Consider the following 56,228-nt stretch of genomic DNA (forward strand, 5'->3'; position numbering starts at 1 on the left):
ATGCGCAGGAAGTCGACCCCGCCGCCGTGCTCGCCGACCTGGACGATCTGCGGCAGCGACTCGGCGACCTGCTCGAGGCGGTCGAGGAGGTCCTGCTGGTAGCGGAAGGAGAGGATCTCGGGGGCGTCGGCGGCCGACAGCGCCCGGATGTCGAGGGCCTGGGCCTCCAGCAGCGCCGCGTTGGCGTGCGCGGTGGACTCCGACTCGACGAAGCGCTGGCGGGCCAGGGCGCTCGCCCGGTTGGTCTCGCGCTCGAGGGCGGTGTCCATCTGCGCCTGGTACTTGGCGATGTCGGCCTGGATCGAGCTCAGGGTCTCGCGCAGCGAGGCGAGGTCCTTGTTGAGGTCACCCTCGTTCTGCTCCTTCTTCAGCTGGAGCTCGTACTCGTAGGTGTAGGCCTCCTTGGCCACCCGGATCATCTCCGGGGCGCCGAGGTCCGCGCGGTACTCCTCGCTGGAGGGCTCGGCGTGGGTGATGTTGGCGTGCGTGAGCTCGACGGCGGGGCGGAACTGGGCGTTGAGCTGGTCGAGCAGCGTCTGGGTGGACTCGCCGACGAGGTCGTAGATGTCGGCGGCCTCCTGCTCGTAGATGAGCGATCGGGTGGTCTCCGAGATCGCGTTGTTCAGCTTGTCCTGGAAGCCCTGGACGGCGCCGAGCACGAAGATGAACTCGCGCGGGTCGTCGATGCGGAACTGGAGGAACAGGTCCACCGAGGCCTGCACGCCCGAGCGGGTCGGCGCCTCGTGGATGGGCGCGTTGAACGGGTACTCGCGGGTGGTGTTGACGATGTAGGACACGCGGCGCCACGGGTTGAGCAGGGTGACCAGGCCGGGGCCGACGACCCGCTCGACCTTGCCGAACCTCGAGATCAGCGCCTGGCAGCCGTCGGGGACCATGACCATCCCGGCCCGCCACCACAGGAACAGGGCGAGGACGAGCAGCAGCGCCCAGTAGTGGATCCCGAACACGGCGCCGGCCAGACCGCCGGTGATGCCGCCGTCGCCGGCGAGCCGGGTGACGTCGACGACGGTGGTCGCCGAGAGGATCCAGTACCCCAGGGCGCCGACGACGGCGAGCACCGCCACCGGGATGAGCGCCCGGATGCGGCCGCCGCTGGGCATGACCATCGGGGTGATGACGTGGACGGGCCCGTCGGGCCCGGAGTCGTAGGTGGAGCGGTTGAGTTTCTGCCCGGCGTCGCTGAGCGAGGAGCGCTGGGAGATGATCCGGGTGCCGACGCCGCCGGTCGACTTCGCGTTGCTGAACGCGGCGGCGTCCACGGAGAAGGAGTCGGCGGCGTCGTCGAGCGCCTGCAGACCCTGCTGAGCGCGTTGCGCCAGTCCGCGGGCGCGACCCACCAAGCTGGTGTCCTGGGACATGGGTGCCTCTCGTCGGGGGGGGAGGGGACTCGCGGGGCGCGGTCCGCCCCGTGGGCGCAGTCTCCCAGGAGACGCAGGTCACCGTGGCGGCCCGGGCAGGGGAGTTCGGCCCGGTCGGCACAAGGCGCGAGCGCCCGGCACGACGCGCGAGGGCCCGGCCGTGGCGAGGGCTGGGCATCTGACCGACCCGCGCCCGACCGGGCCCGTCGTCCTGCCTGCCGTCGGCTCAGCCGGCGCGGCGCAGGCGCAGCGAGTTGAGCACGACGATCACCGAGCTCGCGGCCATCGCCGCCGCCGCGATGCCCGGGTTGAGCAGCCCGGCCGCCGCGAGCGGGATCGCCCCGACGTTGTAGAAGAACGCCCAGAACAGGTTCTGCTTGATGATCCGCAGCGTCGCCCGCGAGATCCGCACGGCGGTGGGCACGGCGTCCAGCTCCGTGCGCACGAGCGTGAGGTCGGCGGCCTCGATGGCGATGTCGGTCCCGGTCCCCATCGCCAGGCCGAGGTCGGACTGCGCGAGCGCGGCGGCGTCGTTGACGCCGTCGCCGACCATCGCGACGACCCGGCCCTCGCCCTGGAGCCGCTCGACGACGGCCACCTTGTCCGCGGGCAGCACCTCGGCGGTGACGTCCCCGGCGGCGATGCCGACCTCCTCGGCGACCTGCCGGGCCGCCGACGCGTTGTCCCCGGTGAGCAGGTGGACCCGCAGGCCCAGGTCGCGCAGGTCGGCCACGGCGCGCGCGGAGTCCGGCCGCACGGTGTCGCGCACCGACAGCACGCCCCGGGCGGCCCCGTCCCAGGCCACGACGACGGCGGTCGCCCCGCTCCGCTCGGCGGCGGCGTGGGCCGCGGCGTGGTCGCCGAGGACGACGCCCTCCTCGGCCAGCCAGGACGGCCGGCCCACGAGCGCCTCGACCTGCCCGCCCTCGGCGTCCGGCGCGGCGTCGTCGGGGGAGGAGGTGGGCGCGGGCAGGGTGACCCGGGCCCGGACGCCGCGTCCGGCGGCGTTGGTGAAGCCCGTCGTGGCGGGCAGCGGCAGCCCGCGCTCGCCGGCGGCCTCGGTGATCGCCCGCGCCACGGGGTGCTCGGAGCCGGCCTCCACGGCGGCGGCCACGGCGAGGGCGTCCGCCTCGCCGCTCACGTCGGTCAGGCTCATCCGCCCGGCGGTGACGGTGCCGGTCTTGTCCAGCACGACGGTGTCGATCGCGCGGGTGGACTCGAGGATCTCCGGGCCCTTGATGAGCACGCCGAGGCCGGCGGCGCGGCCGGTGCCGACGAGCAGGGCGGTGGGGGTGGCCAGGCCGAGCGCGCAGGGGCAGGCCACGACGAGGACGGCGACGGCGGCGGTGAAGGCCTGCTCGGTCGAGCCGCCGGCGAGCAGCCAGCCGACCAGGACGGCGATCGCGATGCCGATGACGACGGGCACGAACACGGCCGAGACCCGGTCGGCGAGCCGCTGGACGGGTGCCTTGCCGGACTGGGCGCGGGTGACCATGCGGCCGATCTGGGCCAGCGTGGTCTCGTCGCCGACGCGGGTGGCGCGCACGAGCAGCGAGCCGGAGGTGGCGACGGTGGCGCCGGTGACCTCCTCGCCCTCGCCGACCTCGACCGGGACCGACTCACCGGTCAGCAGGGAGGTGTCGACCGCCGAGGCGCCCTCGACGACGACGCCGTCGGTGGCGATCTTCTCCCCGGGACGGACGACGAAGAGGTCGCCCGCGGCGAGCCGCTCGACGGGGACGCGCTCCTCGGTGCGGGTGCCGTCGGGGGCGACGGTCACCCGGGCGACGTCCTTCGCGCCGAGCTCGAGCAGCGAGCGCAGGGCGTCGCCGGCGCGGTGGCGCGAGCGGGCCTCGGCGTAGCGGCCCACGAGGAGGAAGACGACGATGAGCGCGGCGGTCTCGAAGTAGAGGTGGGGGACGTCGTGGGCGCCGTGGGCCGACTCCCGCGCCGGCCACAGCGACATGTCCATCCGCATGCCGATCTCGCCGGCGCCGCCGAGGAGGATCGCCCACAGCGACCACAGGGTCGAGGCGATGACGCCGAGCGAGACGAGGGTGTCCATCGTCGAGGCGCCGTGCCGGGCGGCACGGAAGGCGGCGGTGTGGAAGGGCCAGGCGCACCACGTGGCGATCGGCAGGGCGAGGGCCATGACCACCCACTGCCAGCCGGGGAACTGCCAGGCCGGGACCATGGAGAGCACGCCGACGGGGATGCCGAGGACGAGGGCGACGACGAGGCGTCGGCGCAGGTCCTTCGCGCGGCGCTCGGTGGGCGTCGAGGTGTCGTAGGTGTCGGCGTCGTCCCCGAGCGGGGCGTGGTCGTGGCCGTCGTCGGGCTCGGGGGCGCCGATCCCGGTGCGGGAGGTGACGTGGCCGTCGTAGCCGGCGGAGCGCAGGGCCTCGACGAGGTCAGTGTCCTCGACGTCGGCGGTGAGTGCGAGGTGGGCGGAGTCGGTGGCGAGGTTGACGGTGGCGGTGACGCCGTCGAGCCGGTTGAGCTTCTTCTCGACGCGGCGGACGCAGCTCGCGCAGGTCATGCCCTCGACCTCGAGGTCGACCTCACCGAGGACGGTGGCGTCGAGGATCGGGGGGTGCCCGTCGGCGGTGGGCGTGGTGCTGGTCATCGTGGGCCCTCTTCTCGTGGGAGGTGGCGGGCCGCGGGGGTGGTGCGCCGCGTGGCGCGACCTGGGGTCGCGGGACGTCGACGTCTGGCCGGGCGGTCGGTGCTGGTGGTGCTGCTTCCGGTGGAGCGGGCGGGTCCGCTCAGGCGCGGACGGCGGTGAGCTCGTAGCCCGCCTCGGCGACCGCGGCGCGCAGGGCGTCCTGCGCCAGCGGGGCCTGCGAGGTGACCGTGACCGGCGAGGTGCCGCCGGCGACCAGATCGACGTCGACGGAGGTGACGCCGTCGATGCCGGAGATCTCCTCGGTGACGGACTGCGCGCAGTGGCCGCAGGTCATGCCGGTGACGTCGAGGACGGTGGTGGTCATGGGGTGCTCCTTCGGTGGTGGTCGGGCTGAGGATCATGGGGCCGGGGGTGGCGGTCCCGGCGTCGGGGGTCAGACGCGCAGCAGGCGGGAGATCGCGGAGGTGGCCTCGGCGACCTTGGCCCGGCCCTCCTCCTCGGAGGAGGCGGCGGCCTCGACGACGCAGTGGCCGACGTGGCCCTCGACGAGCTTGAGCCCGACGGTCTGCAGGGCCTTCGTCACCGCGGAGATCTGGGTGAGGACGTCGATGCAGTAGGTGTCGTCCTCGACCATGCGGTTGATGCCGCGGACCTGGCCCTCGATCCGGCCCAGACGACGGGCGATGTCGTCCTTGTCGTGGGTGTAGCCGTGCATGGGGACCTCCTGGGTGCGTGTGCCGGGCAGGACCCAGCATACCCCTGCAGGGTATGTCTGGATACCCCCTGGGGGTGAAGGTCGTCACCGCCGACGGCGGCTCCGGCGCCCGTCGAGGTCGATGCTCCCAGCGGGTGGGTGACGGCGGGTGGGCCCGAGGTCCCGCGGTCCCGGGGTTGCTGGTCAGCGGGCCGCCGTCGGCCCGGCCTCAGTCGGCGGAAAGGTGCTCGGACCACCAGTCGGGGATGTGCTCCGGGGCGCGGGGGTGGCGCTCGAGCTCGGTGGTGTAGTCGGTCTCCTTGGGCTTCGTGCGCCAGGTCGGCTGGATGACGTGGTCGGTGGCCAGCTTGACGGTCCCGGCCGGCTCGACGCTGATGACTGCCGTCAGCCACGCCCCCTTGCCGCCGTTGTCGGCGGAGTCGACCCGCAGCTTGGCCACCGCCTGGGCGACCTCCTTGCCCAGCCCCTGCAGCGTGACCTCGGTGCCGTCCGCGGTGGTGGCGCCGGCACGGATCTCGCCGCGGGTGCCGAGCATGACGGCCACGAGCCGCGCCTTCTGCCAGTCCGCGGGCACGAGCTCGACCATGCCGCGCACGATCGTCTGCAGCTCGGCGCGGTGCTTGACGGCGGGGTGGTTCTCGTCGGCGCCCTCCGGCGAGCCGAGCGTGAGCTGGGTGTTCGAGCCGACCGGCGCGTGGGGCCGCGGGACCGCCGAACGGGCGTCGGCCCGCTCGCGCTTGTACTCCTCGCCCTTGGCGAGCTGCTCCTCGGTCGCCCACTGCTTGGGCACGCGCTGGGCGTAGACGACGTCGGCGAGCTCCTCCCAGGGGACGGTCTTCTCGTAGACGCCGGGGTCGAGCTTGTCCATCTTGTGCCGCTCGGCGAGCTTGGCGTCGCGGGCGATGGAGAAGATGCGGGCGCGCCGTGTGCCCTGCTGGTCGACCTGGTCGTCGACGACGCGCACGGGCACCCCGTTCCAGCGTGCCGTGCAGTGCATGGCGACGAGCTCGTCGACCTCGGAGCGCACCACCTGCTTGGCCCAGGTGCCGGCCTCGGTCATGGTGAAGCCCTGCGCCTCGGCGTCCTTGCTCGGCGAGACGAGCGTGATGACGGTGGGTCGGCCGTCGTCGTCGAGCCGGACGTCGGCGGCCCAGGTGGTGCCGTCGACCTTGGCGACGTAGCCGACGAGCTTGGACGGCACCGCGGTGGCGAAGAGGTCGCCGGCCGCGTGGTTCTGCCAGCCGTACGCCGGCCCGTGGTAGGTCCCCAGGTGCTCGGGCTCGTCCTGGCCCGGCAGGAAGCGCCACAGTCGCGCGCCGACGGTGAGGCGGTCGTGCTCGATCCAGGCCAGGGGCGCGCGCACGTCGCCGACCTCGACGAAGCCCGTGCCGGTGAAGGGCTCGCGCTCGAGGAAGTTCCCCTTGACCTTGGCCCGCTCGACCTCGGAGCGCCCGCCGGTGGCGGGGACCATCTGCCAGGTCGGCGAGAGCGGCACGTGCAGGACGTCGATCGGCTGGTCCGGTGCGAAGGGGGTGCCGGGAAAGCTCAGCCCGTGCAGAGCGAAGAGGTCGCGGGTGTTGGCGAGGGTGGCGACCTCGGCGGCCGGGACGACGAAACCGCTGACCCGGTCGAGCCCCTTCTCGAGGTAGACCTTGGCCATCGCGGGGGTGACGGCCTTCTGCAGGACGAGCTGGGACATGGGGGCCTTCCGGGTCGGGATCCTGCCGACAACGGTACGTGACGCGCGAGTGGCCCGGGGCGGGTGGTGGCGGGCCCCTCGTGCCGGGCGGGGGCGTGTGGCGGTTCGAGATATTGGTGATTGCTGATATCACGGAGTGATGATAGACAGGGGCCGTGGACGCCTTTGCCCTCCTCGCCGATCCGGTCCGACGCCGGATCGTCGAGGTGCTGTCCGACGGCGAACGGGCGGCCGGCGAGGTCGGCGCGCTCGTCCAGGGCGAGTTCGGGATCAGCCAGCCGGCGGTGTCCAACCAGCTGCGGGTACTGCGCGAGGCGGGGGCCGTCGAGGTCGAGGCCCGCGGCTCGCGGCGGATCTACCGGCTCCGCGACGGCGCGCTCGACGAGGTCGACGTGTGGACGGAGCGCTACGCGCGCCTGTGGTCCCAGCGCCTCGACGCGCTCGGGACCGAGCTCGCCCGGGGGCGGCGGACCGCACGCACACCGAAGGAGAGAGACCATGGACCAGAGCATCGTCCGGGCACTGACCGGACCGCGTGACCACCCCGTCCTCAGCCTCGTCCGGGTCTACCGGGCCCAGCCGGCCGACCTGCGCGACGCGTGCACGGACACCGCCCGGCTGGCGCGCTGGTTCGGCACGGTGACCGGCGAGCCGGCCGGGGTCGGGGACACGTTCGAGGCCGCGCTCTCCGACGACCCGGAGGACCGCGCGACCGGCCGCGTGCTGCGCTGCGCGGACGACGAGGTCGCCGTCGAGTGGTCGTGGCAGGGCGAGGCGACGAGCATGATCTCCGCGCGGTTCCGGCCGGTCGACGACGACCGCACCGAGCTCACGCTGCGTCACGAGCTGGCGGAGCCCGACCACGCCGCGGGGTACGGCGGCGGCTGGGAGCAGGTCCTCCAGTTGCTCGCCCGGGCGCTCGGGGTCGCCGATCCGGGCGCGCCGGCCGACGCCGACGTCGAGTCCGCCGCCGTCGGGACCTGGCGGACGATCACGCGGGCGCCGCTCGAGCTCGGTCGCACACTCGACGCCGACGCGCAGCGGGTGTGGGCGGCACTGGCCACCGCGGACGGCCTGCGCAGGTGGTGGTGGAGCCACTGGGACGACGTGACGATCGAGGCCGACGTGCGGCCCGGCGGGGCCTACCGGATCGAGGCGCCCGGCGCGGGCATCGTGCTCGACGGTCGGTACCTCGACGTCGTCCCCCCGGCCGCCGGCCGGGCCGGCCGGCTGTCGATGACGTGGCGGTGGGCCGACGCCGAGGGCACCTCCGCGGACGAGGCCGTCGACATCCGGGTCCTGCCCGACGCCGACGGCACGCGGCTCACCGTGCGCCACAGCGGGCCGTGGTCCGACGACGCCCCCGCCGCGAGCTACCGCCAGGGTTGGGAGTTCACGCTCGACGCGCTCGCCGCGGCGCTCTGACGCAGCGGTCACGGGGACTACCGTGTGTGGATGCGCCTCGGAGTCCTCGACGTCGGATCCAACACCGTGCACCTCGTGGTGCTCGACGCCGTGCGGGACGCGCGGCCCGACCCGGAGTCCTCCGACCGGTCGACGGTCCGGCTCATGCAGTACCTCTCCGACGACGGGACGATCGTGCCCGAGGGCGTCAAGGCGCTGAAGAAGGCCGTCAAGCGCGCCCGGAAGGCGGCCGAGCAGTTCGGTTGCGAGGAGCTCGTCGGCATGGCGACCTCCGCCATCCGGGAGGCGAGGAACGGGCCCGAGGTGCTCGCGAAGCTGGAGAAGGCCGCGGGCGTCCCGCTGCGCGTGCTCAGCGGCGACCAGGAGGCCGAGCTGACCTTCCTCGCGGCACGCCGCTGGCAGGGCTGGGCGGCCGGGCGCCTCCTCGTGCTCGACATCGGCGGCGGCTCGCTGGAGATCGCCCTCGGCATCGACGAGACGCCCGAGTACCGGGTCTCCCTGCCGCTGGGGGCCGGCCGGCTCACGCGGCACTTCCTCACCTCCGACCCGCCCGAGAAGCAGCAGATGTCCTCCCTCCAGCGGCGCATCGACAAGCTGCTGGCGCCGGTGGCCAAGGACCTCGGCGACCTGCCCGCGCCCGACCACGTCGTCGTCACCTCGAAGACCTTCCGCTCGCTCGCGCGCCTGGCCGGCTTCTCGCAGTCCGTCATCGGCCCCGAGGAGCGGCGCCGGATGGCGCTGCGCGACCTCCAGGACTGGGTGCCCCGCCTCGCGCGCATCCCCGCCGAGCAGCGCATGGAGCTGCCCGGCATCACCCCCGAGCGCACGCACCAGATCGTGGCCGGCGCCGTCGTGGCGGAGTCGGCGATGCGCCACCTGGGGGTCGACAAGGTCGAGGTCTGCCCGTGGGCGCTGCGCGAGGGCGCGATCCTGCGGCGGATCGACCACATGTCGGGCCCGGACAACGGCGACAACCTCGCGCCGCTGGGCGCGGGAGCCTCCGCCGGCCGTGGTGGCGGGGGACCGGTCTCGTCCTTCGTCTGACCCCGGCGTCTGCTCCCCGCGGAGCGACGAACCGCAGTGTGACCGACCCGTGCGGGCCGGGCTCCACGCCCCGGTCCGGGCTCAGCCCGCGCGGCCGATCGCGCTCGTTCCGCCGGCCTCAGCTGTCGCGGCCGGGCTCGGTCGCCCCGCGGCCGGGCCGCAGCAGACCCCAGAAGGCCGGCAGCCGACCGGCCGGCTCGTGCGCGACGACGTCGAAGCCGAAGCGCGCGTAGATCTCGACGTTGCGCGCGGAGTTGGTCTCCAACCACACCGGCACCCCCGTGCGGTCCGCGCGGGCGAGCCCGCGGCGCAGCAGCGCACCGGCCAGGCCCCGGCCCTGGTGGTCGGGGTGCGTGGCGAGGAACGCGAGGTACCAGGCCGAGCCGCGGTCGTGGCGACGTCGTGCGGCGTGGGCCTGCCGGTCGGCCGCCGCCAGCCGCAGGACGGCCCCCGCGCCGAGCCCGAGCAGTGGCCGGGTGGTGCCGCCGACCAGCTGGTCCAGCGCCCCCGGGGACCGGCCCGGCGGGTACCAGACGGCCACGGCACCGCCGTCGCCGGCCGTGTCGACGACCCCGTGGGACCGGGCGACGCGCACGCTCGCCGCCGCCCAGGGCGTGAGCCGTCGGGACCGCCGGCCGTCGTCGGGCAGGACCCAGCGGAAGAGCGGGTCGGCGTCGAACGCACGCGCGAGCAGGGCGCCGAGCTCGCCGTCCTGACCGGGGGCGGCCGGCGTGACCTCGGCGGTCATGCTGCGGGTCCGGCGGCGGGCGGGGTCCCGTCGTCGGGGCCGGTCCCGGCGGCGGTCCCCGACCGCCCCTTGCGGACGTGGCTGACGACGAACCAGATGAGCAGGGCGAGCACGACGGCGATGACCACGTACTGGAACCAGCTCATGTAGTCCTCGACGACGTGCCAGTTCTCGCCGAGGTAGTAGCCGGCGAGGATGAGCACGGTGTTCCACACGGCCGAGCCGAGGGTGGTGAGCAGGCCGAAGACGAGCAGCGGCATGCGGGTGATGCCGGCGGGGATGGAGATCAGCGACCGGAAGATGGGGATGAACCGGCCCACGAGCACGGTCCACCGGCCGTTCTTCTCGAACCAGGCCTCGGTCTTCTCCACGTCCTCGACCTTGACGAGCGGCAGCCAGTTCATGATGGCGCGCGTGCGCTCGCGCCCCAGCGCGGCCCCGACGCCGTAGAGCGCGTAGGCGCCGAACACCGAGCCGGCGGTGCACCACAGGATCGCCTCGAGCAGCCCGAAGGAGTCCCCGCGCGAGGCGGTGAACCCGGCCAGCGGGAGGATGATCTCCGAGGGGATCGGCGGGAAGAGGTTCTCGATGGCGATGAGCAGGGCCGCACCGAAGCCGCCGAGGGACTCCATCATGCTCACCGCCCAGCCGGCGATGCCGTCGAGCTGCTCGGTGCCGCCGGCGCTCGCGGCGAGCGGGGCCAGGGGCGTGGCGGGCAGGTGGGCGAGGGCGGTCGACGTCACCGGTCCAACCTATGGCGAGCGGGGACGGCCGTGCGGTCGGCCCGCCGTGAGATGCCCGACGGTGGGGCTGAAGGGCCGACCGCAGGCTGGTCCGGGCCGATCCGATCGTGGATCCGCCCCGCCGTGCCCGACAGGTGGAAGCATGGCTGCATGAGCGCGACGTCCAACGAGTTCATCAAGGGGGCGGGCGCCTGCATGGCGACGCTCAACGTCATGCAGGGACGCGGCCGGGTGCGCTGGATGGTGCGCAACGAGCCCCAGGCGCCGGAGGACTCCGGCTGGCGGATCTTCTCGGAGTTCGACAGCGAGGAGTACATCAACGACCCGGCGAACATCCAGGTCGTCGACTACAACTCGGTGTGCGCGATCGAGCCGGCCGTCATCCTCGTGCACGCGCTCCCCGTGGGTGCGGATGTCGAGCTCCGGTACGCGGGGCGTCGGGTCCGGGTGCACGACGCGACGGACGGCGGGCGCGACATCACCGACGAGCTCATGGGACACGATCGTGGCTGATCTCGGGCTCGACGCGGCCAGGCCGAGGATGCGGAGATCGTCGCCCCCCTCGCCGGTCGGGGGCGCACACCGCTCGAGGCGACGGGTGCCGACCCGCGCCAGGGGATGATCCGCGAGAAGATCGCCCGGCTGAGCGCCGGCTGATCCGCCGCGCGCCGCCTCAGACGTGCCGGCGGACGAGCTCGGCCGACAGCCCGGTGTAGCTCGCCGGCGTGAGCTCGAGGAGCCGGTCCTCGACCTCGCCCGGCAGCCCGAGCGAGCCGATGAACTCCCGCATCGCGGGGCCGTCCACCTTCCGACCGCGGGTGAGCTCCTTGAGCCGCTCGTAGGGGTCCTCCATGCCGGTGGCGCCCGCGATCGAGGCGGCGCGCATCGCCTGCTGGACGGCCTCGCCGAGGACCTCCCAGTTCGCGTCGAGGTCGCGGGCCATCGCCTCGGCGTCGACGTCGAGGCCGGCCAGCCCGCGGCGCACGTTGTCGACCGCGAGCAGCGAGTGCCCGAAAGCCGTGCCGATGTTGCGCTGCGTGGAGGAGTCGGTGAGGTCGCGCTGCAGGCGGGAGGTCACCAGCGTGGCGGCCAGGGTGTCGAGCAGCGCGCAGCTGATCTCGAGGTTCGCCTCGGCGTTCTCGAAGCGGATCGGGTTGACCTTGTGCGGCATCGTCGAGGAGCCGGTCGAGCCCTGCGCGGAGAGCCGCTGACGGAAGTAGCCCAGCGAGATGTACGTCCACACGTCGGTGGCCAGGTTGTGCAGCACCCGGTTGAAGCGCGCGACGTCGGCGTAGAGCTCGGCCTGCCAGTCGTGCGCCTCGATCTGCGTGGTCAGCGGGTTGAAGCTCAGCCCGAGCCCGGTGACGAACTGCTCGGCGACAGCCGGCCAGTCGGTGCCGGGCACGGCGACGACGTGCGCGCCGTACGTGCCGGTCGCCCCGTTGATCTTGCCGCGGAACTCCGTCGCGGCGACCCGGGCCAGCTGACGGCGCAGCCGGGCGACGGTGACTGCCAGCTCCTTGCCGAGCGTGACGGGCGTGGCGGCCTGACCGTGGGTCCGCGCGAGCATGGGGACCTCGGCGGTGGCGCCGGCCAGGGCGGCGAGCTCGTCGGTCAGGGCCGTGGCGGCCGGCAGCCACACGTCGACGACGGCGGAGCGCACCGTCAGGGCGTAGGAGAGGTTGTTGACGTCCTCGGAGGTGCAGAAGATGTGCACGATCTCCTGCGCGGCGGGCAGCGAGCTGTCGGGGCCGAGCGCGTCCGCCGCTGCGGCCAGGCGCCGCTTGAGGAGGTACTCGACCGCCTTGACGTCGTGGCGCGTCTCGGCCTCGATGGCCGCGTGCTCGGCGACCTCCTCGGCGCCGAAGGTCTCGACGAGGCCCCGGAGGTAGGCGCGCTCGGCGTCGGTGAGGGTGGGGGCGCCGGGCAGGGCGCCGGTGTCGCACAGGTGGATGAGCCACTCGACCTCGACGTGCAGCCGGGCCCGGTTGAGGGCGGCCTCGCTGAGGTGGTCGACCAGGGGGGCGACGGCGCCGCGGTAGCGCCCGTCGAGCGACCCGAGGGCGACGGGCGGGGTGATCGAGGACAGGTCTGTGCGCGCCATGGGGCGATTCTCCCCCAGACCGGGAGGCGGCCGGACCGTCAGTCCCGGGGCGCCGACGCCTCCGCCGCCGCGCGGGCGGCCGTCGGGAGGGCGTCGAGGACCCGGTCGAGGGCGGCGTCGTCGTGGGCGGCGGTGAGGAACCACGCCTCGAAGGCGCTGGGCGGCAGGAGCACCCCGGCCGCGGCCATCGCCCGGAAGAACGCCGGGTAGCGCCACGTCTCGGAGGCCTTCGCGCTCGCGTAGTCCGTCACGCCCGCCGCCGCGGACTCGCCGAGGAAGACCGAGAAGAGGTTGCCCGCGCGGCTGACGACGTGCGGCAGCCCGGCGGCGTCCAGGGCCTCGCCCACCGCGTCGGCCACGATCCCGGCGGCCCGGTCCACGGCCGCGTAGACGGCGTCGTCGGCGAGGCGGAGCGTGGCCAGCCCGGCGGCCGTCGCGAGCGGGTTCCCCGACAGCGTGCCCGCCTGGTAGACGGGCCCGCCCGGGGCGAGGTGGTCCATCACCGCGGCGCTGCCGGCGAGCGCGGCCAGCGGCATCCCCCCGCCGAGCACCTTGCCGAAGGTGAACAGGTCCGGCGCCCAGCCCTCCTCGGCGCCCTCGATGCCCCACCAGCCGGCCGGGCCCACGCGGAAGCCGGTGAGCACCTCGTCGAGGACGAGCAGCGCGCCGTGGGCGGTGGTCAGTTCGCGCAGCGCGCGGTTGTACCCGGGCGCCGGTGCGACGACGCCCATGTTCGCCGCTGCCCCCTCGACGATGACCGCCGCCACGCGGTCGCCGTGGGTGTCGAGGACCGCGCGCACGGCCTCGACGTCGTTGTAGGGCACGACGGCGGTCAGCGCCGCGATCTCCTCGGGCACCCCGGGGGTGCCGGGGATGCCGAGGGTGGCCACCCCGGAGCCGGCGTCGACCAGGAGGGAGTCGGAGTGCCCGTGGTAGTGGCCGGCGACCTTGACGACGAGCGGCCGACCGGTCACCCCGCGGGCGAGGCGGATCGCGGTCATCGTCGCCTCGGTGCCCGAGCTGACGAGGCGCACGCGCTCGGCCGGGGCCACGCGTGCGGTGACGGCGCGGGCCAGCTCGGTCTCGGCCGTCGTGGGGGCGCCGAAGCTCAGGCCCGCCGCGGCGGCCGCCTGCACCGCGGCGACGACCGCCGGGTGGGCGTGCCCGAGCAGGGCCGGGCCCCACGAGGCGACGAGGTCGACGTACTCGCGCCCGTCGACGTCGCGCACGTAGGGCCCCTGGGCCGAGGAGAGGAACCGCGGTGTGCCGCCGACCGAGCCGTACGCGCGCACGGGGGAGTCGACGCCGCCGGGGATCGCCGCCAGCGCCTCGTCGAAGGCCGCCCGGCTCGCGGGTCCGGCCTCGGTCGCCTGGTCCATGTCCTGCTCCGTCATCGTCCGTCCCTCTCCCGCAGCCAGCCGGCCGCCTCGGTCGCCCAGTACGTCGCCACGATGCCCGCTCCGGCCCGCCGGATCGAGAGCAGCGTCTCGAGGATCGTGCGCCGCCGGTCGATCCACCCCTGCGCCGCGGCCGCCTCGACCATCGCCATCTCCCCGGACACGTGGTAGGCCGCCACCGGAACGTCGACGGCCGCCGCGACGTCGCCGAGGACGTCGAGGTAGAGCGAGGCGGGCTTGACCATGACGACGTCGGCGCCCTCCTCGACGTCGAGCAGCGTCTCGCGCAGCCCCTCGCGCCGGTTGGGCGGATCCATCTGGTAGGTCGTGCGGTCCCCGCGCAGCTGGGAGTCGACGGCCTCGCGGAAGGGCCCGTAGAGGGCGGAGGCGTACTTCGCGGCGTAGGCCAGCGTGCCGGTGCCGGTGTGCCCGGCGGCGTCCAGCGCGGCGCGCACGGCGGCGACCTGGCCGTCCATCATCCCGGACAGGCCGAGCAGCGAGGCCCCCGCCTCGGCCTGGGCCAGCGCCATCTGCGCGTAGCTGTCGAGGGTGGCGTCGTTGTCCACGGTCCCGTCGTCGGCGAGCAGGCCGCAGTGGCCGTGGTCGGTGAACTCGTCGAGGCACAGGTCCGAGACGACGACCATCGCCTCCCCGACCTCTTCGCGCAGCAGCCGCAGGCCGACGTTGGCCACGCCGTCGGGGTCGGTGGCCGCGCTGCCGGTCGCGTCGCGGGTGGCCGGGACGCCGAAGAGCATGATCCCCCCGACGCCGGCCTCGGCCGCCTCGGCGGCCGCGCGGCGCAGGGTCTCGGGCGTGTGCTGGACGACGCCGGGCATCGAGCCGATCGGGTGCGGCTCGGTGAGATCCTCGCGCAGGAAGACCGGCAGCACGAGGTCGGCCGGGTCCATGCGGGTCTCGGCGACGAGGCGGCGCAGCGCGGGGGTGGCGCGCAGCCGTCGGGGTCGCACGTGCGGGAAGCCGGTCATGGTCTCCTCCTGGTCCCGGCGGCGCGGGACGGGTCGGTCGTGGTGGGAACGGCAGCGGTGGGGGTGGTCGGGTCCTCGACGGTGGCGCCGGTCGCGGCGAGGCCCACGACGGCGGAGACCACCGCCTCCGGGGTGGGCGCCTCGGCGACCGCGGCGGTGCGCAGGCCGGCCGCGCGGACCGCCGCGGCGGTGGTGGGGCCGATGGCCACGAGCTCCACCAGGTCCGGGGGGCGCCCGGCGGTGGTGAGCAGGGCGCGCAGCGTGGAGGGCGCGGTGAGCACGACGACCTCGGGCCAGGTCGCGAGTGCGGCGCCCACGTCCTCGGCCGCGGCGGTGACGGTGGTGTAGACCGCGACGGCGGCCACCTCCCAGCCTGCCCCGGACAGGGCCGCGGAGGTGGCCGGGTCGGCCAGCGCGCTCGCCGGGAGCAGCACGCGGCGCGAGGGTGTGGCGGGGTCCCCGGTGCCGTCGAGCACTTTGACCTCTGGAGCCCCGACGACGGTGAGCAGCGACGCGGCCGTCCCCTCGGGTGCCTCGGCGTCGACCTCGATCCCGACCTCCGTCAGTGCCGCGGTGGTGGCGGGGCCGACCGAGCCCACGCGGGTCCCGCGCGAGCGGGCGAGGGCCACGGCCGCCGGCCACGGGCGGCCCCCGACCTCGTGGTGCTCGAGCCTCTCGACCGTGCGGGCGGAGGTGACGAGCACCCAGGCCGCGCCGGCGGGGTCGAGGTTGGCGTCCTCGACGTCGAGGGGCACGGTGCGGGTGAGCGTGACCTCGAGGACCTCGGCGCCGGCCGCCCGCAGGGCGTCGGCGAACCGATGGTGCCCGGTGCGGGGGACGAGGACCCGGGCAGCGGCGGTGGGCGCCGGGGTCATGCGTCGTCCATGAGGTCGGCGGCGCCGGCGATGAGCAGCTCGTCGGCGAGGTCGCGCCCCAGGGCCGCCGCCTCGGTGGTGTCGGCCGGGTCGAGCGGGGCCGCTGCCGAGCGGCGCAGGTGGAGGGCGCCGTCGGGGCGGGACACGACGGCATCGAGGGCGAGACCGGCGTCGGTGGAGGAGGCGAGCGCACCGACCGGGGCGGCGCAGCCGGCCTCGAGCCGGCCGAGCAGGGTGCGCTCGGCGACCACCGCCGCCGCGGAGGGCGCGTGGTGGATCGCGCGCAGGGCGGCCGCGAGGGCGGGCATGGTCTGGTCGGCGTCGTCCCGCGTCTCGACGGCGAGCGCCCCCTGACCCGGGGCGGGCAGGAAGTCGGGCGCGCCGAGGGCCTCGGTGACGGCGTCCTCGAGGCCGAGGCGTCGCAGGCCCGACAGGGCGAGCACGACGGCGTCGAGGTCGTCGTGGATGCGCGCGAGGCGGGTGGGGACGTTGCCGCGGATGTCGACGATCTCGACGTCCGAGCGGGCGATGCGCACCAGGGCGGCGCGGCGGGGCGAGCCCGTGCCCACGCGGGCGCCGGTCGGCAGGGTGGCCAGGGTGAGGCCGTCGCGGGCGCAGAGCGCGTCGCGGGAGTCCTCGCGCTCGGGGACCGCCGCGATGCTCAGCCCGGGGTAGGGGGCGACGGGCAGGTCCTTGAGCGAGTGCACGACGACGTCGACCTCATCGTCGAGCAGCGCGGCGCGCAGCGCGCCGACGAAGACCCCGGTCCCGCCGAGCGTGGACAGCGGGGCGCGGTTGACGTCGCCCTCGGTGCGCACGACGACGAGCTCGACCGGGCCGGCCCCGGCGGCGGTGAGGGCGTCAGCGACCTGGCCGGACTGGGTGCGGGCGAGGTCGGAGCCGCGGGTGCCCAGTCGCCAGGGACGGTCGGGAGGCGCGGAGGTCATGGCCCCATCCTCGCACCGGGACGCCCCGGGAGACATTCGAGATATACGCGCTCCGCGTGCCGAAAATGGCGCCGTCATCATTTCTGTGAGTTTGTCCTGACGGCCCGTCGTGACAATCACGGTGAATATGACGACGCGTCGTCATGTGCGCGTTTTGTCGTGGTTCTTGCGGGGTCAGAATCGTGTGAGGTGGCCGTGTGAGATGCCTGGCAGATCACCAGGCCCGGACGAGGTCGCGGGCGTGCGCCACGACCGCCGGCAGGCCCGTCCCGGCGACCCACGCGCCGGTGAGGTGCAGGCCCGCCGCGGCCGCGTCGTCGGTGAGCGCGGCGACGGCCGCCCGCGTGGCCGGGGTCTGCGGGGCGAGCGCACCGGAGTGGGAGACGGGCGCGTGGGCCAGCTGCTGCGAGCGGTCGAGGTCGACCCCCAGCAGGGCGGCGGCGTCGGCGAGGGCCTCCTCGACGTCGGCCCGGCGCGGTTCCTCGCCGGGCCGCCCGTAGGACAGCCGCACGGCATGGCGCCCGGCCAGCTGCTCGGCCACCCAGGGCCACTTCGCGCTCGCGTGGGTCAGTGCCTTCGCGCGCACCGCCCGTCCACCTGGACGTGCGCCCTCCTCGACGATGATCCCCGAGCCGCGCGGGGCGGCGGTCAGTTCGGGTGCGTCGAGCACGAGCGTGCGGTGCTCGACCGGGGCGCCGGGGGTGAGGCGCACCTCCGCCACGCCGGGGACGTGCCCGGCGAGCAGGCCGAGCGCGGCCGGGCCTGGCAGGGCGAGGACGACCCGCCGCGTGCGGACGCCGGTGGTGGTAGCGGTGCTGCTGGCAGTGGCGGCGGCAGGGGAAGTGGCTGTGTCCGTGGCGGGCGCTGCGGCGCCGCCGCCGACGTGCACGAGCCAGCCCCCGCCGTCGCGGGAGAGTGCGGTCACCGCGCGGCCGGTGCGCACCTCGGCCCCGGCGGCGCTCGCGGCCTCGAGCAGCGCGGCGGGCAGGCGGTGCATCCCGCCGCGCACGGTCGCCACCGCCGGCCGGTCCCCGACCAGGGCGCGCACCGCGGCACCGAGCGAGCCGGTCCGTGCCCGGGCGGCCCGCAGGCCCGGCGCGACGACGTCGACGTCGAGGTCCTCCGGGGCCGCCGCGTGCAGGGCGCCGACGACCGGTCGCACCAGCCGCTCGAGGGCGGCCTCGCCCATGGCCGCCCGCACGACCTCGGCCAGCGAGGTCGGGCCGTCCGCGCCCGCGTGCTCCGCGCCGGCGCCGAGCCCCGTGCCGCCGTCGCGCCGCGCGGCCCGCCCGGCCTCCTCGGCGCCGAGGAGCTCGACGACCGCCGGGTGCATGAGGTCGCCGGGGACGCCCAGCAGCGAGCCCGGCGGGACGGGTCGGGCGGGACCGCCGGCGGGCTGGACCCAGCTGGCGGCCGCCGGGTGCTCGACCGGCAGGCCGAGCTCGCGCGCCAGGTCGACGGCCGCGGGGCGGCGGGTGCCCATCGCCTCGGCGCCGGCGTCGAGCAGGACCTGCTCCTCCCCGATGGTCAGCGGCAGTGGTGCGACCAGGCCGCCCACCCGGTCGCGGGCCTCGAGCAGCAGCACCGACCGGCCCGCGCGGGCGGCGTCGAGGGCGGCGGTGAGCCCCGCGACCCCGCCCCCGACGACGACGACGTCCCAGGTCGTCCCCACCGTCACAGGCCGTGGACGAGCTCGACGACGCGGGTGAGCACGCCCGGGTCCGTCGTCGGGGGCACGCCGTGCCCGAGGTTGACGATGTGCCCCGGGGCGGCGCGGCCGGCCTCGACGACGTCGCGCACGTGCCGCTCGAGCACCTCCCACGGGGCGGTCAGCAGCGCGGGGTCGATGTTGCCCTGGAGCGGGACGCGGCCGCCGAGCCGATCGTTGGCGACGTCGAGCCCGATGCGGTGGTCGACGCCGACGACCTCGGCGTGCTCGGCCATGACGGTGAGCAGCTCGGAGGTCCCCGTGCCGAAGGTGATCCGCGGGACCCGGCCCGCGACCGGCGCGAGCGCGCGCGCCGACCAGGGGGCCGCGTGGCGGGTGTAGTCCGCGACCGACAGGGAGCCCGCCCAGGAGTCGAAGAGCTGGACGGCGCGCACCCCGGCGTCGACCTGGGCCGTGAGGAACGCGCCGGTGAGGTCCGCGGTCCAGGACATCAGCCGCTCCCAGGCCGCCGGGTCGGCGTGCATGAGGGAGCGGGCCGCCAGGTGGTCGCGCGAGGGACGACCCTCGACGAGGTAGGCGGCCAGCGTGAACGGGGCGCCGCCAAAGCCGATGAGCGGGGTCTCGCCCGGGCGGTCGCCGGTGCCCAGCTCGGCCACGACGGCGCGGACCGCCGCCGTGATGGGGGCGTGGTCCCCCGGCTCGTGGGCGACCAGGCGGTCGACGTCGGCGGCGGTGCGTACGGGCTCGGCGATGACCGGTCCGACGCCGGGGACGATCTCGACGTCGATCCCCGCCAGGCGCAGCGGCACGACGATGTCGGAGAAGAGGATCGCGGCGTCGACGCCGTGGCGGCGCACCGGCTGGCAGGTGATCTCCGCGGCGAGGTCGGGGGTCAGGCAGGCCTCGAGCATCTCCGTGCCCGCGCGCACCTCGCGGTACTCGGGCAGCGAGCGGCCGGCCTGCCGCATGAACCAGACCGGCAGGCGGTCCGTGCGCCGTCCGAAACTGGCCTCGAGAAGGGCGGGGGAGGAGGTCGGCCCGGACGCGGCGACGGGGTTACCGGAAATGGTCATGGCGAATAGTGTGCACGCGACCCGGGGCGGATTGCTAACCTGTTTCGGTGCCACTCGTCCTGCTTTCCGCCGATCATCACTCGGTGACCCTCGACGACCTCGAGCGGCTCAGCGTCGGCGCCGACGCCCTGCCGGCCGCGCTCACCCGGCACCCCGCCGTGGCCGGCGCGGTCGTGCTCACCACCTGCAACCGGGTCGAGCTCTACCTCGACGCCACCGACCCCGCCGAGGCCGTCGACAACGCTCGCCGCGCCCTGGCCTCCGCCTCGGGCGTGCCCGGGCCGGAGGTCGAGGCCCTGACGGCCACCACCCACGGCGCCCAGGTCGTCCAGCACCTATTCGAGGTGGCCGGCGGCCTGGACGCGATGGTGGTCGGCGAGCGGGAGATCGTCGGGCAGGTCCGCCGCGCCCTGGAGGATGCCCGTGCGGCCGGTGCCACGAGCCCCGGGCTCGAGGACCTGCTGCAGCGGGCCTCGAAGGCCTCGCGCCGCGTCGCGGTGGCCACGGACCTGGCCGCCGCCGGCCGTTCGGTGGTCTCGGTGGCCCTCGACCTCGCCGCGCACGTCACCGGGGTCAGGGCCGCGAGCGCGGCGTCCGCACCTGCGCCCCTTGCCGCCGTCGCGCCTCCGGCGCCCGCGGCCGCCGCCGACCCGGCGTGCCCCCGCGAGGCGGACGCTCCGGCCGTGCCCGGTCCCCGCGACCTGCCGCGCGCCAGCTGGGCGGGAGCCCGCGCGCTCGTCGTCGGCACCGGCGCCTACGCCGGCGCCACCCTGGCCGCCCTGCGCCGGCGCGAGTGCGCCGACATCCGCGTCTGGTCCGCCTCCGGCCGCGCCGAGCGCTTCGCCGCGGAGGAGCACGTCCGCCCCGCCGGCGACCTGGTGACCGAGCTCGCCGAGGCCGACGTCGTGGTGACCTGCCGTGGCACGGGCGTGCCCGTCGTCGACGAGGTCACGCTGGGCGCCGCGCTCGAGGCCCGCTGGGCGGCCGGACGCGACGAGGTGCTCGTCGTCGTCGACCTCGCCCTGCGGCACGACGTCACCCCGGCCGCGGCCGCCCTGGAGGGGGTGCGCGTCATCGACCTCGACACGGTCAAGGCCCACGCCCCGGCCGCCACCGACGGCCAGGTGCACCGCGCCCAGGAGGTGCTCGCCGAGGAGGTGCGCGCCGTCGTCGCGACCCGAGCCGAGCGCGAGATGGACGAGGTCGTCCTGGCCGTGCGCGACCGGGTCGGCGCCGCCCTGGAGGACGAGCTGGGCCGCCTGCCCATGGGCGGCACCGTCCCCGCCGACGACGCGGCCCGCGCCCTGCGGCGCCTGGCCGCCCGCCTCGCGCACCCGCCGACCGTCGCCGCGCGCACCGCCGGCCGGGAGGGACGCGGCGAGGAGTTCGCCCGCGCGCTCGAGCTCGTCACCGGCATCGCCGTGGGCGAGGAGCCCGCAGCGGGTGCCGCAGCAGCCACCGGCCCCGGCGCCACGGGCGCCACGAGACGAAGGAACACCGCGTGACCGTGACGACCCCCAGATCCGCGCAGCCGACCGGCGCCGGACGTGCCGACGACGCCGGACCGGCCGACGCAGTCGAGGCAGCCGAGCCGGCGGGAAGCGCCGGCGCGGCCGCCGCGCTGGCCCCCTACGACGCCGTCCTGCTCATGTCCTTCGGCGGCCCCGAGCGGCCCGAGGAGGTCGTGCCCTTCCTGCGCCGCGTCACCGCCGGGCGCGGGATCCCCGACGAGCGCCTCGAGGAGGTCGGCGAGCACTACTACGCCTTCGGCGGCCGCAGCCCGATCAACGACCTCAACCGCGACCTGCTCGCCGCCCTGCGCGCCGAGCTGGACTCACGCGGCCTCGACCTCCCGGTGGCCTGGGGCAACCGGAACTGGGACCCCGACGGCATCGACGTGCTGCGCGAGCTCTACGACGGCGGCGCCCGCCGCGTCGCCATGATCGCCACCTCCGCCTACGGCTCGTACTCCTCGTGCCGCCAGTACCGCCAGGACGTGGGCCGCTACGTGCCCGCCCTCGTGGCGGAGGGGCGCCCGCTGGTGGTCGACAAGGTGCGGCCCTACTTCAACGACCCCGGCTTCGTCGGCGCCAACGCCGACGCCGTCGAGGAGGCCATGCGCTCGCTGGACGCTGCGCCGCACCTTATGTTCGTCACCCACTCCATCCCGACGACGATGGAGCTCGCCTCCGGTCGTCGTGCCGCGGCGAGCTACGCCGAGCAGCACGAGGAGGTCGCCCGGCTCGTGGCCGCCGAGGTCGGGCGCCGGCTGGGCCGCGAGCTCGACTGGACGCTGACCTACTGCTCGCGCTCGGGCGACCCGCGCACCCCGTGGCTCGAGCCGGACGTCAACGATGCCCTCCGCGAGCTGGCCGCCACCGGTGCGAACTCGGTGGTGCTCAGCCCGATCGGCTTCGTCTCGGACCACATGGAGGTCGTCTACGACCTCGACACCGAGGCCGCCGCCACCGCCGAGGAGCTCGGCCTGCCGATGGCCCGGGCCGCGACGGCGGGCACCTCGCCGCTGTTCGTCGCCTCCCTGGTGGACCTGCTCCTCGACCTGGCCGCGGAGTCGCGCGGCGCCGGGCCAGGCGCCCCGGGGCGGCGCGCGGTGGTCGGCGACCTGCCGGCCTGGGACTCGGCCTGCGCGGTGGGCTGCTGCGCCGTGCGGGACGGTGTGGACGACGGACGGCTCGCGCTGTGCGGGCAGCCGGGGGACGTCGTGCCCCCGGTCGACACGGAGGGAGCGGCATGACCGAGGAGACCGCGCGGCCGGGCGCCGGCGACCAGGCCGGGGCGGGGGCGCCCGACGCCGAGGCGCTCAACGCGACGATCCGCTACACGATGTGGTCCGTCTTCGCGACGGCGCAGCCGCTGCCGGCGGACGCGCGCGAGCGGGACACGCTCGTCGCCGACGCCGAACGCGCCGTGCGTGCCACGGGCGTCGAGGTGCGCGGCTGGTACGACGTCGGGGGCCTGCGGGCCGACGCCGACCTCATGGTCTGGTGGCACGCCGGCTCGATCGAGGAGGTCCAGGCGGCCTACCACGCGCTGCGCGCGGCCGACCTCGGCGCCGCCCTGGAGCCGGTGTGGTCCGTCGTCGGGCTGCACCGCCCGGCCGAGTTCAACCGCAGCCACGTGCCCGCGTTCCTCGCGGGCGAGCCGGCCGGCGACTACCTCAGCGTCTACCCGTTCGTGCGCTCGCTCGACTGGTACGTGCTGCCCGCCGAGGACCGCAGCCGCATGCTGCGCGAGCACGGCATGGCCGCCCGCGACTACGCCGACGTCCGGGCCAACACGGTCTCCGCCTTCGCGCTCGGCGACTACGAGTGGATCCTCGCCTTCGAGGCCCCCGAGCTGCACCGGATCGTCGACGTCATGCGCGAGCTGCGCGGCGTCGATGCCCGCCGGCACGTGCGCGAGGAGACGCCCTTCTACACCGGGCCCCGCGTCGAGCTCGCGGACTGGGCCGGCCGGCAGCCGCTCGCGGCGGACTGACGCGGGAGCGGTACCCGGCGGGCTCCACAGCGCGCCCCCGCGCATCGGTGCCCACAGGTGGGGCCACCGCGCTGCGCCCGGCCCCACCCTCGCTGCCTAGCGTGCAGGGCGAGGAGAGGGGGCGGTCATGCTCGACCAGCTGTCGGTGGGGACGGACATCGAGCGCGTGCGCGCTCAGGCGGAAGCGGTGCGGGCGGTGCGCGCAGGCTTGGCGGGATGCCGGTCGACGCTGTGGACCGGGGAGGCCGGGCGGGCGGCCGAGGACGGTGTCGACGGCCTGGTCGCCGAGCTCGACGGCATCCTGGCGACCCTGTCCGACCTCGAGGCCACGTACCTCCGGCTCTGGGTGCGCGTCGTCGCGAGCGGCGGTGCGGGCTGATGCGCGTCGACCCGGCCACCTTGATCAGCCGCCCGGACCCGCCGGTCCCGCCGGACCCCGTGGGCGCGATCCACATCGTCTCCTCCGGCGACCCGATGGTCGTCGACACCGACGAGGTGCGGGCGATGGCCGCCGAGCTGCGCGCCCACGGCGAGGAGCTGGACGCGGCGGCCGCGGCGCTGCGCCTCGTCGGCTCCGCCGAGCAGCTCGGCGGCCGGGCGGCGAGCACCATGGCCCGCCCCGGCGCGGACCCGGGGCTCTCCGGCGACATCGCCGCTGGCCGGGCCGCGGCCTACGCGGCGGCGGACTCGATCACCGCCACCGCCGCTCGCACCGTCGACCTCGCCGACGGTCTCGACGCCTGGGCCCTGCTCGTGGACGCGGTCGACACCGAGGCCGAGCGCTCGTTCTCTCAGATCGTCGGCGACCTCTTCCTCGACGTCACCGGCGCCCGGATCGCGGTCGACGCCCTCATCGTCTGGCGCGCCGTCGGAGTGGTCACCGACCCGGGTGAGGCCGTCGGTCCGGACGGCGTACCGATCTCCGTGCAGGTCGACCAGGGGGTGGCTGCGCTGGACAGGCTCACCGACACCTTCTACCTCCCTCGGTTACTCGCCTCCGTCGTCATGAACGCCACCCCCGTCGGCCTGTGGGCGATGCTGCGCGGTGCGGACGACCAAGAAGAAGCGACCACGGCTCGGACCGTGGCACCCCTCGTCGGCACCTGGGCGACAGAGAACGGCATGTCCCGCAGCGGCACGGAGGTGCGGGTCGACCCGCTGGGGGTCCCGGGACTGTGGACCCCGGCCTCGGCCGGCCCGCTCGGGGCAGCCCTCGGCGGTGCCACCCCCGTCGGGTGGCTGCTCTCCCGGGCCGCGCACCCCACCCTGCGGCCCGCCCGGGCCTCGGCCGAGCAGGTGGAGGAGGTCGCCGACGTCATCGACCGGATCGACCCCCTGCACGCTGAGTCCGGGCGCAGCAACCGCACCCACGTCGAGGTGCTGCGCACCGAGCACGCCGACGGGTCGACCTCCTTCGTCGTCGTCGTGCCCGGGACGAATGCCGACGAGATCGTCGACCCGGACAACCCCATGGACCACGGGTCGAACGTCGAGCTGGCGGCAGGGGCCGACGCCGCGATCCTCGAGGGCATCAGCGAGGCGCTCGAGGCTGCCGGTGCGCGGCCGGGCGACGCGGTGGGGATGGTCGGCCACTCCCAGGGCGGCTTGGCGATCGCCCGCTGGACCAGCTCCGCGGCCGCGCAGGACTACGACCTGCGGGCCAGCGTCACCCTCAGCTCGCCGGTGGCCGACATCCCCGCCCCCTCGAGCGGGCACCACGTCGGCATCGAGATCACCGAGGACGCCGTCAGCGGCCTGGACGGGGGAGCCGTCCCGCACGTGCCGCCGGGACCCGGGACGGGCAGCCGGACCACCTACACCGTCGACACCGTGACCTCCCCCGAGGCGAACGAGCAGCTGTGGGCCTTCCAGGGGCACTACCCCGAGCACTCGGCGGCGGCCTGGGACGGGGTGGTCGAGCACCGCGGGGGCGAGCACGACGTCGCCGGTGTCCAGGCGCAGTTCGCCCACCTGCTCGGCACCGAGGAGGAGGGGGCGGTCACCAGCTCGGTCATCGTCGAGATCGCACGGAGCTGAGCGGTGGCGGTGGCGGGGGCGCGGACCGGCCCGGTTATGTCACCCTGTGACAGGCTGTGGCGAGTGTCCCCGACCGAACGAGGAGAGCACGTGACGAGCATCGTGGACGAGACGTCGCCCGTGGACGGGGCCGCGCCGGGGACGGCGCCGCGCTCCTCCGACGACGGCCCGACGCCCTGGGGCCCGCCCCCCTTCCCCGCACCGCCCGAGCGCGGCGCCGACGACCCGGTCGCCGCCCGCGCGGTCTTCTGGTCGCCGGACACCGTCCTGCGGGCCGGCAAGGTCGTCCTCGGCGGGTCGCCGTTCTCGGTCACCGTGGTCCCCGAGCCCTGGCGCGACCTCGCCCGCCGCGCCGCGGCCGCCGGCGAATCAGGCATCACCGCCGCGGACGACGTCGAGCGGGCCGCCGTCCGGTTCCTCCTCGACCGGGGCATCCTGCACCCCCTGCCCGTGCCCCACGGCGAGGTCACGGACGTCGAGGTCGTCATCCCCATGCACGGCGACCCCACGCTGCTCGACCCGCTGCTGGCCTCGCTCGCCGTCGAGGGCCACCCCGTCACCGTCGTCGACGACGCCACCCCCGACCCGGCCCACGCCGCCCGCATCGAGGAGATCACCGCCCGGCACGGCGCGCGGCTCATCCGGCACGAGGTCAACCAGGGTCCCGGCGGGGCGCGCAACACCGGCTTCGCCGCGACGACCGCGCCGTTCATCGCCTTCATCGACTCCGACGCCCGGGCGAGCGACGACTGGATCGCCCGCCTGCGGCCCTTCCTCGACGACGAGCGGCTCGGCGCCGTCGGGCCCCGGGTACGGCCCCGGTTCGACGGCGAGAGCGCCATCGAGCTCTACGAGGAGACCCGCTCGGAGATCGACATGGGGGCGATCCCCAGCCGCGTCGTCCACGGGGTCATGGTCGGCTGGCTGCCCAGCGCCGCCGTCCTCGTGCGCCGCAGCGCCGTCACCGACCCGCCGTTCGAGCCCGGGCTGCGCATCGGCGAGGACGTCGACCTCTTCTGGCGGATGGACGAGGCGGGCTGGAACGTCCTGTACGCGCCCGGCGTCGTCGTGCACCACGAGGTCCGCACCTCCTGGTCGGCCTTCACGAGCCGCCGCGCCGGTTACGGCAGCTCCGCCGCCCCGCTCGAGCAGCGTCACCCCGGCCGCCTGACCCCGGCCTCCCCCTCGCTCTCCGGTCTCGCCGTCATCGCCCTGGCCTCGACCGGGCACCGCCGCCTCGCCGCCGGTGTCGTCGCCTACGAGATCGCCCGTCAGCGGGCGAGCCTGCCCGACGAGGTGCCCCTGAGCGTCGTCGTCGAGATGGCCGGGCGCCAGATCTTCTCCGACGGCTTCTGGACGGGCCACCTCCTGCGGCGCGACTGGTGGCCGGTCGGCTGGTCCGTCCTCGCCGCCACCCCGCGCTCGCGCCTCGCCAGGGGCGTGGCCGCCGCCATGATGTGGGAGCCGGTGCGCGACCACATCCTCTCGCCCACCCGCCTCGACCCGCTGCGCAGCCTGGCGATGCGGCTCCTCGACGACGCCTCGTACGGCACCGGCGTCATCACCAACGCCATCAAGGAGCGCACCCCCGCCGTCGTCACCCCGCGGCCGCGGCTGCCGCGCTGGCCCCGGCGGCGCTGACCGGCCCGCGCACCGGTCGACCGGGCGCTGCCCGGCCGGATCGGGGCATGCTGGGGGGATGTCCAGCATGATCCCCACCCCGGCCGGCGCGACCCCCGGCGACCTGCTGCGCGCCGACGTCGCCACCCTGCCCGCCTACGTCCCTGGCGAGCGACCCGCGCACGGCCGCCGCGTCGCCAAGCTCTCGTCGAACGAGATGCCCTACCCGCCGCTGCCCGGCGTGCTCGAGGCCGTCACCGCGGCGGTCGAGGACGCGGGACGCTACCCGGACATGGCGGCCGTGGACCTCGTCGCGGCCCTGGCGAAGCGGCACGGCCTCGACCCGGCCCACGTCGCCGTCGGCGGCGGCTCGACTGCGGTGCTCGAGACGATCCTGCGCGCCACCTGCACGGCCGGCGACGAGGTCGTCGCGCCCTGGCGCAGCTTCGAGGCCTACCCGATCGCCGTCCAGCTCACCGGCGCGGCCATGGTGCGCGTCCCGCTCGACGCCCAGGGCCGCCACCGCCTGGACGCCATGGTCGAGGCGGTCACCGAGCGCACCCGGGTGCTCCTGCTGTGCTCCCCGAACAACCCCACCGGGACCGCGCTCACCCGCACCGAGGTGGCCGGGCTGCTCGCCGAGGTCCCGCCGACGGTGCTCGTCCTGCTCGACGAGGCCTACATCGACTTCGTCACCTCCGCCGACCCCACCGACGGCCCCTCGCTGCTGCACGCCCACCCCAACCTCGTCGTGCTGCGCACCTTCTCCAAGGCGGCCTCGCTGGCGGGACTGCGGGTCGGCTACGCCCTCGGCCACCCCGACGTCGTCGCCGGGCTCCGGGCGGCGGCCACCCCCTTCGGCGTCTCGGCACCGGCCCAGGCCGCGGCGCTCGCCGCGCTCGACGCCGACGCCGAGATCAGGCGCCGGGTCGCCGAGGTCGTGGCCGAGCGGGAGCGGCTCGTCGCCGGGCTCCGCCGGCTCGGCCTGGAGGTCCCCGACACGCAGGCCAACTTCGTCTGGCTCCAGCTCGGCGACGGCGCGGTCGCCTTCGCGGAGGCGGCCAAGGAGGCCGACCTGCTCGTGCGGCCCTTCCCCGGCGACGGCGTGCGGATCAGCATCGGCACGGCCGAGGACACTGACGCGGTGCTCGAGGTGGTCGCGGCGCACCTGGGCTGAGCGGCCGGTCGCGGGGTGCGTCGATAGCTCCCCGCGGGCACATGCGAGCGGGCCGGATGGTTCCGTGCGACGGCCGGGCCCGCGATCTGGCAGGTCCCCGCGGCGCGTCGCCCGCCGTGGTGCGGACCACGGCCGCGTCGTCTCGCGCCGCTACCTACACCTGTGTAGCCTACACAACCGTAGGTAGCTCTCCGTGGGCGGGGAGCGACGGATCCGCCTCCCGTCCTCGACGGCTCGGACCGGCCGCACCGACCGTGCGGCGAGGTCCCGACCGGCCGGCCGCACCGATCGTGCGGCCGGCCGGCCCCGGGCCGCCCCGAGGGCACCTCGGCGGTCCTCCCGTCCGGGAGCGCGTCGAGGCACCGGACCACCGAAGGAGACCTGCGTGTCCGTCCCCACGACGAATGCCCAGCACCGACCGTCCGACCAGGCGCCGCCCGCCGTCGGGCCCACCGCGACGGAGCGGACCCGCGACGACGCGGCCCACGGGGCCGGAGCCCCCACCGACGAGGCCAGCCCGCCCGCCCGTGCCGACGCCGCCGCGCCCGTCCCCTACCCGGACGGCGCCTCGCTGACCCCGGATGACACCCCGGTCCAGCTGCTCACCCCCGCCGGCGACCGCCTCGACCACCCGGTCTACGGCCCGCTCGCCGCCGAGCTGGACCCCGAGCGGCTGCGCACGATGTACCGCGACATGGTCCTCACGCGGTCCTTCGACACCGAGGCGACCAACCTCCAGCGGACCGGCGAGCTGGGCCTGTGGGCGCAGAGCCTGGGCCAGGAGGCCATCCAGATCGGCTCGGCGCACGCCCAGCTGCCGCGGGACATGATCTTCCCGTCGTACCGCGAGCACGGGGTCGCCCACGTGCGCGGCCTGCCGCTGACCGAGCTGCTGCCGGTCATGCGCGGCACCCGCCACGGCGGCTGGGACCCCCGCGAGCACAACCTCCAGGTCCAGACCTTCGTCATCGCCGCCCAGACCCTGCACGCCGTCGGCTACGCCATGGGCATCCAGCGCGACGGCGACGTGGGCACCGGCACCGACGCCGACCGCGCCGTCGTCGTCTACCACGGCGACGGTGCCACCTCCCAGGGTGACTTCAACGAGTCCCTCGTCTTCGCCGCCTCCGCCCAGGCGCCGGTCGTGCTCATCTGCCAGAACAACTTCTGGGCGATCTCCGTGCCCACGGACGTCCAGTCGCGGGTGCCGATCGCCCGCCGCGCACCCGGCGTCGGCGTCCCCGCCGTCCGCGTGGACGGCAACGACGTCCTCGCCTCCTACGCCGTCACCGCCGAGGCGCTGCGCCGCGCCCGCGCCGGCGGCGGGCCCACCCTCATCGAGGCGGTCACCTACCGCATGGGCGCCCACACGACGTCGGACGACCCCACCCGATACCGCACCCACGGCGAGGAGGCCGACTGGCGGGCCAAGGACCCGATCGACCGCCTGCGCGCCCACCTCCTGGCCACCGGGCAGGCCGACCAGGCGTTCCTCGAGCAGGTCGACGCCGAGGCCGCCGAGCTGGCCCGCGCCACCCGCGCCGCGTGCGTCGCCATGCGGTCCGGGCCGGCCGAGGAGATGTTCGACCACGTCCACTCGCTGCCCCACGCCCAGGTCGAGGCCGACCGGGCGGCGATGACCGCCTTCGAGGCCGGCTTCGCGGACACCGAGAACGCGCAGGAGGCCCGCTGATGCACCCCGCCCCGCCCGCCACGGCGACCACGCTCCCGCTCGCCCGGGCGATCAACGCCGGCCTGCGCTCCGCCATGAGCCGCGACGAGAAGGTGCTGGTCATGGGGGAGGACGTCGGCCCGCTCGGCGGCGTCTTCCGGGTCACCGACGGGCTGCAGGCCGAGTTCGGCACCGACCGCGTCGTCGACACCCCGCTCGCGGAGTCCGGCATCGTCGGCACCGCGATCGGCCTGGCCATGGCCGGCTACCGCCCGGTGGTCGAGATCCAGTTCGACGGCTTCATCTTCCCGGCCTACAACCAGATCACCACCCAGCTGGCCAAGCTCACCTACCGCACCGCGGGGGCCCTGAGCATGCCGGTGGTCGTGCGCGTGCCCTACGGCGGCCACATCGGCGCGATCGAGCACCACAGCGAGTCCCCGGAGGCGCTGTTCGCCCACACCGCCGGCCTGCGCATCGTCTCCCCGGCCACCGCCCCCGACGGCTGGTCGATGATCCAGCAGGCCATCGCCTCCCCGGACCCCGTGCTCTTCCTCGAGCCCAAGGCCCGCTACTGGGAGAAGGGGCCGGTCGAGCTCGAGACGCCGGTCGACCTCTCCGAGCAGGCCCTGGCCCGCGACCTGCACGCCGCCCGCGTGGTGCGTCCCGGGACCGACCTGACGATCGCCACCTATGGTCCAGGTGTGAAGGTCTCGCTCCAGGCCGCCGAGGTCGCCCAGGAGGAGGGGTCGAGCGTGGAGGTCATCGACCTGCGCTCGATCTCCCCGCTCGACGTCGACGCCGTCGTCGCCTCCGTGCACCGCACCGGGCGGCTCGTCGTCGTCCACGAGGCGCCGACCTTCTTCGGCCCCGGCGCCGAGCTGGCCGCCGCCGTCCAGGAGCGCTGCTTCTACGAGCTCGAGGCGCCCGTGCTGCGGGTGGGCGGCTACCACACGCCCTTCCCCGCCTCCGCGCACGAGTCGGTCTACCTGCCCTCCCTCGACCGGATCCTCGACGCCGTCGAGCGTTCGCTGGCCGCCTGAGCCGACGACCCAAGGAGCTGCCATGAGCGAGCCGCGACACCACCTCTTCCGCCTGCCCGACGTCGGCGAGGGCCTGACCGACGCCGAGATCGTCGCCTGGAGCGTCTCCGTCGGCGAGCGGGTCGAGGTCAACCAGACCCTGTGCGAGGTCGAGACCGAGAAGTCCGTCGTCGAGCTGCCCAGCCCCGTGGCCGGTGCGGTGCGCGCGCTGCTGGTCGAGGAGGGCACGACCGTCGACGTCGGCACCCCCATCGTCGAGCTCGACACCCGGCCCGACGAGCCCGAGCAGCCCGCCGCCCCCGCCGGCGGCGAGACGGGCGGCAAGGCCGCGGCCGAGGGGGCAGACGAGGGATCAGGCGCCGTCCTCGTCGGCTACGGCACGAAGCCCGGGGCCGCGCGCCGCCGGCCCCGCGTGGCGCCCGTGGCCACGTCCGGGGCAGCGCCCGCTGCCCGACCCGCCGCCTCGACCGCCGGGCCTGCCGCCGGTACCCCTGCGCCCGCTGGCCCCGCCGCCGGTGCCGACGCCGCGCCGGCTGCTCCCGCCCCTGGTGCCCCCGCCCCCTCGACCGCCGCGCAGGCACCAGCCGGTGCACCCGCTCCCGCGAGCGGCGCGGGCCAGGCGCCCCTGGAGAGCCGGCCCGCTCCCGCCGGCACGCGCGTGCCCCCGGGACGTCCGCGTCAGGCGCCCGGCGCCGACGGGACCGGCGGTGGGTCGAGCACCACGTTCGTCCGTCCGAGCGCCGGCCCGACCCGGGCCAAGCCCCCGGTGCGGCGCCTGGCCAAGGACCTCGGCGTCGACATCGACTCCGTCCACGGCACCGGCCCGGGCGGGATCGTCACCCGCGAGGACGTCGTCGCGCTCCATCAGCGCTCCGACGTCCAGCAGCTGGCGACCTGGTCCGAGGACGAGCCCTGGCTCGAGGGCGGCTCGGTCTCCCCGGACGGCCGGCGCACCCGCGTGCCCGCCCGCTCGGTACGACGCCGGACCGCCGAGGCCATGGTCCAGTCGGCCTTCACGGCCCCGCACGTCACCGAGTTCCACACGGTCGACGTCACGCGGACGATGGAGCTCGTCGCCCGGCTGCGCAAGGACCGCGAGTTCGAGGGCCTGCACGTCACGCCGCTGCTCGTCGCCATGCGGGCGCTGCTGCTGGCCGTCAACCGGCACCCGGAGATCAACGCCTCGTGGGACGACGAGACCGGAGAGATCGTCTACAAGCACTACGTCAACCTCGGCATCGCGGCCGCCACCCCGCGCGGCCTGGTGGTGCCCAACGTCAAGGACGCCCACCGGCTCAACCTCAAGGAGCTCGCCCAGGCGCTCGGTGACCTCACCGCCACCGCGCGCGCCGGGAGGACGCAGCCGGCGCAGATGGCCGACGGCACGATCACCATCACCAACGTCGGCGCCTTCGGCATCGACACCGGCACCCCGATCCTCAACCCCGGGGAGGCCGCGATCCTCGCCTTCGGCGCCGTGCGGCAGCAGCCCTGGGTGCACGAGGGCGAGATCGCGGTGCGCTGGGTGACCCAGCTGGCGCTGAGCTTCGACCACCGGCTCGTCGACGGCGCGCTGGGTTCGTTCGTGCTCAAGGACGTCGCCACCATCCTCGAGGACCCCTCGATGGCGCTCGTCTGGGGCTGACCCGCCCGCTGACCTGCCGCGCCTGCCGCGTCAGCCGACCCGGTAGCGCAGCAGCGCACCGCCGGTGTCGGTCGTGCGCGAGTCGATCAGCGTGAGCGGTCGCGGCTGCTCCGCGGGCCGGAAGAGCCGGTTCCCGGCGCCGAGCAGGACCGGCGCGACGCCGACGAGGTACTCGTCGACGAGCCCCGCGGCGAGCAGCGAGTCCACGAGCTCGGCGCTGCCGAAGACGTAGGCGGGCCGGTCGTCCGCGGCCTTGCGCCGCGCGACCTCCGCGACGGCGTCGGCCGTGATCTCCGTGTTCGCCCAGGTGGCCTCCGTCAGCGTGCGCGAGGCCACGAGCTTGGGCACGGCGTTCATGTACGCCGCGATGTCGGGCTGGTCGGTGTTCTCGGGCCAGTGCTCGACGAAGCCCTCGTAGGTGCGTCGGCCGAGGACGAGCAGACCGATCTCGTCGCCGATGTCGAGGCTGAGCCGGTAGAGGTCGTCGCCCCAGATGTGCTCGTGCAGCCGCAGGTCCCAGGGTTCGGTGCCCTCGAAGAACCCGTCCAGCGACATGACGTTCCAGACGATCAGCGTGCCCATGCCCACCCCTTTGATGGCAGTTCGCAACCGGTCCCGGCCAACGTAGAATGTGTGGTGGCGTTGTGCAACCGGTACATGCGCGCCCCGTGATGACGACCGCCGGGGCGAGGAGACGAGCGGGAGGTGCGTGTGCCGACGTCGGGACGGTCGGGCTGCCCGATCAACCAGACCCTCGAGGTCCTCGGCGACCGGTGGAGCCTCATCGTGGTCCGGGACATGATGTTCGGGAACCGGCGCCACTTCCGCGAGCTGCTCACGCGCTCCGAGGAGGGCATCGCCTCCAACATCCTCGCCGACCGGCTGCGCCGACTCGTGGAGACGGGCCTCGTCTCCCGCGGCGACGACCCCACGCACCGGCAGAAGGTCCTCTACTCGCTCACCGAGCGGGGCATCGAGCTGCTGCCGGTGCTGGCGACCATGGGCGCGTGGGGGCGGCGGCACCGCCCGGTGAGCGAGGAGCTCTCCATCCGGGCCCAGCTGCTCGAGGAGGGCGGACCCGAGATGTGGCAGGCGTTCATGGCCGAGCTCCGGGCCATCCATCTCGGCGAGCCAGTTCCTGAGCGGTCGGTCCTCACGGAGCTGACGTCGGCCTACGAGGAGCTCGTCGGCCGGCGCAGCGGCACGAACCGGTAGCCGCCCGGGGCGGCGTCCGACGTCCACCCCTGGGCCGTCCGCGCCACCCGCACCAGGCGGCCGCCGGCCGGCACCACCATCGCGCCCCCGACCGTCAGCTGGGCGACCAGCTCGGCGGGGACCTCGTCGGCCATCGCCGAGACGAGGATCCGGTCGAACGGGGCGTCCTGCGGTGCGCCGAGCACGTCGGCGTCGGCGACCCGCACCTCCGCGTGGTCCCACGCGGACTCGGCCCGGAGCGCGGCGCGGCTGCGCGCGACCAGCTCGGGGACCGACTCGACGCCGAGCACCCGCCCGCCCGGCCCCACCAGCTCGGCGAGGATCGCCGTCGTCCAGCCCGACCCGCTGCCGACGTCGAGCACGCGCGCACCGGCCGGCACGTCGAGCAGGTCGAGCATCCGACGCACGGTCGACGGCTGCGAGCACGTCGCGCCGTGCCCGATCGTCAGCGGACCGTCGGTCGCCGCGTAGGGCCGCGTCTCCGTCGTCAGGAAGCGGGCGCGGTCGGCCGCCGCCATCGCCTCGTCGACGCGCGTGGGCGTCGTCCGCCTCCGCATCCGGCCACGTTACGGCACCGGCCGGCGCCCGCCCATGCCCACCTCCGCGGCCGTGGAGGGCAGGCAGAAAAGTGCTCACTCGTCGGGCAGGGGTTCTGCTCGATCGTTGGGAGGCGCTAGCCGAGGAGGTCCGGCGTCGGGGCCGGGTCCTCGCCGAGGACGTGCTCGGCGAGGAAGCCGAGGACGACCTCGTACCAGAGCCGCGCGTGCTGGGGGGTGAGGATCCAGTGGTTCTCGTCGGGGAAGTAGAGGAACCGGTGCGGGGTCCGGCCCTGCTCGTCGGCCGCCAGCCGCGACTGCGAGACCAGGGCCCGCCACAGCGCCAGTCCCTCGCCGATCGGGACCCGGTAGTCCTTGTCGCCGTGGATGACGAGCATCGGCGTCGAGATGTCGCCTGCCGCATGGTGCGGGGAGTGGGCCGCCCGCATCTGCGGGGTCATCTCCCGCTCCCAGAACCAGCCGACGTCCGTGGTGCCGGCGAAGGTCTCGATGTTCCACAGCGACGCGTGCGTGACGACCGCGCGGAACCGGTCGGTGTGCCCGGCGATCCAGTTGGCCATGTACCCGCCGAAGGACCCGCCCATCGCGCCCGTGCGGTCGGCGTCGATCTCGGGCAGCGCCTCGGCCGCGTCGGTTACGGCCAGGACGTCGGTGTAGGGCTTGTCGCCCCACGCGCCCCAGCCGCGGCGGATGAACTCCCAGCCGTAGCCCGTGGACAGTGCCGGGTCCGGGAGCACGACGGCGTAGCCGCGCGCCACCGCGATCCACGGGTTCCACCGCCACGACCAGGTGTTCCACGAGGACACCGGCCCGCCGTGGACCCACAGCAGCAGCGGTGCCGGGGCCTCGGCGCTCGCGCCGTCGGGCATCGCCAACCAGCCGCGCAGCGGGTGCCCGTCGGCGGCCTCGGTCTCGATCTCGGTCAGCGTGCCCGGCAGCTCGGGGACGGGCACGGGGGAGGGGATCTCGGTGACCTCCGCCCCGCCGTGGGCCGGCTCGCCCAGGACCGCGAGGTCGATGCGCACCGGCGCGGCCGGGGCCGCGTAGCTCGCCCGCAGGGCGTAGGCCGCCGAGCCGTCCGGGGCCACGCGCAGGTCGCTGAACGCGCCGTCGCCGGTGATCCGGGTGACCTCGCCGCCGTCGAGGGGGAGGTGGAAGACCGGGGCGCGGCCGCGGTCGTCGGCCACGGCGAGCAGACCGCTCGCGTCGGGCAGGACCACGGCCTCCGAGGGCCACCGGTCCCAGTCCCGCGCGATCGGCGTCCGCTCGCCGGTGGCGAGGTCCGCGACGGCGAGCGTGCGCACCGCGGGCCGCTCCGCCGTCGAGGGCTCCTCGACGACGAGGACGGCACGCTCGCCGTCGGGGAGGACCGCGAGGATGCCGAACTCGAGCTCCTCGCTCGGCTCGGCCACCCACCGTCGGTGGCCGGTGGCGACGTCGATCGCGACGACGCCGGTGCGCAGCTCGCCGCGGGCCGCGGGGACCGACCACGGGGCCAGGACCGCGGCGCCGTCGTCGGTCAGGTGCGCGCCGCCGTCGGACAGGCCGACGCCGGCGTCCGGGGTGAGGTCGACGAGCGTGCCGGGGGCGTCGGGGTCGTCCGCGGGGTCGACCCGGTAGAGGTGGGGGCGGCCCGGCCCGAGGTCGTGGTCCCAGTACCGCACCGGGTAGCCGGTGTGCAGGATCGCCGAGACCTTCTTCTCGGTGCGCGCCTTGCGGCGCTCGGCGTCGTCCTCGACGCCGTCGGAACCCGGCAGCGGGGTGCCGAGCACGACCACGGTGTCCGCGCCGCGCGCGGTGAGGACCGCCTCGACGCCGCCGGGGTGGTCGGCCAGGACCCGCGCCTCGCCGCCGTCCGCGGGTAGCACCCAGGCCCGCTTGCGGGCGCCCTCGGTGTCGGCCGCGTCGGGTCGGGCGGCGGTGAAGACGAGGTCGCCTGACGCGGTGAAGCGCGGCGCCGACTCGCCGGTGCCGCCGTGGGTGAGGCGCCGTGCGGGGAGCTCGCCGGCCGGGTCGAGTGCCCAGATCGCGCTCTGGTAGGTGACCTCGTCGGCGTCGAGCGCGGCGACCGAGGTCACCAGCCGCGACCCGTCCGCGCCGAGCGCCAGGCCGGAGACCCGGCGCAGCGCGACGTAGTCGGCCAGGGAGTGGAACGGGGTGGGAGCGGTGTCGTCGGTCACCCTGGCATGGGACCACGCGCGCGCCCGCGCCGACCAGTCGCCGGGGCGGTGTTCGCGCGCCGCGGACGGGCGCGCGGCCGGGTGCGCCGCCGGAGCGCCCCCGCCCGGGGACCGGAGGCCGCCGGTCCCGGGCGTCGGGTCAGTAGGTCTCGAGGGTGGCCGGCCCCAGGACGAAGCCGCCGCCGGTCTCGGTGGACCAGCACTCGACGTCGACCCCGGTCACCGTGCAGGCCAGGTCGCCGTTGTAGGCGGAGTCGCCGTCGGAGAGCAGCGGGTCGGCGTTGGCGGAGCGGCCGCAGTTGACGCCGGCCTCGCCCGAGCTGTTGATCTCGACGCTGATGCCGCCGGGCAGGCAGCCCTCGGGGGTGTCGAGGGAGTGGTCGACGATCGTGCAGACGACGTCGGAGCCGGACAGGACGCAGGCCATGTTGGCGCCCTGCACCCAGAAGCCGGGCATCTGCTGGGCGTCGGCCGGGATCTCGGGGATCTCCAGCCAGGACATGTCGGCCTCGATGGCGGTGCGCAGCGCCGGGTTGGTGTCGGAGTCGCCGAGGATCATGTCCACGACCTCCTGGGCGTGCTCGCGGTCGCATTCGTCGGCCAGGGCCATGAGCGAGTCGACGACGCGGTCGCCGTGGGCCGGGTCGCCCCAGGTGCCGTCCGGTGCGGCGGCCGAGGCGAAGGCCTGGACGACCTCCGCGTCGGCGCCGGCGTCGGCGCAGTCCGAGGTGGGGGCGAGCCCCTCGAGGGCGGCGAGCGCGGACTCGACGTCGTCACCGCCCGCGGGACGGTCGCCCTCCTCCTCGGTGGCGGACTCGCTCGGCATCGGCGGGAAGGCGGGGTCGGTCGCCCCGGCGTTGGTCGACGTCTCGTCGTCGTCGCCCGGCAGGTTGAAGATCCACAGCCCGCCCAGGACGACGACGGCCACGGCCGCCGCCACGGCGAGGATCCCCGCCCACGGCACGGCCCGGCGCGGCTCCTCGACCTGGCGCGGCGGCGCGTCGGGGGTGCGGGTCGTCGTCGCGGACCCCTCCGGCGGGGTGATGGGCCGGGCCGGGCCGGCGTCGACGGCCGGCGACTCGGTGGTCTGGCGGTCCGGCCGGCGCGACGCGCCCGAGGCAGCCGCACCGGCCGCCCCGGCGGCGCCGAACCGCGCGGCGGTGGGCGTGCGCGTCGGGGCCGAGCGCGGCTCGTCGGGGTCGAGGCCGGCGGTGCGGGCACGCCGCTGGGCGATCGCCTCGTCGATCTCGCTGTCGCCGAGGTTGCCGAGCCACTCGATGAGCCCCGGGTAGGTGGAGGGGTTGGCGGCGATCGTCGCGCGCAGCTCGGGGTGGTGCTCGGCCAGGTGCTGCAGGCGGGTGAGCGGGGTGGCCGGGTCGGCCGCCTCGGCTGAGGGGTTGGTGCTGTCGTCGGTGCCGGTCACGGCCAGGTCCTCCATTGCGGGTCTGCGGGGGAGTGTACGCAGGGCAGGACTGACCACGGAGCACGGGCGGCGCGCGCCCTAAGGTGGTCGCGTGCAGCCCGGGAGCCCCAACGACGACGTCGACCACCCGTCCGGGGACCCGCGGGAGCCCGACGCCGGGCACGACCCGGAGACCCCGGGCGCGCCGGTCGGGTCGCCGGCCGAGGCGCAGGTCGAGCACCCCCGCGAGGATCGGGCTGCGGCCGGGGATCCGGCCGACGTCGCGCCCGCGGCGACGGGTGGACCCGATGAGGTGACGGACCGACCTGAGGCGACCCCGGACGGCGTCGGGCCCGACGGTGCGGAGGCCGTGCCGGAGGCGGATGCCGTGCCGGAACCGGAACCCGAGGCGGAATCGGAACCCGTGCCAGAGGCAGACGCCGAGTGGTCGGCCGAGGGAAGCGTCGTCCCGGAGGCGGACGGTGCCGCGCCGGGGGTAGACGGTGCCGCGCCGGCCGCGGACGTTCCCGATCCCGCCGCCCCGGCGGCGCGGACCGGGGAGACCGCCGAGATCGACGCGGCGGGCCGCACGGCCGCCGTCCCGCTGGACGAGGCGAGCCGCGCCGCCGGCCACGAGCCGGCCGACCCCGCCGCCCCGGACCACGCCCCCGCCGAGCACGACCCGGCCGACCCCGGCGCCGTCGACCCCGCCGCCACGGACCCCGACGCCCCCGACGGCCGCGACCCGTCCGAGACCCCCGCGCTGCTGGCCGGGGCGCAGGGCCACGCTCAGCGGGTGCGCCGCTGGTGGCGCCGGGCCGGCTCCGGCGTCGTCCAGCGCTGGGTGCTCTCACTGGTCATCGCCTCGCTGGTCATCGTCGTCGGCCTGCTCGTGGCCGACCGATGGGCGCTCATGCGGGCCCGCGGCGAGGCCGAGCAGGCCTTCGAGACCTTCACCGAGGAGATCACCGGCCACGAGGTCCGCCTCGACGGCTTCCCGTTCCTCCCGCAGGTCATCTCGGGCCGGATCGACCGCGTCGACTTCACGGCCGAGGAGATGGTCCTGCCCGACGTCGAGCTCATCGACGTCACCGGCTGGGCCACCGGGATCGGCTTCCGCGAGCCCGTCGAGCTCGCCCACCTCGAGGCCAGCGGGACGGTGCCGCTGGCGGCCGTCCAGGAGGAGGTGGCCGCCGCGATCTTCGACGTGCCCGTGCTCGGCGAGCGCAGCTTCGAGGCCGACATCGTGGGCAGCGACCTCGTCCTCACGACCTCGATCCTCGGCGGGGACATCGAGGTCACCGCCGAGGTCACCCCCACCGAGGACGGGCGCGGCATCCACATCCACCTCGACCAGGGCACCCTCGGCGGCGTGAGCACGCGGCTGTCCGAGATCCCGTTGGTCGGCAGCCGTCTCCCGCTCGACCACGAGGTCAGCCTCGACACGCTGCCGGAGAACGTCGTGCTCACCGCCACCACGGTCGTCGACGACGGCATCCGCGTGAGCATCGAGGGCGACGACGTCCGGTTCTGACCGCCCGCGCGTCTGCCGCCGGCCCGCGCCGCCGACCCGCGGCGACCGCCCGCTCCGGCAGGTCGTTCCGAACCGCCCGCCTCAGTGCTCCTGGGCGGCCCGCGCCCGCGCGGCGAGCATCTCGTTGTAGGCGGCCAGCTCGGCGTCCCCGTCCGCGTCGGCCCGCCGGTCGATGCGCCGGGCCTCGCGCCGCTCCGAGCGCGCCCAGGACACCGCGACCCCGACGGCCAGGGCCAGCGTCGGCAGCTCGCCGATGCCCCAGGTGATGGCCCCGCCGACCGCCTGGTCCGCGAGGGCGTCGACCCCCCAGGGCAGGCCGAGCCACCCGTAGTGGTCGGCGGCGAGCAGGGCGGTGGACTGCATGACCGCGATGCCGAAGAAGGCGTGGAAGGCCATCGTCGCGATGAGCATGACCAGGCGCAGGGGGTAGGCCGGCCGCGTGGGCCCGGGGTCGATGCCGACCAGGGCGTTGACGAACATGTACCCGGCCAGGGAGAAGTGCACGACCATGAGGATGTGGCCGAGGTGCCCGTCGAGCGCCATGCCGAACAGCGGCGTGAAGTAGAAGACGATGAGCGAGCCGGCGAAGTTGACCGCGGCCACCACCGGGTGCGCCCAGGCGTGCGCCCACCGCGACCCGACCAGGGCGAGCAGCCACTCCCGCGGGCCCCGTGAGCCGTCGGTGCGCACCGGCAGGGCCCGCAGCGCGAGCGTGACCGGCGCGGCCAGGACCACCAGCAGCGGCACGAGCATCGTCAGCGCCATGTGCATCGCCATGTGCACCGAGAACAGGACGTCGCCGTACACGGTCGGCGCCCCGCACGTGAGGTAGCCGAAGACGAGCACGCCGGCGAACCAGGACACGGTGCGGGACACCGGCCAGTGGATGCCCCGGCGACGCAGCCGCAGCGCCCACCGCCCGTACACGACCAGGCCGGCCACGACCATGAGCACGAACAGCGGGTCGGGCCGCCACACCGTGAGGTAGGCCAGCGGCGTGGGGAACGGGGGCACCGGCGAGTTGGTGATCTCGTAGGTCGGCGTCGGGTCCGGGGGCGGCTCGATCGGCACCGGGGTCTCGCTCGAGCCCAGCGCGACGGCGACCCCGATCACCGCCGCCATGAGGACCACCTCGCCCACGGCGAGCCGCAGGAAGGCGCTGCGCCGCCCGCCGGCCAGGGCGGGCAGGGTGCTGCGGCGGTGCCACCCGCCGGCGCCCAGCAGGAGGACGGTGGCGAGGATCTTGACCAGCAGCAGCTGCCCCCACGGTGTGGTGAGCAGCTCGCCGAGGGTGTTGACCCGCAGGAGACCGCTCGCGGCCCCGGACAGCGCCACGACGATCGATGCCCAGGCGGCCAGCGTGGAGTACCGGCCCGCGGCGGTCGCCAGGTCGGCGGTGCGCAGCCGGTTCGCGGCGAGCACGAGCGCCATCAGCCCGCCCACCCACAGCACGAACCCGCCCAGGTGCAGCCACATGCCCGACACGGCGATCTCGTGGTTGGCCGCACCGTTGGCGTGGCCGGTGAACGCCGTCGGCACCAGGGCGACCAGCCCTAGCACGGCCACCCACGCCGTCCCGGTCGGTCCGGTGACGGCCGCCGCGACCAGCCCGACCAGCAGGGCCAGCGCCGCGGCCCAGGTGAGCGTGGAGCCCAGCTCGAGCTCGGTGACGAACTGCTGCAGCGAGGCGGTGTAGAGGCCGGGCTCGAGCGGCTCGCCGATGACCGAGGCGTGGGTGAGCAGCAGGTGGGCCACCTGGGCGGGTCCCCAGACCAGGGCGGCGATCCGCCCCGTCCGCACGACGGCGGTCCACGCCTTCGAGGCCGGCCGCGCCGCACGGCGTCGCTCGGCCGCACTGCCCGACGTCGCAGCCTGCCCCGACCGTGTCTCTTCCGATCGCGCGTCCGACGTCGGTGCCACCGTCGTCGCCTCGTCCGCCGTCGCCGGCTCCGGCGACGCATCCCCGGTCCCGTGCGCGGGCGTGGCGGCCGCCCGGGCAGCGCGCTCCCGGGCGGACAGCCGCACGGCCCGCTCGCGGGCCGGCCCGACGAGCACGACCGCCGCCACCGCGAAGCAGCCCACCGTCAGCGCGGCGCTGAGGTGCACGAGCACCGTGACCACCGGCAGGCCCCAGCGCACGAGCGGGCCGGGGTCGGCCAGCGTGGGCGCGTCGGCGGCCCCGGAGGCCAGCAGCGCGAGGACCAGGGCGGCCAGGGCCGCACCGGCGGTGAGGAGCCACCCGGCCACCGTGCGGGCGCCGGGTGGGAGGACGGGGCGCGGCACCTCGCCAGGGTACGGCGGACCCCGCGCACCCCACCCGCCGGTGAGATCCGCTGCGCGACCCGCTGGTGAGACCACCGTCGAGACCCGCCGCGGGGTGTGGGAACCACTGCCCGCCGGACGGGCGACGCGCGGTGGCCGGGCGTCGGTAGTCTGCTCGGGCCACCGGACAGGGGTGGCGCCGTCGAGCAGGAGGGGCCGCCGTGGCCGAGTGGAGCGCACAGCCCGAGCAGCAGGCCCAGGCACGCGTCAAGCGCATCAAGGACGACGAGGTCTGGCGCGCCACGGACCTGGTCCGCCAGGTCACGGAGGTCTTCAACAGCCGCGTCGTCGGGCAGGACGACCTGCGCCGCGCGCTGCTGTCCACGCTCATGGCCGGCGGGCACATCCTGCTCGAGTCGGTGCCCGGCCTGGCCAAGACCACGGCCGCCCAGACCCTGGCGGCCGCCGTCTCGGGCTCCTTCCACCGCATCCAGTGCACGCCGGACCTCATGCCGAACGACATCGTCGGCACGCAGATCTACAACTACGCCACCGGCGAGTTCACCACCCAGCTCGGTCCCGTGCACGCCAACCTCGTCCTCCTCGACGAGATCAACCGCTCCTCGGCCAAGACGCAGTCGGCCATGCTCGAGGCGATGCAGGAGCGCCAGACCTCCATCGGTGGCGAGGTCTACAAGCTGCCGAGCCCGTTCATGGTCCTGGCCACGCAGAACCCCATCGAGGAGGAGGGCACCTACGTCCTGCCCGAGGCCCAGATGGACCGGTTCCTCCTCAAGGAGGTCCTCACCTACCCCACGCCCACCCAGGAGGTCGAGATCCTCTCCGGGATCGCCTCGGGCGAGCTGAGCACCCCGGTCGACCAGCAGCCGATCTCCCTGGCGGACGTCGAGCTGCTCCAGGACCTCACCGCGCGCGTCTACGTCGACATGTCGATCAAGCAGTACATCGTCGCGCTCATCAACACCACGCGCGGCGGCGGCCCGCGCCCGCTGCCGGGCTTCTCCGACCACGTCCGCGTCGGCGCCTCGCCCCGCGGCGGCATCGCGCTGCTGCGCATCGCCCAGGCCGTCGCCCTCCAGGAGGGCCGCACGTACGTGGTGCCCGACGACGTCAAGCTGCTGCGCCACGCCGTCCTGCGCCACCGGCTCGTGCGGACCTACGACGCGCTGGCGAAGAACGTCGCGCCCGAGGCACTCGTCGACGCGGTGTTCGCCGCCGTCCCGACGCCGTAGGCGCACCGATGGCACAGTCCTCCTCCAGGTTGGAGCAGATCCGGGCGCGGCTCGAGCTGCCGACGGTGCGCCGCGCGAGCGGCCTCCTCGACGGCCGGCACCGCTCGATCTTCTCCGGCCACGGCCAGGACTTCGACGACCAGATCGAGTACCACCCCGGCGACGACGTCTCCGACATCGACTGGAAGTCCTCCGCCCGTGCGGGCGTGCCGATCATCCGTCGCTTCGTGCGCGAGTCGAACCTGTCGACCGTCCTCGCCTTCGACACCGGTGTGTCCATGGCCGCCACCAGCGCCTCGGGGGCGCCGAAGAAGGACGTCGCGATGTTCGCGGCGGACATCATCGCCTACGTCGCGCGGGCCCGCGGCGACCTCGTCGCGCTCGTCGCCGGCGACTCCGAGCGGATGGTCCAGCGCCCCGCCCGGCACGGCACCGCCCACCTCGAGTCCGTCCTGGGCATCGTCGAGGAGGCGCTGAGCCTGGACGCCCCGCCCTCGGACGTGGGGCGGGTGATGGACCGCGTCCTCACCGGCTTCCCGCGGCGCGCGCTGGTCGTCCTCATCACCGACGAGGCCCGTCCAGGCCCCGAGCACGAGGACTCCCTGCGCCGGCTGCGCACCCGCCACGAGGTGCTCGTCGTGCGGGTCGGCGACGCCGTGCCCACCGCCACCGGGATCGGCCCGACCGCCGACGTCGACGGCTGGGAGCGCCTGCCCGCCTTCATGCGCGAGGACCGCTTCCTCGCCGACGAGGTCCAGCGGGCCGTCGGCGCGCGCGCCACCGCGGCCACCCGCCTGCTCGACCGGCGCGGCGTGCACCACGTCGTCGCCTCCTCCGAGGACGAGGTCGTCGGTGCGCTGCTCGACCTGCTGGGGAGGTCGCGCCGTGTCCGTCGATGAGCTCGGCACCGACCTCGCCGACCTGCAGGACTACCCGTGGTGGGTCCTCGTGCTCGGCGTGGTCCTCATCGCCCTGGCGGGGGCCTGGCTGGCGTACGTGCTGTGGGTGACCTCCGCCCGGCGCGAGCGCTCCCACGCTGCGCAGCCGCCGACGATGGGCGACGAGCAGCGCCGCCGCTTCGTCGCCGAGGTCGAGGAGCACTACCAGGCCTACCAGGCAGGCGCCCTCGACCTGCGGGCGCTGCACCTCAAGCTCGCCCGCACCATGCGCGCGTTCGTCTCCGAACGGGTCGGCCGTGACGTGCGCTCGTGGACGGTGCGGGACATCTCCGGCCACGACCCGACCGCGCGGGCCGGCGGCCTGCTGCGCGTGTGGGAGGAGCCGAGCTTCGCCCACCGCTCCGACGCCGAGGCGCTCAACGCGCGCGACGGCGCACTGGAGGTGATCCACCGATGGTGACCCCCTGGGTGTGGCCCGTGGCGGTGCTGCTCGTCGTCGTCGCCGCCGTGCTCGGCTGGACGGCCTCCGCGCGCCGCCCGCGCCGGCCCGACGACGTCACGTGGGTGGCGAACTCCGCCTTCATCCGCTCGCTGCCGCGCTACCGGCACCGGATGCGCACCATGCAGATGCTGCTGGCCGGGGCCGGCGCGGTGCTCCTCGCGACGACGGTGGCCGGCGGGGCGCTCGCCGCCCGGCCGATCGACCGGGACGAGCGCCACGAGGAGCTGACCAACCGGGACATCGTGCTGTGCCTCGACGTGTCCGGGTCGATGATCGAGTTCGACGCCGAGATCCTGGCCGAGTTCCAGGAGCTCGTCTCCTCGTTCGACGGCGAGCGCATCGCCCTCAACATCTGGAACTCCACCACCCGCGTGGTCTTCCCCCTGACCGACGACTACGCGCTCGTCAACGAGGAGCTCGAGGAGGGGGCGCGCATCCTGGGCTCCTACCTCGACTGGTCCGGCGCCGACTACGAGGAGATCGACGCCTACCTGCGCGGCACCACCTCGACCCAGTCGGCGTCCTCCTCGCTCATCGGCGACGGCCTGGCCAACTGCGTCAACAGCTTCGACCTCACCGACGACGAGCGCTCGCGCTCGGTCATCCTGGCCACCGACAACGAGATCGCCGGCGAGCCGGTCTACGAGCTCTCGGAGGCCGCCGACCTGGCCCAGGAGCGTGACGTCACCGTCCACGGCCTGTACGCCTCCTTCGGCGACTACGGCGGCGGTGCGCGCGACGAGTACGAGGAGATCGTGCTCGACCACGGCGGTCAGTTCTACGAGCTCGGCGACCCCGGCGCGGTGCCGGCGATCGTCGATCAGGTCCAGGCCCAGCAGGAGGCCGAGCTGGAGTCCGACCCGACGGTGGTCATCACCGACCGTCCCGACCGCTGGCTCGGCTGGGTCACCGCGGGCCTGGCCGGCTTCCTCCTCGTCGTCTGGCGGGTGCGCACATGATCCTGCGCTGGGCCTGGGACTGGTGGATCGTCGCCCTGGTCGTCCTGCCGCTGCTCGCCCTGTGCGTGCACGGGCTGCTGCGCGCGCGCCGCCAGGGGGAGCGCACCCAGTGGTCGTGGGTGCGCCGCTCGGGGATGGTCCTGTGCCTGGCCGTGGTCGCCGTGGCCCCGGCGGTGCCCGGTGAGGAGTCCGAGGTCGGCACCAACGCGGACGTGTTCTTCGTCGTCGACCGCACCGGCTCGATGGCCGCGGAGGACTACGGCGACGGCGAGCCGCGGCTGGCCGGCGTGCGGGCGGACATGGCCGAGATCGTCGAGGCGATGCCCGGGGCGCGGTTCTCCATCATCGCCTTCGACTCCCGCGCCACCCGTGAGCTCCCGCTGACCAGCGACGGCCGGGCGGTGGGCACCTGGGTGGACACCCTGCGCCAGGAGGTCACCTACTACTCGGGCGGGTCGTCGATGGACCGGCCGCGCCAGGACCTCACCGACGCCCTCACGCGCGCCGAGGAGTCGGCCCCGGGCAACGTGCGCATCGTGTTCGTCCTGTCCGACGGCGAGAACACCGCCGGCGACACCACCGGCCAGGATCCCCCGGGCGCCTGGTCCGACTCGGCGCCCCTCATCGACGGCGGGGCGGTCCTCGGCTACGGCACCGCCGAGGGCGGCCAGATGCGCAGCTACGACGGCACCGAGCGCACGGGACCCGGGACGACCTCGCCCTACATCACCGACGACGCCACCGGTGAACCGGCCCTCTCGCGCATCGACGAGGCCAACCTCGGTGCCGTGGCCGAGCAGCTGGGCGTGGAGTACATGCACCGCACGTCCCCGGGCGGGATGACCGAGGTGGTCGACGGCATCGACGTCGAGGCGATCGCGCGGGCCGACGGACGGCAGACCGTCGACACCTACCGCGACGTGTGGTGGCCGGCGATGTACGTGTTCATCGCGCTGCTGGCCTGGGAGGCCTACGTGCTGGCGGGCCGGTCGCGCCGCACGCTCGACCCCGCCTCGACGAGACGCGCAGCCCAGGCCGTGCGCACGAGCTCGTCGTCGGGTCCGTCGTCGTCGGGCAGCGGCTCGACGACGGGCGTGCCGGCGCCGACCTCGGCGCCGCCCTCGACCCCGACCCCGACCGGACAGGCAGGAGGCCGGACATGACACCCACGCCCGCACCGACGCCCGGCGACTCCGGGAGGGGCGGCCCGGGCGGCCTGCTGCCCGAGGTCTCCCCGCGGCTCGCGCGACGCCGCCGGCTGCTCGCCTGGTCGGCGCCCCTGCTGGGCCTGGCCCTGGTCGCCGGCCCCTACCTGGTCGGGGTGTCGCTGGCGGACGACCGGCTGCGCAGCGACGCCGAGGCGGACCCGGCGGGCGCCGTCGAGGGCTACGCGGCCCTGGCCGACGACACCCGCTTCGGCCCGAGCCCCTGGATCGCGGTCTACAACTCCGGCACCTCCTCGCTCATGGCCGAGGAGGCCGCCACGGCGGTGACCACGCTGACCGAGGCGCTGGACATGGTCCCGGAGGGCACCGAGGACGAGGACGGCGAGGTCGACCCCGAGCTCCCGGAGTGCCTCGTGCGGCGCAACCTCTCCCTGTCCTACGAGTCCCTGGCCCGGGACGCGCTCGAGGCGGTGGACCGCCCCATGGTCGAGCAGCACCTCACCGATGCCCTCGAGGCGCTCGGCCCGTGCACCACCGACCCGATCGAGGACGAGGACCCCTCCGAGAGCCCCTCGGAGAGGCCGTCCGAGAGCGAGAGCCAGGAGAGCCCGTCCGAGAGCGAGAGCCAGGAGAGCCCCTCGGAGAGCGAGAGCCAGGAGGACCCCTCCGACGGGCAGGACCCCGAGCAGGGCGAGGACCCCAGTGAGCCCGAGAGCGGCGACCAGGGGGAGAACCCCAACGACCGGATCCAGGAGCGGCAGGACGAGCAGCGCCGGGAGAACCGGGACGCCCAGCAGGAGGAGCAGGAGTCCGGCTCGGAGGGCGAGGAGAGCTCGGACGGCGGCGAGGGCGGCGAGGGTGAGGAGGAGACCTCCCTGTCCCCGCAGGAGCAGGAGCTGGCCGACCGCAACGCCGAGGCCGAGCGGGACCGCCAGCAGCAGGAGCAGCGCGAGGGCGGCGGCTACGGGGGCGGCCAGAACTGGTAGCGGGCCCGGCCTCGCCGCGCCGAGACCATGGGTCGTGTGTCGAGACGATGGGCCTGGGGCCATGTCTCACGACACGACCCATCGGCTCGACGACGAGCAGGAGGCCAGCGCGGGTCAGCGCTCAGGGGCCCGGGGCGGCCCGGTGCGGGGCGGGGCTCAGGCGGCCGCGACGGGCATGCGCACGCCGACCGCGCGCAGCACGAACTCCTGGGTGGCGGTGATGAACTCCTCGCGCTCGTCCTCCTCGGCCGGCAGGCGCCGGCCGGACAGGCACGCGTGCACGAGCTGGATCGTCACGTCGAAGTCGGACTCGCCGATGAGCTCCTCGGCGTGCGCGGCGGCCAGGACCTCGCGCAGCAGCACCTCGACCCGGGCGACGTGCGCGCGCAGGCTCGCGGCTGCCTCGCGCGAGACGATCTCCTTGAGCGCCGGACCGGGTGCGGAGTGGTAGGAGCGGTCGAGCTGGAGCTGCTCGCGGACGTAGGCCCGCAGCTGCTCGACCGGGTCGTCGATCGCGGCGAGCCGCTCGGTCAGCGCGTCGGTGAAGTCGGCCGTCTCCTGCTCGATGAAGCCCAGCAGCAGCGACTCCTTGTCGGCGAAGTGGTTGTAGACCGACGTGCGCCCCACACCCGCGTCCTGGGCGATCTCGGCCAGGGAGAGCGCGTCGAAGCCGCGCTCACGCATGAGGCGGTCGAGCGAGGAGAACAGGGCGCGGCGGGTGAGCTCGCGGTGCTCGGCGAGCGAGCCGCCAATGATCCGAGGCATGCGCCGATGATGCCACGATCTGACGGGAATGGGGAATCTGTCGCCTCCTCATCGGTGGTCACGGTCCCGACGGCGGCGTCCCTCCGTCCCCGCGCCCGGTAGGTTGAGCGCCGAGGGGGTGGGTGATGAGCGAGACGCCGGTGCAGGTCGGGCCGGGCGGCCAGGCTGCCGAGGACGGCCCGGCCACCGACGGCGGCCGGGCCGACCAGGACCGACGACGGCGACGGACCACGTACGTCGTCGCCGGTGTGTGCCTGCTGCTCGTCGTCGCCGTCACCGCCGTCGCCCTCTTCCTCGTCGGTCCCCGACGTCCAGCGGAGTACGGCGACTGGGCGCCGCTGGACCAGCTGTGGGACGAGTGCGCGGCGGGGGACGCCGCCGCCTGCGACGAGCTGTTCGTCGAGTCCCCGGCGCGCACCGAGTACGAGGCGTTCGGCAGCTCCTGCGGGGACCGTTTCCCCGGGTCGACGATGGCCTGCGTGGACCTCATGCAGGGCCCGCCCGCGCTCGAGCCGAAGTAGCCGGTCGCGCTCGGGCCGAGGTGTCTCGCGCGCCTACCGCGGATGCCCGACGGGCGCCCGCCGTGCGCCGCCCGCCTCGAGCCGACGCAGCGCCGCCGCCCGCCTACCTCGGGTGCCGGACCGCCCCGGCCCCCAGGGCCTCGGCCATCGCCCGGGCGATCGGGACGTCGCCGTCGAGCCAGTCCAGCTCCGTCAGGGTCCCGGGCCCCTCCCACCGCAGCTCGTCGTGGTCCTGGAGGGGCTCGGGCGTCCCGGCGCGGAGCCGGGCCCACCACACGCGCATGACCATGCCCTCGACGATCGGCCAGTCGCCGCCGGCCGGACCGGGCAGGAGCGCGCCGAGCCGCACCCGCACGCCCAGCTCCTCGGCGAGCTCGCGGTGCAGGGCCTGGGCCGGGTCCTCCCCGGGCTCGACCTTCCCGCCGGGCAGCTCCCACCGGCAGGCCAGCGCGGGCGGCGCGGTGCGGCGCGCGCACAGCACGAGGGGTGCGCCGTCGTCGGGCAGGATCGCGGCGGCGACCACGAGCCGGGGCGTCACCACGGCTCGCCGGCCCGCGCGCGGTCCAGGAGGTCGTCGAGCTCGTCCTTGTCCACCGGCCACAGGTCCACCCCGACGTCGAGGGTCGAGTCCCCCTCGTCCCGGTAGACGATGCCCGACAGCGGCGAGACGTCGCGGAAGTCGCGGCCCCAGCCCAGCACCACGTACCTCGCGTCGACGAACTTGTCGTTGGTGGGGTCCAGGTGCACCCAGCCGCCGCCGGGCACCCACACCGCCACCCAGGCGTGGGTGGCGTCGACCCCGCGCAGCTTCTCGCGGCCCGGGGGCGGCTGGGTCTCGATGTACCCCGAGACGTAACGGGCGGACTGACCCACCGAGCGCAGCGCGGCGACCATGAGGTGCGCGTAGTCCTGGCACACCCCGCGCCGCCCCGCCAGGACCTCCTCGAGCGTGGTGTGCACGGTCGTGGTGCCCGGCGCGTACTCCAGGTCGCCGAAGATCCGGTGGCACAGGTCCCGCGCCGCGGCGACCAGCGGCCGGCCCGGCGAGAAGGAGTCCGCCGCGTAGGACAGCACCGCCTCGGTGGGCGCCGCGTGCTCCGAGGGCAGCGCGTGGTCGACGATCGACATCACCGAGCCGGCCCCCTCCCCGTGCTCGGCCTGGCCGGTGGAGCGCATGGTGGCGACCTGGGCGGCCGCCTCCTCCCAGGAGACCTGCGGGAGCCGCTCGGGGTCCGAGCGCCGGTCGATGGTCAGCAGCGAGCGGGCGACGACCTCGAGCTCGGTGTGCTCGGCGGTGACGTGGAAGTAGGTGACCCGGTTGCCGTGGACGTCGAGGTGCTCCTCGACCTCGGCCGGGTCGGGGGAGACCTGCAGGCCGGTGGTCTGCACGTTCTGCCCGCCGACCTGCCGGGGCAGGATGAGGGCGCGCCCGTAGGAGCTGCGCACCGGCGTCGAGTAGGTGTAGGTCGTGCGGTGCTCGAGGCGGTAGTGCTCCACGCTCACTGCCCCCACCGGCCCTCGGTCCAGCGCGAGGCAGGGGTGCGCGTGAAGTGCACGGCGGTGATCTCCCCGGTCAGCTCGCGCAGGCGCCAGGAGATCGAGGTGAGCACCTCGGCGAGGTGAGTGCGCGTGCCGTCGTCGCGGACCTCCTCGACGCGCTCCGTGCGCAGCTCCCCGGTGAGCTCGCCGACCTGGCCCAGCAGCTCGTCGCGCTGCCCGGTGGTGCGCGCGAGCGCGGGGAGCTGCTCGAGGTGCTCCTGCAGGGCGGCGACCTGGAAGGCCAGGGAGCGCGGGTTGGTGGCGTCGAGCAGGAGGAGCTCCAGGGCGGGTCCGAGCCCGCCGGCCGGGTAGCGGCGGCGGAAGGTGATGACCGACTCGTGGGCGGTGAGCACGGACTCCAGGAGCAGCTCCTCGGTGCCGGGCTCGCGGCGGGTGGCCAGCGGCTCGAGGGCGGTGACCACCGTCTGGGCGCGCTCGAGGCGCCGGCCGACGTCGAGCAGCCGCCACCCGATGTCCCGCACGAGGGACTCGGTGAAGATGCCGTGCAGCGCCATGAGGGACTCGAGCAGCCGCGAGAGGGTGGACTGCAGCCCCAGCAGCGGATCCGTGTCCTGCCGGCGGCGCTCGCGGCCGAGGACGCGCTCCAGGCTCGCGATGACGGTGAGGACGTCGGCCGGCAGGTTGTCGCGCACCCCGCGCGCGTCGCGGGTCATCCGCTGCATGCACCAGGCCACCGAGCCGGCGAGCGAGCGGTCGGTGACGAGTGCGCCGAAGGCGGGGTCCTCGGGGCTGCTGCCCAGGGCCGCGGCGAGCACCTCGAGGGCCTCCTGGCCGGGCTGCCCCTCGCGGTCGACGGCGCCAACGCCGGTGGCGGTGCCGGTGGCGCTGCCTGTCCCGGTACCGCTGGTGCTTCCGGCGTCGGGGCCGGCGACGTCCTCGGCGGGGCGCGAGCGGAAGTCGTCCCACCGGTCGGTGGCCACCGACAGCGCCCGCACGGTGGCCTCGGCCCGCTCGGTGTAGCGGCCCAGCCAGAACAGGTCCTCGGCGGCGCGAGGGGAGACCGCGGTGTCGGGGAAGCGGCCCGGCAGGGTCTCCGGCCGCGAGGCGCCCGAGGTGGTGACGGGCTGCGGCCGGTTGGTGATGACCCAGACGTCCTTCGCCCGCCCGGCCAGCGAGCCGCCCAGCGGCGTGGCCCGGTCGTCGTCGGCGGAGGAGCCCACCGCACCCGACATCACCTGGTAGTCCGCGCCGTCGGCGACGGCGAACATCCGCATCGAGGTGGCGCGCGGCTGGAGGGTGCCGCCGTCGACGGTGGGGGTGGTCGAGGCGTCGACCGGTTCCTCGCCGACCCACCAGCCGGGGCGCTCCGAGATGCGGGCGGCGAGCGCCGCACGCTCGGCGGTGCTCAGCTCCCAGCCGCGCACCGGCCGGTCCGGGCCGGCCACGGGGCGCACGACGAGCCGGTGCAGGTTGGCGATGACGTGGTTGCACATCGACCGCTCCCCGCACCAGTAGGTGACCGAGGAGGGCAGCAGCAGGTCGCCCAGGCCGAGGAAGCGCGCCGCCCGCGGCAGGTGCGCGCGCAGGGCGGGCGACTCGAGGACCCCGGCGCCGACGGGATTGACGACGGCGACCGAGCCCGAGCGGACGGCGTGCAGCAGCCCGGGGGTGCCGCCGCCGGTCGAGGAGCGGATCTCGAGGGGGTCGATCTGGGCGGCCGGGACGTACCGCAGCAGGACGTCGACCTGCTCCTCGGCGGCGAGGGAACGCATCGTCAGGCGCCCGTCGGCGACCCGCAGGTCCGAGCCGTGCACGAGGGGCACGCCGAGCATCCCGGCCAGGTAGGCCTGGTCGAAGTAGGTGGGGTGCTGGGGGCCGGGGGAGAGCACGGCGATGCGCGGCTCGTCGCCGGCGCCCGGCGGGGCGGCGTCCTGCAGGGAGCGCAGCAGCGTCTGGAAGTAGGGCCCCACGCGGCGCACGCGCGAGCGGCGGTAGACGCCGGACAGGACCTCGGAGATCACGCGCCGGTCGGCCATGGCGTACCCGGCGCCGGCGGGCGTGCCGGTGCGGTCCATGAGGACCGTCCACGTGCGGTCGGCGTTGCGGGCGACGTCGGCGGCGAGGTGGAGGAGGCGGTGCTGGCCGTGCACGGGCAGCACGGGCGCCTGGCGCGAGTAGCGGGGGTGCGCGAGCACGACCTCCGGCGGGACGGTGCCGGAGGTGAGCAGGTGGCGCTCGCCGTAGAGGTCCTCGAGGACGAGGTCGAGGAGCTGGGCGCGCTGGACGAGCCCGTTCTCCAGGTGCTGCCAGGCGTCGTCGTCGACGAGGACCGGCACGGGGTCGAGGTCCCAGGCCTGCGCGCTGTCCGGCTCGCCGTAGGTGACCGAGAGGTCCTCGAGGAGCTCGACGACCTCGGCCGAGGCGGCGGGCAGGGCGGCGGGGTCGGAGCCGAAGGGGCTGGTGAGGATGAGCTCCCACGCGCGCCGGTGGTCGGGGTGCGCGCCGTGCATCTCGTCGTGGACGGTCGCGCGCGAGCGGTACTCGTCGAGGAGCTGGCTCACGGTCCTCCCGTCGTCCTCGGTGCCACGTGCCGACCGCGCCCGAGGCTACCCGCACCTCACCACGGTGGTGGAGGGGCTGCTCACAGTCGTCGGGGGCGGCGCTCCGTGCAGGGCCGGTGGTGGGTATAGTGGGCGGGCGCTCCGGCGCGTCGCGGGTGTAGTTCAATGGTAGAACTTCAGCTTCCCAAGCTGACAGCGCGGGTTCGATTCCCGTCACCCGCTCCGAGGTCCTGGGCCGCTACGCCGTCTCGACGGTGTCGCGGCTCGGGACTTTTTTCGTGGGCTCGTGGCCGCGGGGCCGTGCCCGTGCGGCGTGTGCGCGTCGCGTCATAGCCTGGGCCCGTTGACGTCCGCCTACCGGAGGCCCGCCATGGACAGCGCACCCGACCCGTCGGCCGCACGACCCGGACGCGGCGAACCCGTGCCGACCGGGCAGGTCCCGGCCGACGGCGACGAGCCGTACGTGCCCTACCAGCCCGGTGGGCTCGACGAGCCGGCCCGACGCGGCGGGGCATCGCCGGCACCGGGGGCCGGCCCCGCGGCCGGCCCGGTGGGCGGCTCGGCGGGCGGCTCGACCGCCACCGGCGGACGCTCACGACGCGGCGCGACCGACGGCGAGCGCCCGATCGAGGAGCACCGCCGCACCGGCGTCGCGGGCAGCACCTGGGTCGCGCTCATCCTCGGCGCCGTCGTGCTTGTGCTTCTGCTCGTCTTCATCCTGCAGAACAACGTCCCCGCCGACTTCAGCTACTTGAGCTGGAGCTTCGAGCTGCCGCTCGGCGTGGCCATGCTCTTCGCGACGGTGGCCGGCGTGGTGGGCATGGGCCTGTTCGGCTCGATCCTCCTGCTGCGGTACGCACGTCGCGTGCGCCGGCTGGAGAAGGAGATCGGCGTCCTGCGCCAGGGCAGCCGCTGACGGCACCCATCGCGGATCCGTTGCGACGCCGGTCATGACGCTGTGCGACCCGGGGTGGAACGGGGGTCCTCCCGGGGTCGGACCGATCGCGGGCACAACTACCCGCGGGGCGGACGACGCCGCCGGGTCCGGAGCGCCATGCTCTGGGCATGACCACGACGCCCCCGGCCGCACGCGCGGTCCCGGCCGCCGTCGAGCCGACGTCCGCGGCGCAGGCCCGCCGGCTCCCGTCGGTGCGCGTCCGGGTGCGCCCGCGTCGTCGCCTGGCCCTCCTGCTGGGCCTGCCCGCGGCCGCCGTGGCGGCCGCCCTCCTGGTCACCCTCGTCGTCGAGACCGTCGCCCACCTCACCGCCTTCGGCGGCATCCTCGGGTACGCGGACCACATCGGTGAGCCGGTCGCGCTCGGCGTCGGCGCCGTCGTGGGTCTCGTGCTCGGCGCGATCGTCGCCGGGGGCGCCCTGCGCGAGTCGATGCGCGCCGACGTCTCCGCCCGCTCGCTGGCGATCACCTGGGACGACGCCCGGGTGACCGTGCCGCGCTCGCTCGTGGGCCAGATCGTCCTCGGCGAGGACCTGGTGGTCCTCGGCCGCGGCGAGGTCGAGCTCGCCCGGGTCCCGCTCCTGCTCGCCCGCGGCCCGCTGCGCACCGCGCTGACGGACCACGGCTACCCCGGGATCCGCGAGGACGACCCGCACGAGGGCGACTTCGTCGCCTGGGACAAGGACGACGACCGCCTCGACGAGGCCTCCACCCGCCTGCTGACCGCCCGCGCCGCCGCGGTCCACGACAGCCAGCACGGGGACGCCGAGCTGCTGCGCCGCCAGCTCGCCCGGCGCGGGATCATGGTCCGCGACCGCGGTGGACGCCCGGGCCGCCAGCAGTGGCGCCGCGTCGTCCCCCGCCCGCCGATGGCCACCGCCGCCTGACCGCGGGCCGTCCTGGCGCCGTGTCCAGGCCGATCGCCCTCGATGGCACAATCAGGTCCGTGCTGCTCTCCGACCGCGACATCCGTGCGCAGATCACCGCCGGTCGCGTGGGCCTCGACCCCTTCGACCCCGCCGCGGTGCAGCCCGCCAGCGTCGACGTGCGGCTCGACCGTCGCTTCCGGCTCTTCGACAACCACCGCTACGACGTCATCGACCCGAGCCAGGACCAGCCCGACCTCACGCGCCTGGTGACCGTCGGCCCGGACGAGCCCCTCGTGCTGCACCCCGGGGAGTTCGTCCTCGGTGCCACCGTCGAGCAGGTCACCCTCCCCGACGACGTCGCCGCCCGCCTCGAGGGGAAGTCCTCCCTGGGCAGGCTCGGCCTGCTCACGCACTCGACGGCCGGGTTCATCGACCCGGGCTTCACCGGGCACGTCACGCTCGAGCTGTCGAACACGGCGACCATGCCGATCCGGCTGTGGCCGGGCATGAAGATCGGCCAGCTCTGCTTCTTCCAGCTCACCTCGGCGGCGGAGAAGCCCTACGGGCGGGGTGCCGACGGGTCGCGGTACCAGGGGCAGCGTGGGCCGACGGCCTCCCGCTCCCACCTGCGCTTCAACCGCGTCGACGTGCCATGACGACCCGGCGGGAACGTCGCGCGGCGGAGCGTGCCCGGGAGCGGGCCGCCGCCGTCGACGGCGCGACCGCCGAGGACGCGACCGTGGAGGGCGCGACCGTGGAGGGTGACGCGACCGCCGCGGGCGACATGACCGCCGTCGACGACGCGACCGTTGCGCCGACCGCCCGCCGGCGCGACCGCCGCTCCCGGGTGCGCGGCGACGGCGCGCGCGAAGGCGACGATCCCGGTCGCGCGGGGGCCGGTGTCCGGACGCGGCGGCTCGACCGTTCGGTCGCCATGGCGCACCACCTGCTCGTCCTCGAGCGGCCGTGGTCGGCAGCGGCGCTCGCGGGCGTCCTCGTCGAGCGGATCACCGACCTGCGTACCCGCCGCGACGACGAGATCCTGCTCGGCCCCGGCGCCGTCCTCACCGGGCCGTGGGAGATCACCGCGGACCTCGCCGCCGAGCTCGACCTGCCCGGCGCCTGCGCCTTCGTCCTGCGGGTGCGCCCTGACCGCGGCGAGCCCGCCCCGCCGGAGCTGCGGGGGCTGAACCCGCTCGAGGACTCCTTCCCCGAGGGCTCCCCGCAGGGCGACGAGCTCGAGGCGCTGGAGAACGTCGTCGCGCTGGCACGCCGTCTCGGCGGAGCGGTGCGGGTGACGGGGACCGGCGCCGTCGTCGTGCCGGACCCGGCCGCAAAGGTGGACCGCCTCGTGCGCAGCGAGGTCGAGCTGGGGGCGACCGAGCTGGCCGTCCTGCTCGACCGGTACCTCGACGACGTCGTCATCCTCTCCGACGACATCTGGGGCGGCGGATCGAGCTCGGTCGGCGGCCGGATGAGCGGCGACGGCCCGGAGTGGGCGCGCGACATGGTGACGATCGAGGTGACGACGGTCGCCCCGCCCGTCCAGATGCCCGCGGTGCGCCCCAGGGTGAGACCGCAGGTCGCCGAGGGTGAGGCCGGCCGCTTCGTCGTCCCGCCGCTCGAGGCCCCCGTGCTTGGTGGCGGCGCCGGTCGCGCCGGCGACGGGCCCCCGCGCGACGGGCGCGGCGCCGACCTGCGCGGCGCGGACGACGGCGCGGCGCCCGGCTCGGTGCCCGGGGGACGACCGGTGCTCACCTACGAGGTCCGCTACCGGCCCGGGCGACCGATGGACGTGCTCGGCACGCACCCCACCCGGGCCGGACGGCGTGCACGTCGCGGGGGGCAGCGGGTGGTCGACGGCGTGGCGGCCGACCTCGTGGGGCTCATCGGCGGGCACGTCGTCGACGACGACGGCTTCCACCGCGGCGTCACCGACGAGAACGCCTGACGCCCGGTCCGCTACCGGCCGGGCTCCCGCAGGCGCGCGTCGGGGGCGGACGCCCTGCCCGAGCGGCGC

At 75.4% G+C, this 56,228-nt stretch carries 51 protein-coding genes and 1 tRNA gene (2 of these 52 running past the window's edge); 28 read left to right on the forward strand and 24 right to left on the reverse strand.

Translation table 11 applies throughout. The annotated features are described in order from the left end of the window. From AC3D3D_RS09710 to AC3D3D_RS09730, 5 genes are all read right to left on the reverse strand, one after another. Positions 1-1,379, reverse strand: partial view of an SPFH domain-containing protein gene (locus AC3D3D_RS09710; protein WP_463661869.1) — the 5' portion only. 364 nt of this gene lie to the left of the window's left edge; the window shows 1,379 of its 1,743 coding nt (coding positions 1-1,379); it begins with the start codon at positions 1,377-1,379; its stop codon lies off the left edge, out of view. Positions 1,380-1,605: 226 nt separating this feature from the next. After that, positions 1,606-4,005: a heavy metal translocating P-type ATPase gene (locus tag AC3D3D_RS09715; RefSeq protein WP_463661870.1), complete on the reverse strand. Its 2,400-nt coding sequence runs from the start codon at positions 4,003-4,005 to the stop codon at positions 1,606-1,608. A 139-nt stretch (positions 4,006-4,144) separates the two neighbouring features. After that, positions 4,145-4,369, reverse strand: a complete 225-nt coding sequence (locus tag AC3D3D_RS09720) for a heavy-metal-associated domain-containing protein (protein ID WP_463661871.1) — start codon at positions 4,367-4,369, stop codon at positions 4,145-4,147. A gap of 69 nt (positions 4,370-4,438) precedes the next feature. Further along, a complete protein-coding gene (locus AC3D3D_RS09725; RefSeq protein WP_463661872.1) occupies positions 4,439-4,720 on the reverse strand; it encodes a metal-sensitive transcriptional regulator in 282 nt (93 codons plus the stop codon). A gap of 208 nt (positions 4,721-4,928) precedes the next feature. Next, on the reverse strand, positions 4,929-6,419 hold the full coding sequence (locus AC3D3D_RS09730; RefSeq protein ID WP_463661873.1) for a hypothetical protein: 1,491 nt from the start codon (positions 6,417-6,419) through the stop codon (positions 4,929-4,931). 155 nt (positions 6,420-6,574) lie between these two features. Here AC3D3D_RS09730 and AC3D3D_RS09735 point away from each other — a divergent pair, with 155 nt between their 5' ends. The 3 genes from AC3D3D_RS09735 to AC3D3D_RS09745 are packed head-to-tail and all read left to right on the forward strand — an operon-like array spanning position 6,575 to position 8,888. Beyond that, positions 6,575-6,958: an ArsR/SmtB family transcription factor gene (locus tag AC3D3D_RS09735; protein ID WP_463661874.1), complete on the forward strand. Its 384-nt coding sequence runs from the start codon at positions 6,575-6,577 to the stop codon at positions 6,956-6,958. Next, the gene (locus AC3D3D_RS09740; protein WP_463661875.1) at positions 6,918-7,844 is read left to right on the forward strand and encodes an SRPBCC family protein; all 927 of its coding nucleotides are present in this window, start codon (positions 6,918-6,920) and stop codon (positions 7,842-7,844) included. Before AC3D3D_RS09735 ends, AC3D3D_RS09740 begins: the two co-directional genes overlap by 41 nt. Before the next feature lie 30 nt (positions 7,845-7,874). Continuing rightward, complete coding sequence (locus AC3D3D_RS09745) at positions 7,875-8,888, forward strand: Ppx/GppA family phosphatase (protein ID WP_463661876.1); 1,014 nt, start codon at positions 7,875-7,877, stop codon at positions 8,886-8,888. A 118-nt stretch (positions 8,889-9,006) separates the two neighbouring features. Here the strand turns inward: AC3D3D_RS09745 and AC3D3D_RS09750 are convergent, their stop codons facing one another. Next, positions 9,007-9,636 carry a GNAT family N-acetyltransferase gene (locus AC3D3D_RS09750; RefSeq protein ID WP_463661877.1) on the reverse strand — a complete coding sequence of 210 codons (630 nt, stop codon included), beginning with the start codon at positions 9,634-9,636 and terminating at the stop codon, positions 9,007-9,009. After that, positions 9,633-10,379, reverse strand: a complete 747-nt coding sequence (locus AC3D3D_RS09755; protein ID WP_463661878.1) for a DedA family protein — start codon at positions 10,377-10,379, stop codon at positions 9,633-9,635. Before AC3D3D_RS09755 ends, AC3D3D_RS09750 begins: the two co-directional genes overlap by 4 nt. Positions 10,380-10,529: 150 nt before the next feature. Between AC3D3D_RS09755 and AC3D3D_RS09760 the strand changes: the two genes are divergently transcribed. Then, positions 10,530-10,892, forward strand: coding sequence for a DUF2185 domain-containing protein (locus AC3D3D_RS09760; protein ID WP_463661879.1), 363 nt, complete (start codon positions 10,530-10,532; stop codon positions 10,890-10,892). Positions 10,893-11,052: 160 nt separating this feature from the next. Here AC3D3D_RS09760 and purB read toward each other — a convergent pair whose 3' ends face one another. From purB to hemE, 7 genes are all read right to left on the reverse strand, one after another. Further along, positions 11,053-12,483 (reverse strand): adenylosuccinate lyase, encoded by a 1,431-nt coding sequence (gene purB / locus AC3D3D_RS09765; protein ID WP_463661880.1) that lies wholly within the window; start codon positions 12,481-12,483, stop codon positions 11,053-11,055. Positions 12,484-12,521: 38 nt separating this feature from the next. Then, entirely contained in the window at positions 12,522-13,877 is a 1,356-nt protein-coding gene (gene hemL, locus AC3D3D_RS09770) for a glutamate-1-semialdehyde 2,1-aminomutase (protein ID WP_463661881.1), read from the reverse strand. Continuing rightward, on the reverse strand, positions 13,874-14,866 hold the full coding sequence (hemB, locus tag AC3D3D_RS09775; RefSeq protein WP_463661882.1) for a porphobilinogen synthase: 993 nt from the start codon (positions 14,864-14,866) through the stop codon (positions 13,874-13,876). Before hemB ends, hemL begins: the two co-directional genes overlap by 4 nt. After that, positions 14,863-15,741 (reverse strand): uroporphyrinogen-III synthase, encoded by an 879-nt coding sequence (locus AC3D3D_RS09780; protein WP_463661883.1) that lies wholly within the window; start codon positions 15,739-15,741, stop codon positions 14,863-14,865. The genes hemB and AC3D3D_RS09780 overlap by 4 nt, the downstream gene beginning before the upstream one ends. Continuing rightward, complete coding sequence (gene hemC / locus AC3D3D_RS09785; protein ID WP_463661884.1) at positions 15,738-16,688, reverse strand: hydroxymethylbilane synthase; 951 nt, start codon at positions 16,686-16,688, stop codon at positions 15,738-15,740. Before hemC ends, AC3D3D_RS09780 begins: the two co-directional genes overlap by 4 nt. 214 nt (positions 16,689-16,902) lie before the next feature. After that, positions 16,903-18,360 (reverse strand): protoporphyrinogen/coproporphyrinogen oxidase, encoded by a 1,458-nt coding sequence (locus AC3D3D_RS09790; RefSeq protein ID WP_463661885.1) that lies wholly within the window; start codon positions 18,358-18,360, stop codon positions 16,903-16,905. A gap of 2 nt (positions 18,361-18,362) precedes the next feature. Then, positions 18,363-19,430, reverse strand: coding sequence for a uroporphyrinogen decarboxylase (gene hemE, locus AC3D3D_RS09795; protein ID WP_463661886.1), 1,068 nt, complete (start codon positions 19,428-19,430; stop codon positions 18,363-18,365). An 83-nt stretch (positions 19,431-19,513) separates the two neighbouring features. Here hemE and AC3D3D_RS09800 point away from each other — a divergent pair, with 83 nt between their 5' ends. From AC3D3D_RS09800 to AC3D3D_RS09845, 10 genes are all read left to right on the forward strand, one after another. After that, entirely contained in the window at positions 19,514-20,935 is a 1,422-nt protein-coding gene (locus tag AC3D3D_RS09800) for a glutamyl-tRNA reductase (protein ID WP_463661887.1), read from the forward strand. Next, a complete protein-coding gene (locus AC3D3D_RS09805) occupies positions 20,932-22,185 on the forward strand; it encodes a ferrochelatase (protein WP_463661888.1) in 1,254 nt (417 codons plus the stop codon). Before AC3D3D_RS09800 ends, AC3D3D_RS09805 begins: the two co-directional genes overlap by 4 nt. Further along, on the forward strand, positions 22,182-22,928 hold the full coding sequence (gene hemQ, locus AC3D3D_RS09810; RefSeq protein WP_463661889.1) for a hydrogen peroxide-dependent heme synthase: 747 nt from the start codon (positions 22,182-22,184) through the stop codon (positions 22,926-22,928). Before AC3D3D_RS09805 ends, hemQ begins: the two co-directional genes overlap by 4 nt. Positions 22,929-23,055: 127 nt before the next feature. Beyond that, complete coding sequence (locus AC3D3D_RS09815) at positions 23,056-23,307, forward strand: hypothetical protein (RefSeq protein ID WP_463661890.1); 252 nt, start codon at positions 23,056-23,058, stop codon at positions 23,305-23,307. Beyond that, positions 23,307-24,965 carry a hypothetical protein gene (locus AC3D3D_RS09820; RefSeq protein ID WP_463661891.1) on the forward strand — a complete coding sequence of 553 codons (1,659 nt, stop codon included), beginning with the start codon at positions 23,307-23,309 and terminating at the stop codon, positions 24,963-24,965. Before AC3D3D_RS09815 ends, AC3D3D_RS09820 begins: the two co-directional genes overlap by 1 nt. Positions 24,966-25,055: 90 nt before the next feature. Continuing rightward, the gene (mftF, locus tag AC3D3D_RS09825; protein WP_463661892.1) at positions 25,056-26,606 is read left to right on the forward strand and encodes a mycofactocin biosynthesis glycosyltransferase MftF; all 1,551 of its coding nucleotides are present in this window, start codon (positions 25,056-25,058) and stop codon (positions 26,604-26,606) included. A gap of 58 nt (positions 26,607-26,664) precedes the next feature. Beyond that, a complete protein-coding gene (gene hisC, locus AC3D3D_RS09830; RefSeq protein WP_463661893.1) occupies positions 26,665-27,762 on the forward strand; it encodes a histidinol-phosphate transaminase in 1,098 nt (365 codons plus the stop codon). Between the two features lie 211 nt (positions 27,763-27,973). Next, positions 27,974-29,455: a pyruvate dehydrogenase (acetyl-transferring) E1 component subunit alpha gene (pdhA, locus tag AC3D3D_RS09835; protein WP_463662098.1), complete on the forward strand. Its 1,482-nt coding sequence runs from the start codon at positions 27,974-27,976 to the stop codon at positions 29,453-29,455. Continuing rightward, entirely contained in the window at positions 29,455-30,477 is a 1,023-nt protein-coding gene (locus tag AC3D3D_RS09840) for an alpha-ketoacid dehydrogenase subunit beta (protein ID WP_463661894.1), read from the forward strand. The genes pdhA and AC3D3D_RS09840 overlap by 1 nt, the downstream gene beginning before the upstream one ends. Before the next feature lie 22 nt (positions 30,478-30,499). Continuing rightward, positions 30,500-32,122 carry a dihydrolipoamide acetyltransferase family protein gene (locus AC3D3D_RS09845; protein WP_463661895.1) on the forward strand — a complete coding sequence of 541 codons (1,623 nt, stop codon included), beginning with the start codon at positions 30,500-30,502 and terminating at the stop codon, positions 32,120-32,122. A gap of 30 nt (positions 32,123-32,152) precedes the next feature. Here the strand turns inward: AC3D3D_RS09845 and AC3D3D_RS09850 are convergent, their stop codons facing one another. After that, a complete protein-coding gene (locus AC3D3D_RS09850) occupies positions 32,153-32,704 on the reverse strand; it encodes a dihydrofolate reductase family protein (protein WP_463661896.1) in 552 nt (183 codons plus the stop codon). Positions 32,705-32,833: 129 nt separating this feature from the next. Between AC3D3D_RS09850 and AC3D3D_RS09855 the strand changes: the two genes are divergently transcribed. Next, positions 32,834-33,337, forward strand: a complete 504-nt coding sequence (locus tag AC3D3D_RS09855) for a winged helix-turn-helix transcriptional regulator (RefSeq protein ID WP_463662099.1) — start codon at positions 32,834-32,836, stop codon at positions 33,335-33,337. Here AC3D3D_RS09855 and AC3D3D_RS09860 read toward each other — a convergent pair. From AC3D3D_RS09860 to AC3D3D_RS09870, 3 genes are all read right to left on the reverse strand, one after another. After that, positions 33,295-33,894: a protein-L-isoaspartate O-methyltransferase family protein gene (locus AC3D3D_RS09860; RefSeq protein ID WP_463661897.1), complete on the reverse strand. Its 600-nt coding sequence runs from the start codon at positions 33,892-33,894 to the stop codon at positions 33,295-33,297. The genes AC3D3D_RS09855 and AC3D3D_RS09860 overlap by 43 nt on opposite strands. 116 nt (positions 33,895-34,010) lie before the next feature. Continuing rightward, positions 34,011-36,074, reverse strand: a complete 2,064-nt coding sequence (locus AC3D3D_RS09865; RefSeq protein WP_463661898.1) for a S9 family peptidase — start codon at positions 36,072-36,074, stop codon at positions 34,011-34,013. A 139-nt stretch (positions 36,075-36,213) separates the two neighbouring features. Next, a complete protein-coding gene (locus AC3D3D_RS09870; RefSeq protein WP_463661899.1) occupies positions 36,214-37,497 on the reverse strand; it encodes a variant leucine-rich repeat-containing protein in 1,284 nt (427 codons plus the stop codon). A 91-nt stretch (positions 37,498-37,588) separates the two neighbouring features. On the opposite strand from AC3D3D_RS09870, the gene AC3D3D_RS09875 reads away from it, so the two are divergent. Then, positions 37,589-39,010 (forward strand): LmeA family phospholipid-binding protein, encoded by a 1,422-nt coding sequence (locus tag AC3D3D_RS09875; RefSeq protein WP_463661900.1) that lies wholly within the window; start codon positions 37,589-37,591, stop codon positions 39,008-39,010. 81 nt (positions 39,011-39,091) lie between these two features. On the opposite strand, the gene AC3D3D_RS09880 is transcribed toward AC3D3D_RS09875, so the two are convergent. Further along, a complete protein-coding gene (locus tag AC3D3D_RS09880) occupies positions 39,092-41,293 on the reverse strand; it encodes a bifunctional copper resistance protein CopD/cytochrome c oxidase assembly protein (RefSeq protein WP_463661901.1) in 2,202 nt (733 codons plus the stop codon). Between the two features lie 200 nt (positions 41,294-41,493). Here AC3D3D_RS09880 and AC3D3D_RS09885 point away from each other — a divergent pair, with 200 nt between their 5' ends. The 6 genes from AC3D3D_RS09885 to AC3D3D_RS09910 are packed head-to-tail and all read left to right on the forward strand — an operon-like array spanning position 41,494 to position 47,037. Further along, positions 41,494-42,525: an AAA family ATPase gene (locus tag AC3D3D_RS09885; protein WP_463661902.1), complete on the forward strand. Its 1,032-nt coding sequence runs from the start codon at positions 41,494-41,496 to the stop codon at positions 42,523-42,525. An 8-nt stretch (positions 42,526-42,533) separates the two neighbouring features. Beyond that, positions 42,534-43,424: a DUF58 domain-containing protein gene (locus tag AC3D3D_RS09890; protein ID WP_463661903.1), complete on the forward strand. Its 891-nt coding sequence runs from the start codon at positions 42,534-42,536 to the stop codon at positions 43,422-43,424. Next, positions 43,411-43,884 carry a hypothetical protein gene (locus AC3D3D_RS09895; protein ID WP_463661904.1) on the forward strand — a complete coding sequence of 158 codons (474 nt, stop codon included), beginning with the start codon at positions 43,411-43,413 and terminating at the stop codon, positions 43,882-43,884. The genes AC3D3D_RS09890 and AC3D3D_RS09895 overlap by 14 nt, the downstream gene beginning before the upstream one ends. Further along, the gene (locus AC3D3D_RS09900; RefSeq protein WP_463661905.1) at positions 43,878-44,885 is read left to right on the forward strand and encodes a vWA domain-containing protein; all 1,008 of its coding nucleotides are present in this window, start codon (positions 43,878-43,880) and stop codon (positions 44,883-44,885) included. The genes AC3D3D_RS09895 and AC3D3D_RS09900 overlap by 7 nt, the downstream gene beginning before the upstream one ends. Continuing rightward, entirely contained in the window at positions 44,882-46,048 is a 1,167-nt protein-coding gene (locus AC3D3D_RS09905) for a vWA domain-containing protein (RefSeq protein WP_463661906.1), read from the forward strand. Before AC3D3D_RS09900 ends, AC3D3D_RS09905 begins: the two co-directional genes overlap by 4 nt. After that, positions 46,045-47,037, forward strand: coding sequence for a hypothetical protein (locus AC3D3D_RS09910; RefSeq protein ID WP_463661907.1), 993 nt, complete (start codon positions 46,045-46,047; stop codon positions 47,035-47,037). The genes AC3D3D_RS09905 and AC3D3D_RS09910 overlap by 4 nt, the downstream gene beginning before the upstream one ends. Before the next feature lie 156 nt (positions 47,038-47,193). Here the strand turns inward: AC3D3D_RS09910 and AC3D3D_RS09915 are convergent, their stop codons facing one another. Beyond that, positions 47,194-47,802: a TetR/AcrR family transcriptional regulator gene (locus AC3D3D_RS09915; RefSeq protein ID WP_463661908.1), complete on the reverse strand. Its 609-nt coding sequence runs from the start codon at positions 47,800-47,802 to the stop codon at positions 47,194-47,196. A gap of 125 nt (positions 47,803-47,927) precedes the next feature. Here AC3D3D_RS09915 and AC3D3D_RS09920 point away from each other — a divergent pair, with 125 nt between their 5' ends. Further along, entirely contained in the window at positions 47,928-48,323 is a 396-nt protein-coding gene (locus tag AC3D3D_RS09920; RefSeq protein WP_463661909.1) for a hypothetical protein, read from the forward strand. 103 nt (positions 48,324-48,426) lie between these two features. On the opposite strand, the gene AC3D3D_RS09925 is transcribed toward AC3D3D_RS09920, so the two are convergent. From AC3D3D_RS09925 to AC3D3D_RS09935, 3 genes are read right to left on the reverse strand one after another with little or no spacing between them, the layout of a single operon-like run. Beyond that, positions 48,427-48,861, reverse strand: coding sequence for a (deoxy)nucleoside triphosphate pyrophosphohydrolase (locus AC3D3D_RS09925; RefSeq protein WP_463661910.1), 435 nt, complete (start codon positions 48,859-48,861; stop codon positions 48,427-48,429). After that, the gene (locus AC3D3D_RS09930) at positions 48,858-49,826 is read right to left on the reverse strand and encodes a transglutaminase family protein (RefSeq protein ID WP_488511933.1); all 969 of its coding nucleotides are present in this window, start codon (positions 49,824-49,826) and stop codon (positions 48,858-48,860) included. Before AC3D3D_RS09930 ends, AC3D3D_RS09925 begins: the two co-directional genes overlap by 4 nt. Next, entirely contained in the window at positions 49,823-52,384 is a 2,562-nt protein-coding gene (locus tag AC3D3D_RS09935; protein WP_463661912.1) for a circularly permuted type 2 ATP-grasp protein, read from the reverse strand. The genes AC3D3D_RS09930 and AC3D3D_RS09935 overlap by 4 nt, the downstream gene beginning before the upstream one ends. Positions 52,385-52,535: 151 nt before the next feature. Here AC3D3D_RS09935 and AC3D3D_RS09940 point away from each other — a divergent pair. From AC3D3D_RS09940 to AC3D3D_RS09960, 5 genes are all read left to right on the forward strand, one after another. Continuing rightward, positions 52,536-52,606: transfer RNA gene (locus tag AC3D3D_RS09940), tRNA-Gly, on the forward strand. A gap of 148 nt (positions 52,607-52,754) precedes the next feature. Beyond that, a complete protein-coding gene (locus AC3D3D_RS09945; protein WP_463661913.1) occupies positions 52,755-53,300 on the forward strand; it encodes a LapA family protein in 546 nt (181 codons plus the stop codon). A gap of 149 nt (positions 53,301-53,449) precedes the next feature. Further along, the gene (locus AC3D3D_RS09950; RefSeq protein ID WP_463661914.1) at positions 53,450-54,226 is read left to right on the forward strand and encodes a YqeB family protein; all 777 of its coding nucleotides are present in this window, start codon (positions 53,450-53,452) and stop codon (positions 54,224-54,226) included. A gap of 59 nt (positions 54,227-54,285) precedes the next feature. Continuing rightward, positions 54,286-54,864 carry a dCTP deaminase gene (gene dcd / locus AC3D3D_RS09955; protein WP_463661915.1) on the forward strand — a complete coding sequence of 193 codons (579 nt, stop codon included), beginning with the start codon at positions 54,286-54,288 and terminating at the stop codon, positions 54,862-54,864. Then, positions 54,861-56,159, forward strand: coding sequence for a hypothetical protein (locus AC3D3D_RS09960; protein ID WP_463661916.1), 1,299 nt, complete (start codon positions 54,861-54,863; stop codon positions 56,157-56,159). Before dcd ends, AC3D3D_RS09960 begins: the two co-directional genes overlap by 4 nt. An 11-nt stretch (positions 56,160-56,170) precedes the next feature. Here AC3D3D_RS09960 and AC3D3D_RS09965 read toward each other — a convergent pair whose 3' ends face one another. Further along, positions 56,171-56,228: the final stretch of an MFS transporter gene (locus AC3D3D_RS09965; protein WP_463661917.1), read on the reverse strand. It continues 1,412 nt past the right edge of the window; the window shows 58 of its 1,470 coding nt (coding positions 1,413-1,470); its start codon lies off the right edge, out of view — the gene reads right to left on this strand; the stop codon is at positions 56,171-56,173.

The organism is Georgenia sp. X1117, assembly GCF_057784635.1.

Coding starts and splice junctions, on each gene's coding strand:
- AC3D3D_RS09845 (WP_463661895.1), top strand. CDS start 30,500: ATGAGCGAGCCGCGACACCACCTCTTCCGCCTGCCCGACGTCGGCGAG.
- AC3D3D_RS09920 (WP_463661909.1), top strand. CDS start 47,928: ATGAGCGAGACGCCGGTGCAGGTCGGGCCGGGCGGCCAGGCTGCCGAG.
- AC3D3D_RS09715 (WP_463661870.1), bottom strand. CDS start 4,005: ATGACCAGCACCACGCCCACCGCCGACGGGCACCCCCCGATCCTCGAC.
- AC3D3D_RS09820 (WP_463661891.1), top strand. CDS start 23,307: ATGCGCGTCGACCCGGCCACCTTGATCAGCCGCCCGGACCCGCCGGTC.
- AC3D3D_RS09815 (WP_463661890.1), top strand. CDS start 23,056: ATGCTCGACCAGCTGTCGGTGGGGACGGACATCGAGCGCGTGCGCGCT.
- AC3D3D_RS09960 (WP_463661916.1), top strand. CDS start 54,861: ATGACGACCCGGCGGGAACGTCGCGCGGCGGAGCGTGCCCGGGAGCGG.
- AC3D3D_RS09840 (WP_463661894.1), top strand. CDS start 29,455: ATGCACCCCGCCCCGCCCGCCACGGCGACCACGCTCCCGCTCGCCCGG.
- hemQ (WP_463661889.1), top strand. CDS start 22,182: ATGACCGAGGAGACCGCGCGGCCGGGCGCCGGCGACCAGGCCGGGGCG.
- AC3D3D_RS09725 (WP_463661872.1), bottom strand. CDS start 4,720: ATGCACGGCTACACCCACGACAAGGACGACATCGCCCGTCGTCTGGGC.
- AC3D3D_RS09780 (WP_463661883.1), bottom strand. CDS start 15,741: ATGACCCCGGCGCCCACCGCCGCTGCCCGGGTCCTCGTCCCCCGCACC.
- AC3D3D_RS09945 (WP_463661913.1), top strand. CDS start 52,755: ATGGACAGCGCACCCGACCCGTCGGCCGCACGACCCGGACGCGGCGAA.
- AC3D3D_RS09720 (WP_463661871.1), bottom strand. CDS start 4,369: ATGACCACCACCGTCCTCGACGTCACCGGCATGACCTGCGGCCACTGC.
- AC3D3D_RS09730 (WP_463661873.1), bottom strand. CDS start 6,419: ATGTCCCAGCTCGTCCTGCAGAAGGCCGTCACCCCCGCGATGGCCAAG.
- hisC (WP_463661893.1), top strand. CDS start 26,665: ATGTCCAGCATGATCCCCACCCCGGCCGGCGCGACCCCCGGCGACCTG.
- AC3D3D_RS09915 (WP_463661908.1), bottom strand. CDS start 47,802: ATGCCTCGGATCATTGGCGGCTCGCTCGCCGAGCACCGCGAGCTCACC.
- purB (WP_463661880.1), bottom strand. CDS start 12,483: ATGGCGCGCACAGACCTGTCCTCGATCACCCCGCCCGTCGCCCTCGGG.
- AC3D3D_RS09740 (WP_463661875.1), top strand. CDS start 6,918: ATGGACCAGAGCATCGTCCGGGCACTGACCGGACCGCGTGACCACCCC.
- AC3D3D_RS09745 (WP_463661876.1), top strand. CDS start 7,875: ATGCGCCTCGGAGTCCTCGACGTCGGATCCAACACCGTGCACCTCGTG.
- AC3D3D_RS09900 (WP_463661905.1), top strand. CDS start 43,878: ATGGTGACCCCCTGGGTGTGGCCCGTGGCGGTGCTGCTCGTCGTCGTC.
- AC3D3D_RS09950 (WP_463661914.1), top strand. CDS start 53,450: ATGACCACGACGCCCCCGGCCGCACGCGCGGTCCCGGCCGCCGTCGAG.
- AC3D3D_RS09860 (WP_463661897.1), bottom strand. CDS start 33,894: ATGCGGAGGCGGACGACGCCCACGCGCGTCGACGAGGCGATGGCGGCG.
- AC3D3D_RS09750 (WP_463661877.1), bottom strand. CDS start 9,636: ATGACCGCCGAGGTCACGCCGGCCGCCCCCGGTCAGGACGGCGAGCTC.
- AC3D3D_RS09850 (WP_463661896.1), bottom strand. CDS start 32,704: ATGGGCACGCTGATCGTCTGGAACGTCATGTCGCTGGACGGGTTCTTC.
- AC3D3D_RS09910 (WP_463661907.1), top strand. CDS start 46,045: ATGACACCCACGCCCGCACCGACGCCCGGCGACTCCGGGAGGGGCGGC.
- AC3D3D_RS09905 (WP_463661906.1), top strand. CDS start 44,882: ATGATCCTGCGCTGGGCCTGGGACTGGTGGATCGTCGCCCTGGTCGTC.
- hemE (WP_463661886.1), bottom strand. CDS start 19,430: ATGACCATTTCCGGTAACCCCGTCGCCGCGTCCGGGCCGACCTCCTCC.
- hemC (WP_463661884.1), bottom strand. CDS start 16,688: ATGACCTCCGCGCCTCCCGACCGTCCCTGGCGACTGGGCACCCGCGGC.
- hemL (WP_463661881.1), bottom strand. CDS start 13,877: ATGACGGAGCAGGACATGGACCAGGCGACCGAGGCCGGACCCGCGAGC.
- hemB (WP_463661882.1), bottom strand. CDS start 14,866: ATGACCGGCTTCCCGCACGTGCGACCCCGACGGCTGCGCGCCACCCCC.
- AC3D3D_RS09760 (WP_463661879.1), top strand. CDS start 10,530: ATGAGCGCGACGTCCAACGAGTTCATCAAGGGGGCGGGCGCCTGCATG.
- AC3D3D_RS09890 (WP_463661903.1), top strand. CDS start 42,534: ATGGCACAGTCCTCCTCCAGGTTGGAGCAGATCCGGGCGCGGCTCGAG.